58 protein-coding genes and 3 pseudogenes (1 of these 61 running past the window's edge) are annotated in these 57,671 nt (G+C 45.4%); 30 read left to right on the top strand and 31 right to left on the bottom strand.

Annotated features, from left to right (window positions below):
• The 6 genes from ACQ76X_RS27615 to ACQ76X_RS27590 form a co-directional block, all read left to right on the top strand.
• Positions 1-1,038: the end of a DEAD/DEAH box helicase gene (locus tag ACQ76X_RS27615; RefSeq protein ID WP_438496998.1), read on the top strand. The gene continues 1,161 nt to the left of window position 1, outside the view; only the last 1,038 of its 2,199 coding nucleotides appear in the window; its start codon lies off the left edge, out of view; its stop codon occupies positions 1,036-1,038.
• A gap of 235 nt (positions 1,039-1,273) precedes the next feature.
• Positions 1,274-2,644, top strand: coding sequence for an extracellular solute-binding protein (locus ACQ76X_RS27610; protein WP_438496997.1), 1,371 nt, complete (start codon positions 1,274-1,276; stop codon positions 2,642-2,644).
• 116 nt (positions 2,645-2,760) lie between these two features.
• The gene (locus ACQ76X_RS27605; protein ID WP_438496996.1) at positions 2,761-3,651 is read left to right on the top strand and encodes a carbohydrate ABC transporter permease; all 891 of its coding nucleotides are present in this window, start codon (positions 2,761-2,763) and stop codon (positions 3,649-3,651) included.
• A 17-nt stretch (positions 3,652-3,668) separates the two neighbouring features.
• The gene (locus tag ACQ76X_RS27600; RefSeq protein WP_438496995.1) at positions 3,669-4,493 is read left to right on the top strand and encodes a carbohydrate ABC transporter permease; all 825 of its coding nucleotides are present in this window, start codon (positions 3,669-3,671) and stop codon (positions 4,491-4,493) included.
• 77 nt (positions 4,494-4,570) lie between these two features.
• Positions 4,571-6,337, top strand: a complete 1,767-nt coding sequence (locus tag ACQ76X_RS27595; RefSeq protein WP_438496994.1) for a cache domain-containing sensor histidine kinase — start codon at positions 4,571-4,573, stop codon at positions 6,335-6,337.
• Positions 6,334-7,542, top strand: coding sequence for a response regulator (locus tag ACQ76X_RS27590; RefSeq protein ID WP_438496992.1), 1,209 nt, complete (start codon positions 6,334-6,336; stop codon positions 7,540-7,542). The genes ACQ76X_RS27595 and ACQ76X_RS27590 overlap by 4 nt, the downstream gene beginning before the upstream one ends.
• Before the next feature lie 86 nt (positions 7,543-7,628).
• On the opposite strand, the gene ACQ76X_RS27585 is transcribed toward ACQ76X_RS27590, so the two are convergent.
• The 5 genes from ACQ76X_RS27585 to ACQ76X_RS27565 all read right to left on the bottom strand — a co-directional run bounded on the left by ACQ76X_RS27585 (position 7,629) and on the right by ACQ76X_RS27565 (position 11,453).
• Complete coding sequence (locus ACQ76X_RS27585; RefSeq protein WP_438496991.1) at positions 7,629-7,973, bottom strand: DUF4190 domain-containing protein; 345 nt, start codon at positions 7,971-7,973, stop codon at positions 7,629-7,631.
• Between the two features lie 86 nt (positions 7,974-8,059).
• Positions 8,060-8,848, bottom strand: coding sequence for a GNAT family N-acetyltransferase (locus ACQ76X_RS27580; RefSeq protein ID WP_438496990.1), 789 nt, complete (start codon positions 8,846-8,848; stop codon positions 8,060-8,062).
• Positions 8,849-8,866: 18 nt separating this feature from the next.
• On the bottom strand, positions 8,867-10,129 hold the full coding sequence (locus tag ACQ76X_RS27575; protein ID WP_438496989.1) for an MFS transporter: 1,263 nt from the start codon (positions 10,127-10,129) through the stop codon (positions 8,867-8,869).
• A gap of 55 nt (positions 10,130-10,184) precedes the next feature.
• Positions 10,185-11,120 carry a LacI family DNA-binding transcriptional regulator gene (locus tag ACQ76X_RS27570; protein WP_438496987.1) on the bottom strand — a complete coding sequence of 312 codons (936 nt, stop codon included), beginning with the start codon at positions 11,118-11,120 and terminating at the stop codon, positions 10,185-10,187.
• Between the two features lie 162 nt (positions 11,121-11,282).
• The gene (locus tag ACQ76X_RS27565; RefSeq protein WP_179091754.1) at positions 11,283-11,453 is read right to left on the bottom strand and encodes a hypothetical protein; all 171 of its coding nucleotides are present in this window, start codon (positions 11,451-11,453) and stop codon (positions 11,283-11,285) included.
• 168 nt (positions 11,454-11,621) lie between these two features.
• On the opposite strand from ACQ76X_RS27565, the gene ACQ76X_RS27560 reads away from it, so the two are divergent.
• Entirely contained in the window at positions 11,622-12,149 is a 528-nt protein-coding gene (locus ACQ76X_RS27560) for a GrpB family protein (protein ID WP_438496986.1), read from the top strand.
• A gap of 87 nt (positions 12,150-12,236) precedes the next feature.
• Here ACQ76X_RS27560 and ACQ76X_RS27555 read toward each other — a convergent pair whose 3' ends face one another.
• Together ACQ76X_RS27555 and ACQ76X_RS27550 are read right to left on the bottom strand one after the other, a co-directional pair.
• Entirely contained in the window at positions 12,237-13,367 is a 1,131-nt protein-coding gene (locus ACQ76X_RS27555; RefSeq protein WP_438496985.1) for a C45 family autoproteolytic acyltransferase/hydolase, read from the bottom strand.
• 313 nt (positions 13,368-13,680) lie between these two features.
• Positions 13,681-13,872, bottom strand: a complete 192-nt coding sequence (locus ACQ76X_RS27550; protein WP_438496984.1) for a hypothetical protein — start codon at positions 13,870-13,872, stop codon at positions 13,681-13,683.
• Positions 13,873-14,110: 238 nt separating this feature from the next.
• Between ACQ76X_RS27550 and ACQ76X_RS27545 the strand changes: the two genes are divergently transcribed.
• On the top strand, positions 14,111-14,509 hold the full coding sequence (locus tag ACQ76X_RS27545; protein WP_438496983.1) for a hypothetical protein: 399 nt from the start codon (positions 14,111-14,113) through the stop codon (positions 14,507-14,509).
• Positions 14,510-14,697: 188 nt separating this feature from the next.
• Entirely contained in the window at positions 14,698-15,021 is a 324-nt protein-coding gene (locus tag ACQ76X_RS27540) for a YolD-like family protein (RefSeq protein ID WP_438496981.1), read from the top strand.
• Between the two features lie 77 nt (positions 15,022-15,098).
• On the opposite strand, the gene ACQ76X_RS27535 is transcribed toward ACQ76X_RS27540, so the two are convergent.
• On the bottom strand, positions 15,099-15,320 hold the full coding sequence (locus tag ACQ76X_RS27535; RefSeq protein WP_076111114.1) for a hypothetical protein: 222 nt from the start codon (positions 15,318-15,320) through the stop codon (positions 15,099-15,101).
• A gap of 368 nt (positions 15,321-15,688) precedes the next feature.
• Between ACQ76X_RS27535 and ACQ76X_RS27530 the strand changes: the two genes are divergently transcribed.
• Complete coding sequence (locus tag ACQ76X_RS27530; protein WP_438496980.1) at positions 15,689-15,949, top strand: hypothetical protein; 261 nt, start codon at positions 15,689-15,691, stop codon at positions 15,947-15,949.
• A gap of 114 nt (positions 15,950-16,063) precedes the next feature.
• On the opposite strand, the gene ACQ76X_RS27525 is transcribed toward ACQ76X_RS27530, so the two are convergent.
• Positions 16,064-16,924, bottom strand: coding sequence for a helix-turn-helix domain-containing protein (locus tag ACQ76X_RS27525; protein WP_438496979.1), 861 nt, complete (start codon positions 16,922-16,924; stop codon positions 16,064-16,066).
• 273 nt (positions 16,925-17,197) lie between these two features.
• On the opposite strand from ACQ76X_RS27525, the gene ACQ76X_RS27520 reads away from it, so the two are divergent.
• The 5 genes from ACQ76X_RS27520 to ACQ76X_RS27500 all read left to right on the top strand — a co-directional run bounded on the left by ACQ76X_RS27520 (position 17,198) and on the right by ACQ76X_RS27500 (position 21,392).
• Complete coding sequence (locus ACQ76X_RS27520; RefSeq protein ID WP_438496977.1) at positions 17,198-18,496, top strand: alpha-glucosidase/alpha-galactosidase; 1,299 nt, start codon at positions 17,198-17,200, stop codon at positions 18,494-18,496.
• Positions 18,497-18,668: 172 nt separating this feature from the next.
• Entirely contained in the window at positions 18,669-19,349 is a 681-nt protein-coding gene (locus ACQ76X_RS27515; RefSeq protein WP_438496976.1) for a succinylglutamate desuccinylase/aspartoacylase family protein, read from the top strand.
• A gap of 165 nt (positions 19,350-19,514) precedes the next feature.
• Entirely contained in the window at positions 19,515-19,895 is a 381-nt protein-coding gene (locus ACQ76X_RS27510; RefSeq protein WP_438496975.1) for a GntR family transcriptional regulator, read from the top strand.
• On the top strand, positions 19,892-20,761 hold the full coding sequence (locus ACQ76X_RS27505; RefSeq protein WP_438496974.1) for an ABC transporter ATP-binding protein: 870 nt from the start codon (positions 19,892-19,894) through the stop codon (positions 20,759-20,761). Before ACQ76X_RS27510 ends, ACQ76X_RS27505 begins: the two co-directional genes overlap by 4 nt.
• Positions 20,754-21,392, top strand: coding sequence for an ABC-2 transporter permease (locus tag ACQ76X_RS27500; protein WP_438496973.1), 639 nt, complete (start codon positions 20,754-20,756; stop codon positions 21,390-21,392). Before ACQ76X_RS27505 ends, ACQ76X_RS27500 begins: the two co-directional genes overlap by 8 nt.
• Positions 21,393-21,477: 85 nt before the next feature.
• Here the strand turns inward: ACQ76X_RS27500 and ACQ76X_RS27495 are convergent, their stop codons facing one another.
• Positions 21,478-21,819 carry a ribosomal protein L7/L12 gene (locus tag ACQ76X_RS27495; protein WP_438496972.1) on the bottom strand — a complete coding sequence of 114 codons (342 nt, stop codon included), beginning with the start codon at positions 21,817-21,819 and terminating at the stop codon, positions 21,478-21,480.
• A gap of 183 nt (positions 21,820-22,002) precedes the next feature.
• On the opposite strand from ACQ76X_RS27495, the gene ACQ76X_RS27490 reads away from it, so the two are divergent.
• Positions 22,003-22,347 carry a hypothetical protein gene (locus ACQ76X_RS27490; RefSeq protein ID WP_438496971.1) on the top strand — a complete coding sequence of 115 codons (345 nt, stop codon included), beginning with the start codon at positions 22,003-22,005 and terminating at the stop codon, positions 22,345-22,347.
• A 19-nt stretch (positions 22,348-22,366) separates the two neighbouring features.
• Here the strand turns inward: ACQ76X_RS27490 and ACQ76X_RS27485 are convergent.
• Together ACQ76X_RS27485 and ACQ76X_RS27480 are read right to left on the bottom strand one after the other, a co-directional pair.
• A pseudogene (locus ACQ76X_RS27485) lies at positions 22,367-22,483 on the bottom strand (AraC family transcriptional regulator); the annotation flags it as partial.
• Positions 22,484-22,660: 177 nt separating this feature from the next.
• A pseudogene (locus ACQ76X_RS27480) lies at positions 22,661-23,599 on the bottom strand (ABC transporter ATP-binding protein).
• A gap of 342 nt (positions 23,600-23,941) precedes the next feature.
• Here ACQ76X_RS27480 and ACQ76X_RS27475 point away from each other — a divergent pair.
• From ACQ76X_RS27475 to ACQ76X_RS27460, 4 genes are all read left to right on the top strand, one after another.
• Positions 23,942-24,682, top strand: coding sequence for a response regulator transcription factor (locus tag ACQ76X_RS27475; RefSeq protein WP_438496970.1), 741 nt, complete (start codon positions 23,942-23,944; stop codon positions 24,680-24,682).
• Entirely contained in the window at positions 24,672-25,715 is a 1,044-nt protein-coding gene (locus ACQ76X_RS27470) for a sensor histidine kinase (protein WP_438496969.1), read from the top strand. The genes ACQ76X_RS27475 and ACQ76X_RS27470 overlap by 11 nt, the downstream gene beginning before the upstream one ends.
• A gap of 79 nt (positions 25,716-25,794) precedes the next feature.
• Positions 25,795-26,559, top strand: coding sequence for an ABC transporter ATP-binding protein (locus tag ACQ76X_RS27465; RefSeq protein ID WP_438496968.1), 765 nt, complete (start codon positions 25,795-25,797; stop codon positions 26,557-26,559).
• Positions 26,549-28,507 carry an FtsX-like permease family protein gene (locus ACQ76X_RS27460; protein WP_438496967.1) on the top strand — a complete coding sequence of 653 codons (1,959 nt, stop codon included), beginning with the start codon at positions 26,549-26,551 and terminating at the stop codon, positions 28,505-28,507. The genes ACQ76X_RS27465 and ACQ76X_RS27460 overlap by 11 nt, the downstream gene beginning before the upstream one ends.
• A 153-nt stretch (positions 28,508-28,660) precedes the next feature.
• Here the strand turns inward: ACQ76X_RS27460 and ACQ76X_RS27455 are convergent, their stop codons facing one another.
• Positions 28,661-29,413 carry an SDR family NAD(P)-dependent oxidoreductase gene (locus tag ACQ76X_RS27455; protein WP_438496966.1) on the bottom strand — a complete coding sequence of 251 codons (753 nt, stop codon included), beginning with the start codon at positions 29,411-29,413 and terminating at the stop codon, positions 28,661-28,663.
• A 3-nt stretch (positions 29,414-29,416) separates the two neighbouring features.
• Positions 29,417-29,830, bottom strand: a complete 414-nt coding sequence (locus tag ACQ76X_RS27450; protein ID WP_438496965.1) for a MarR family winged helix-turn-helix transcriptional regulator — start codon at positions 29,828-29,830, stop codon at positions 29,417-29,419.
• A gap of 315 nt (positions 29,831-30,145) precedes the next feature.
• On the opposite strand from ACQ76X_RS27450, the pseudogene ACQ76X_RS27445 reads away from it, so the two are divergent.
• From ACQ76X_RS27445 to ACQ76X_RS27430, 4 genes and pseudogenes are all read left to right on the top strand, one after another.
• Positions 30,146-31,457: pseudogene (locus ACQ76X_RS27445) on the top strand (IS91 family transposase).
• Between the two features lie 603 nt (positions 31,458-32,060).
• Positions 32,061-32,708 (top strand): FusB/FusC family EF-G-binding protein, encoded by a 648-nt coding sequence (locus ACQ76X_RS27440; RefSeq protein WP_438496964.1) that lies wholly within the window; start codon positions 32,061-32,063, stop codon positions 32,706-32,708.
• Between the two features lie 274 nt (positions 32,709-32,982).
• Positions 32,983-33,453 carry a DinB family protein gene (locus ACQ76X_RS27435; RefSeq protein ID WP_438496962.1) on the top strand — a complete coding sequence of 157 codons (471 nt, stop codon included), beginning with the start codon at positions 32,983-32,985 and terminating at the stop codon, positions 33,451-33,453.
• Positions 33,454-33,504: 51 nt separating this feature from the next.
• Positions 33,505-33,954: a DUF1905 domain-containing protein gene (locus ACQ76X_RS27430; protein ID WP_438496961.1), complete on the top strand. Its 450-nt coding sequence runs from the start codon at positions 33,505-33,507 to the stop codon at positions 33,952-33,954.
• Positions 33,955-34,499: 545 nt separating this feature from the next.
• Here the strand turns inward: ACQ76X_RS27430 and ACQ76X_RS27425 are convergent.
• The 15 genes from ACQ76X_RS27425 to ACQ76X_RS27355 all read right to left on the bottom strand — a co-directional run bounded on the left by ACQ76X_RS27425 (position 34,500) and on the right by ACQ76X_RS27355 (position 50,213).
• Complete coding sequence (locus tag ACQ76X_RS27425; RefSeq protein WP_438496960.1) at positions 34,500-35,993, bottom strand: TniQ family protein; 1,494 nt, start codon at positions 35,991-35,993, stop codon at positions 34,500-34,502.
• 19 nt (positions 35,994-36,012) lie between these two features.
• Complete coding sequence (locus tag ACQ76X_RS27420) at positions 36,013-36,579, bottom strand: hypothetical protein (protein WP_438496959.1); 567 nt, start codon at positions 36,577-36,579, stop codon at positions 36,013-36,015.
• A 153-nt stretch (positions 36,580-36,732) separates the two neighbouring features.
• Positions 36,733-37,260: a TlpA family protein disulfide reductase gene (locus ACQ76X_RS27415; protein ID WP_438496957.1), complete on the bottom strand. Its 528-nt coding sequence runs from the start codon at positions 37,258-37,260 to the stop codon at positions 36,733-36,735.
• On the bottom strand, positions 37,257-37,976 hold the full coding sequence (locus ACQ76X_RS27410; protein ID WP_438496955.1) for an ABC transporter ATP-binding protein: 720 nt from the start codon (positions 37,974-37,976) through the stop codon (positions 37,257-37,259). Before ACQ76X_RS27410 ends, ACQ76X_RS27415 begins: the two co-directional genes overlap by 4 nt.
• On the bottom strand, positions 37,969-38,790 hold the full coding sequence (locus tag ACQ76X_RS27405; protein ID WP_438497017.1) for an ABC transporter permease: 822 nt from the start codon (positions 38,788-38,790) through the stop codon (positions 37,969-37,971). Before ACQ76X_RS27405 ends, ACQ76X_RS27410 begins: the two co-directional genes overlap by 8 nt.
• A 2-nt stretch (positions 38,791-38,792) precedes the next feature.
• On the bottom strand, positions 38,793-39,353 hold the full coding sequence (locus ACQ76X_RS27400; RefSeq protein WP_438496954.1) for a nitrous oxide reductase accessory protein NosL: 561 nt from the start codon (positions 39,351-39,353) through the stop codon (positions 38,793-38,795).
• The gene (locus tag ACQ76X_RS27395; RefSeq protein WP_438496953.1) at positions 39,350-40,720 is read right to left on the bottom strand and encodes a right-handed parallel beta-helix repeat-containing protein; all 1,371 of its coding nucleotides are present in this window, start codon (positions 40,718-40,720) and stop codon (positions 39,350-39,352) included. Before ACQ76X_RS27395 ends, ACQ76X_RS27400 begins: the two co-directional genes overlap by 4 nt.
• Positions 40,721-40,802: 82 nt before the next feature.
• A complete protein-coding gene (locus tag ACQ76X_RS27390; protein WP_438496951.1) occupies positions 40,803-41,684 on the bottom strand; it encodes an ATP-binding cassette domain-containing protein in 882 nt (293 codons plus the stop codon).
• Positions 41,685-41,833: 149 nt separating this feature from the next.
• Entirely contained in the window at positions 41,834-43,555 is a 1,722-nt protein-coding gene (cydC, locus tag ACQ76X_RS27385; protein WP_438496950.1) for a thiol reductant ABC exporter subunit CydC, read from the bottom strand.
• The gene (cydD, locus tag ACQ76X_RS27380) at positions 43,548-45,305 is read right to left on the bottom strand and encodes a thiol reductant ABC exporter subunit CydD (RefSeq protein WP_438496948.1); all 1,758 of its coding nucleotides are present in this window, start codon (positions 45,303-45,305) and stop codon (positions 43,548-43,550) included. The genes cydC and cydD overlap by 8 nt, the downstream gene beginning before the upstream one ends.
• Positions 45,306-45,320: 15 nt before the next feature.
• On the bottom strand, positions 45,321-46,337 hold the full coding sequence (locus tag ACQ76X_RS27375; RefSeq protein ID WP_438496947.1) for a cytochrome d ubiquinol oxidase subunit II: 1,017 nt from the start codon (positions 46,335-46,337) through the stop codon (positions 45,321-45,323).
• Complete coding sequence (locus ACQ76X_RS27370) at positions 46,334-47,686, bottom strand: cytochrome ubiquinol oxidase subunit I (protein WP_438496946.1); 1,353 nt, start codon at positions 47,684-47,686, stop codon at positions 46,334-46,336. The genes ACQ76X_RS27375 and ACQ76X_RS27370 overlap by 4 nt, the downstream gene beginning before the upstream one ends.
• A gap of 274 nt (positions 47,687-47,960) precedes the next feature.
• Positions 47,961-48,617, bottom strand: a complete 657-nt coding sequence (locus tag ACQ76X_RS27365; RefSeq protein ID WP_438496945.1) for a response regulator — start codon at positions 48,615-48,617, stop codon at positions 47,961-47,963.
• Positions 48,614-49,456 (bottom strand): sensor histidine kinase, encoded by an 843-nt coding sequence (locus ACQ76X_RS27360; protein WP_438496944.1) that lies wholly within the window; start codon positions 49,454-49,456, stop codon positions 48,614-48,616. The genes ACQ76X_RS27365 and ACQ76X_RS27360 overlap by 4 nt, the downstream gene beginning before the upstream one ends.
• Positions 49,457-49,484: 28 nt before the next feature.
• On the bottom strand, positions 49,485-50,213 hold the full coding sequence (locus ACQ76X_RS27355; protein ID WP_438496943.1) for a response regulator transcription factor: 729 nt from the start codon (positions 50,211-50,213) through the stop codon (positions 49,485-49,487).
• Positions 50,214-51,061: 848 nt separating this feature from the next.
• Between ACQ76X_RS27355 and ACQ76X_RS27350 the strand changes: the two genes are divergently transcribed.
• Positions 51,062-51,847, top strand: a complete 786-nt coding sequence (locus ACQ76X_RS27350) for an MBL fold metallo-hydrolase (RefSeq protein WP_438497016.1) — start codon at positions 51,062-51,064, stop codon at positions 51,845-51,847.
• 24 nt (positions 51,848-51,871) lie between these two features.
• On the opposite strand, the gene ACQ76X_RS27345 is transcribed toward ACQ76X_RS27350, so the two are convergent.
• On the bottom strand, positions 51,872-52,099 hold the full coding sequence (locus tag ACQ76X_RS27345; RefSeq protein WP_438497015.1) for an Lrp/AsnC ligand binding domain-containing protein: 228 nt from the start codon (positions 52,097-52,099) through the stop codon (positions 51,872-51,874).
• Positions 52,100-52,289: 190 nt separating this feature from the next.
• Between ACQ76X_RS27345 and ACQ76X_RS27340 the strand changes: the two genes are divergently transcribed.
• A complete protein-coding gene (locus ACQ76X_RS27340; protein ID WP_438496942.1) occupies positions 52,290-52,844 on the top strand; it encodes a cysteine hydrolase family protein in 555 nt (184 codons plus the stop codon).
• 219 nt (positions 52,845-53,063) lie between these two features.
• On the opposite strand, the gene ACQ76X_RS27335 is transcribed toward ACQ76X_RS27340, so the two are convergent.
• Positions 53,064-53,405: a winged helix-turn-helix transcriptional regulator gene (locus tag ACQ76X_RS27335; protein WP_438497014.1), complete on the bottom strand. Its 342-nt coding sequence runs from the start codon at positions 53,403-53,405 to the stop codon at positions 53,064-53,066.
• Positions 53,406-53,759: 354 nt separating this feature from the next.
• On the opposite strand from ACQ76X_RS27335, the gene ACQ76X_RS27330 reads away from it, so the two are divergent.
• The 4 genes from ACQ76X_RS27330 (at position 53,760) to ACQ76X_RS27315 (ending at position 57,650) form a co-directional block, all read left to right on the top strand.
• On the top strand, positions 53,760-54,638 hold the full coding sequence (locus ACQ76X_RS27330; RefSeq protein ID WP_438496941.1) for a hypothetical protein: 879 nt from the start codon (positions 53,760-53,762) through the stop codon (positions 54,636-54,638).
• 45 nt (positions 54,639-54,683) lie between these two features.
• Entirely contained in the window at positions 54,684-55,526 is an 843-nt protein-coding gene (locus ACQ76X_RS27325) for a Sir2 family NAD-dependent protein deacetylase (RefSeq protein WP_438496940.1), read from the top strand.
• 24 nt (positions 55,527-55,550) lie between these two features.
• Positions 55,551-56,129, top strand: coding sequence for a hypothetical protein (locus ACQ76X_RS27320; protein ID WP_438496939.1), 579 nt, complete (start codon positions 55,551-55,553; stop codon positions 56,127-56,129).
• A 66-nt stretch (positions 56,130-56,195) separates the two neighbouring features.
• Positions 56,196-57,650, top strand: a complete 1,455-nt coding sequence (locus ACQ76X_RS27315) for a nicotinate phosphoribosyltransferase (protein WP_438496938.1) — start codon at positions 56,196-56,198, stop codon at positions 57,648-57,650.
• Positions 57,651-57,671: the final 21 nt, after the last annotated feature.

The raw sequence follows: 57,671 nt of genomic DNA, 5'->3' as shown, positions 1-57,671 counted from the left end.
ATGCCCTGGACGCTGCTGCGGGCGATTGCGGTCATTGAGCTGTATGTGCGGGAGAAATGGGTAGAGCCGCTGAATGTGCGCCAGCTGCCGGTTGGGCTCCTGTACCATCAGACGATGAGCATTCTTAAGAGCATGGGGGAAGCCGAGCCGGAGGATTTGAAGGCAGCTGTTCTGAGCCTGCCGTCCTTTCGGGGAATTGACCCGGCGGATTACGATACCTTCATGGAGTACATGGTAGGCATGGGCCATATTGAGACACTGGAGGAAGGTGGACTGCTGATCGGGCTGGCCGGTGAGAAGATCGTCAACAATTTCCGTTTTCTTGCTGTATTCAAAGACGATGAGGAGCATGTCGTCTATAATGGCACCGAGGAAATCGGCTCCATTACCACCGTGCCCCCACCGGGCTACTGCTTCACGCTGGCGGGCAAGCTGTGGAAGGTGGAGGAGGTAGACAACCGCCATAAGGCCGTCTATGTCAAAGGCTCGCGCGGCAAGGTTGATACCCTTTGGCTTGGTGCTGGCGGTGATGTGCATACCCGGATTATGGCCAAAATCCGTGAGGTGCTGGGAACGACGGTGCTGTATCCGTATCTGGCGCCAAGCGCAGCGGCCCGGTTGGAACGGGCCCGCCGCCTGGCCAAGGAGAGCGGTCTGCTCACGCGCTCGGTCCTGCCGGCAGGCGGCGATTCCATGTTCATTCTGCCGTGGGCGGGAAGCCGGCAGTTCCGGACTTTGGAACGGCTGCTGAAGAATAACCTGAAGGGCCGGCTGGGACTTCGTTCCATCACGCCAATGGAGCCTTATTATATGGTAGTCGCCGGCAGTGTGGATGCGGATACGCTGGAGGAAGAGATCATGGCTGAAACAACCGCTGCGGCGGACCCGCTTTCCTTGCTCAGCAAGGATGAAGCGCCATATCTCGGCAAGTATGATGAATTCATCCCCCATGACCTGCTGCGCAAAGCCTTTTCACTGGATGGGCTGGATGTGCCAGGGCTGCTGAATGTGATTAAGCAGTGGCGGGTGGAGAACTAGACGTCTACTACAATCTGTATAGCCTTAATGATGCGGCAGCAGCCACGGATGATCATATCCCGGGCTGCTGCTATTTTTCTGCAAGGGCAAGCCAATATCGGAAAGAGATATCGTAATATGCATGCTTTATTTTATATATAGAAAAAACAAACCTTTATTCTGCAGTTCCCACCTTGTTGGAAGCGCTTAATCGAAAGATAATGAACATATCACGAAGACAGGGGGCAACAAACAAATGGTCAACAGAAAAATGCAAAAGACATTCTCCATCGGTCTTACTGCTGCTATGGCATTAACCTTGGCGGCATGCGGCAACTCCAACAACAACAATAACAATAACAGCGGGGGGAAAAACGCAGCTCCGAAGAGCACCAACAGCGCTGCGGAAGCTACCAAAGACAGCGGCAAAAAAGTAACGATTACTTTTCAGAACATCTATCCTGACCCTGCAACACCCGCCTACAAAATGATCCGCGAATTGGTGGGGGAATATGAAAAAGAAAACCCGAACATTCATATTGAACTGGATACTTTGAACACAGATCAGCAAAAAGTAAAGCTCAAAACACAAGCGGCCTCCAAAGAAGTGCCAGACATCACCATTGTTAACCCTGCTGCACAAATGAAGCCGTTTGTAGATGCCGGACTGTTCGCTCCACTGAACGACATGCTGGAGCAGAACGGACTTAAGGATACGTATCAAACCGGACTGCTCGATTACTACAGCTTCAATAATAATGTGTACGCACTGCCTGACGGCAACAATATCGAGGTTGTGTATTACAACAAGGAGCTGTTTGAGCAAGCCGGAATTGCGAACCCGCCAACCACATTCGAAGAAATGCTTAAGGATGTAAAGATCCTCAAAGAGAAAGGCATCACACCCCTAGCGATCGGTGAAAAGGACTCCTGGACAGGCTCATTCCTGTTCATGAACATTCTGCTCCGTACCAACGGTGGCCCGGGTTTCCTGCAAGAGGTGCTTGACGGCAAGAAAACGTTCGAAGATCCAGCATTCGTAGAAGCAGTAGACGCCTTCCAGCAGCTGGTCCAAGCCGGCGCATTCCCTGATGGTGCAACATCCATTGACGCCAATGCAGGCGGCAATATCTTCAAAACCGGTAAAGCGGCAATGTGGTCAATCGGTTCATGGGAAACCGGAGCTATTGATGCTTCATCTGTAGCCGGCAAAGTAGGAGCTTTCCAATTCCCTACAGTTAACGGTAAAGGCGACCCTAATGAATTTATGCTTGCACCAGGCAGTGCATTTGCCATTTCCGCGAACAGCGAGCATTTGCAAGAAACCAAGGATTTCCTCAACTTCTTCGCATCCAACTATCCTAAGAAGCAATTTGAACTGAAAAATGCCGTAGGTCTGGGCCAAAAAGTAGATGGCGATTTGAAAGCTGCCGGTTACTCCGATCTTGCGATCAACATTGCAGGCCTGTTCAATGAAGTCAAAGGCGGCGACCTAGCGTTTGACAATACGATGAACCCGGCAACGGCGCAAGTTCACTTGAGCAGCATTCAAAACCTATTTGTGCAAAAAGTGGATTCTGCCGCAGTGGGCAAGGAACATCAAACCGCATTCGAAGCTAATAAATAAGAAGCAATAGTAACATTCCCATTATCTATCGATGCGAAGCGAGCTGACCAGGGCTTCTTCGCATCGATCTATGATGGACATAGAAAAAGAATCTGCTTGTTTAGGAGGCGGGAAAGATGAAAGTACTAAAGGTGCCAGGACGAACAATAGCCGTCTTCGTATTGCCAGGTCTGCTCTTGTATGTGTGCCTTGTGTTTGTTCCCATACTGGTTTCATTGTATACAGGCTTATTGAAGTGGGACGGTCTCACTTCTGCAGAGTTTATCGGTTTCGGCAATTTCAAAGATATGTTTTTTAATGATCCTGTCTTTTGGCCATCAGTAAGAAGAACACTGCTGTATGCGGTGGCTTCCATGCTGGAAATTCCACTGTGCCTGTTTATGGCTATTTTACTTAACCGTTATTTGAAAAGAGCTAATACTCTGGTTTCGATCTATTTCACACCGGTTATTCTCTCCGTCGTCATTATCGGCCAATTGTGGAAAACGGTCTACAATCCGGCTTCCGCAGGAGGTATGCTGAACGGGGTTCTGATCTCCCTGGGACTGGACAGCTGGACACATAACTGGCTCACTGAACCCAAGATTGCCATGTTCGCACTCTATTTCGTATCGCTTTGGCAGTTCTTCGGCTACCATCTGCTGATTCAGTATACCGGGGTGTCCAATATTCCGGATGAGCTTTATGAAGCGGCTAAAATTGACGGAGCAGATGGATTTAAGGCGGACCGCTACATCACCCTGCCGCTGATCGTTCCGATCTTTAAAATATCAATTGTACTGGCGTTTATAGGTTCACTGCAGGCCTTCGATCTGGTCATGGTCATGACAGCGGGGGGCCCGGCACATGCTACCGATGTAATCTCTACCCATATGTATAACAGTTCCTTTATGTCCTTCAAGTATGGATACGGCAGTGCGATTGCCACCTTCCTGGTTGTGGTCTGCTTGGTCTTTACCGGATTCATCAATACCGTATTCAATAAAATCGAGCAGAAATTCAATTAGAAAAGGAGTGCGCGATCATGCGAAAATTCAAAAAAGGAATCGTGTATCTTCTTTTCGCCATTCCTGTAGTGACCCAGCTGTATCCATTGTTATGGCTGTTGCTGTATTCCCTGAAGACCAACGAAGAAATTATGGATGGCAGCTTCTTTTCCTTCCCTAAATCGTTTCAATGGCATAACTACAAGGAAGCTTATACTTCAGGGAGTTACCTAAAATACTTATCCAACAGTGTGTTTGTTACGGCGGTTACGATGATTTTCGTCATTGTGCTGGCCTCCATGGTTGCTTATGCGATTTCACGGTTCCGCTGGAAATATGGAAACATTGTAATGATGGTTTTTCTGATGGGCATGATGATCCCTATGCAGGCGACTCTGCTGCCGCTGATGATCATTTTCAAAAATATGCATATCCTGAACACTCATTTATCACTGATTCTGCCTTACATTGCATTCTCCACGCCAATTGCCGTATTTATCCTCTCCGGGTTCATGAGAGACATTCCGCATGAAATTGAGGAATCTGCATTTATTGATGGAGCCAGTGTATACCGCATCTTCCGCAGTATTATTCTTCCGGTTTCGATTCCGCCGGTAATGACGGTGTGCATCCTGACCTTCATCAACATCTGGAACGAATATATTCTGGCGGCAACCTTCATTTCTTCCGAGAAACTGAAGACCTTGCCATTCGGGGTCTACACTTTTGTCAGCCAGTATTCAGTCAACTATGGAAATATCGGCGCATTCCTTGTCATGGGCGCGCTGCCGGTCATCCTGATCTACTTCTTCCTGTCCAACCGGATTACAAAAGGCATGGTGGCAGGAGCCGTTAAGGGTTAATGGGCGTTGCAATTAAATTTGTATTGGATTTATAATAGGGAACGGCAGACACAGGATGTTGAAAGGAGGAGAGTCCTATGCGAAATGGCTTTCATTCCATCCACCATCGGTTGTTTCTGCTGTTTCTTTTTTGCATGTCCAGTATTCTGCTGATTGTCAGCCTGCTGTACTATAACCGGACTACTGTTCAGCTGCATGAAAAGATCAGTGATCTGTCGCAGAAGAACGTCGCTCAAACGGCCGGGCTGTTTACCCTGCTCTACAAGGGGTATGATTCCCTGTCCAAATCACTCAGCAATAACTTTGAGATGGTTCGCCTGCTCAATGAAACAACCGATGAACCGGCAGTGGCTTTTATCAATGAACAGACCATCACGAATATCATTGGCTCGATTTTTTATTCGCGGGACGATCTGGTAGGCATCCATGTCATCATGGACAAAGGCAAAATTTATAATTACGGCAACTACATGAACGTGGTCGACCCGGAATACCACACCGAGGACTGGTACCATGAGCTTAAGGCTTCTACGGGGAAAATGGTCTGGCTCGGCGTGTACGAACATTCACTCATTGATGAGGTCGAGGACAGTCCTGTATTCGCTTTCGGGCGGCAAATTTATGATCTCAATGAACACAAACCGATAGGCATCGTTCTGTACGAAACAAACCCGCAGCCTGTTCTTGATGCGCTGGATAATCTGAAGCTGGGAGCGCACAGCCAGGTTTATCTGATGTCTCAGGATGGGCGTTTTGTATCCTCGGCTACGGACCCGTCACCAGTCGTGGAGAACTTGCCGTCCCTGCAGGGGGATAAGGATGTCATTGTGCAGCAGGAAAGCGACCGCTTAATAGTGGCCTCCAAGCTGTCCTTCTCCGGCTGGTGGGTAATGAGCATCACTCCGGACGAAGATCTCAATGTGGAATTGAACGAAATGAAGCGATACCTGCTGATTGTAATTTCCATTCTGATTTTCGTATCCACCCTGATTGCTTCCATTGTGTCGCAGACCATATCCTCACCGCTCAAGAAAGTGATCCGGGAGATGAAGCAGGTGGAAATCGGAAACTTCCGGGGCGTGGTTAATGTGTCTTCCTATCAGGAAATCAATATTCTCGTCGCTTCTTTCAACCGGATGGTCCGGCGGATTGAGGAATTGATCGAACGGGTCAAGCTCTCTTCCGTCAGTGAGAAGAACGCCGAGCTGCATGCGCTGCAGTCCCAAGTGAACCCGCATTTTCTCTACAACACCCTGGATATGATTTACTGGATGCTTGATGAGGAAGGGAATGAGCAGCTGGGCGAGCTTGTACTCTCGTTATCATCCATGTTCCGTTACAGCAGCCAGTGGGAAGACGGCGCGGAGGTTACCCTTGAGGAAGAGATGGAGCAGATCGGCCATTATCTAAAGATCATTTCCATCCGTCTTGAAGGCAGGCTGCATATTGTCGCCCAAGTCGATGAGCGCTGGCTGAACATCCGCGTTCCGAAGATGACGGTGCAGCCGGTGATCGAGAATGCTGTCAAGCATGGATTGGAATCGCTTAACCGTCAGGGTATCCTGAAGGTATACACCCGTGAAGAAGGGAATGTTCTGAAGTTATTCGTTGAAGATAACGGTAATGGCATGAATGCGGAACAGCTGGAGCGGCTGCAGGATTCGCTAAACGGAGACAGTCCGAAAGAAGGCGGCAAAGGCGGCATCGGCTTGCAGAATCTCCACCGCAGGCTGCAGTATATGTTCGGGGATGGTTACGGTCTGCAGATTCAAAGTTTACCCGGAGAAGGGACACAGGTTGCCATCATGCTTCCGATTAGAGTGGAGGGAGACACATACAAGTGAACATTCTCATAGCCGATGATGAACGGGTTATCCGCGAAGGCATTAAACGCACGATTAATCATCTGTACCCGGAGTATCAGGTTTTTGTGGCTACAAGGGCCGAGGAAGCAGTCAAGGTGCTGGAAGAACAGCGTATCCACATCGTGTTGACTGACATCCTAATGCCGGGTATGAATGGCCTTGAGTTTATGAAAATTTCCAAACGCAGATATCCCTATGTGAAATGGATCGTGATCTCCGCTCATAGTGAGTTCTCCTACGCACAGGAGGCGATCCGTCTTGGAGCGAGGGATTATCTGCTCAAGCCGATCGGCAAAAACAAGCTGGAGGAGATCATCAATAATCTGACGCTGGAGATCCAGAAGGACAACGACATTTCACGGCAGGGGGAAAGGCTGAAGGCAAGCCTCAGATTTCTGCGGGAAGGTGTATTCCAGCGGCTGGCCTCTGGCCTTGATATCGGCAATTTGGATATTGGTCCGTTCATCGAAGATTATCACAACTTTTACTTGGTGATGGTACAGCTGGACCCGGGGGAAAAAAGCGCGCGCCTGGAGCATTTTATCGTGGAGAATGTACTTTCCGAGCTGATCGAGCTGCATGGGAACGGTTTTGTCGTCAATTTCGACCGGCAGAGTTTACTCGGCCTGGTTACCTTGAGGGAGAACGAGCGGATTGAACCGTTTCAGGAGGAGCTCCGTGCCCATCTCAACCATTATCTGAAGATGCCTTTTCAAATCCTGCATTCCGGCTTGAGTTACGATTTCAATACCGTGCCGCAGGTCGTGAAACGGATGAGGGAAGCATCCGCTTCACAAGCGTTTGAGGCGGAGCCGCTGAAGGGAAGCGGAGAGAAGGCCATTGATGTTGCGCTGCACTTTATCAGGGAGCATTACAACGAGGATTTATCGCTGGAGAAGATGGCTTCTGTCGTGTTTCTGAACCCGGCGTACTTTAGCCAGTTGTTCAAGCAAAAGACAGGACAGGGGTACAAAGAATACGTCACCTCACTGCGGCTGGAGCAAGCAAAGCTGCTGCTGCTGAACCCCAAGCTGAAGCTGGCGGAAATCGCAGAACGTGTGGGGTATCAGGACATGCGCCATTTCACTCAAATGTTCCGCAAAAAGTTCCAGCTTACCCCGACTGAATATCGCCAGCAGCAGAACATCAACATTCTTCTGACCAAAGGCAGCCCGCCGCAATAAAAAAGGAAGCTGACGCCGATTATCGAAACCGGTTCAGCTTCCTTTTTTGTCCATTTACTCGAAAATCCTGCATTTCTTATAGCCTATCAGATGTTGCTGGTGCCGTAAAAAGTGTTAACCGTGTCCATTTCATTGAAAGCAAAAATAAACAATATAAAAAGCAGAATAAGTATGGTGTAAATAATCGTCCCGACAATCCCGCAGACGAGACCGGCGATGGCAAGACCTCTGCCCTCTTCATAACGGGTACGAATCTCTTTTAGGGAAATCGCGGAAAGTATAATCGCAATAATCCCGAACACCAGCCCGATATAAGGTGCCACAATGGACAGAATCCCAAGCACCAATGAGGCAATGGATTTGCCGTTTGTCTGTGCCGGCGGGGGTGGCGGTGTATAATACTCCTGATGCCCAAACGGTTGATAGCTCATGAATGAACTCCTTCATAAATAAATTGTTATTGCTGCTCCTTGCATTATATAACAATTTCCAGAATATTACGGTGATGAATTTTTGATCATTTCGGCTGTTCTATATAATTAAGCCAATGCTCCAGCTTCACCGCTAGCGTAAGGCCGACGGATTCGGCCAGACGAATGGAGGCGATATTAGTATCCTCCACCTGGTATCTTGGAGTATAACCTCTCTGCAGCGTATGGAATACCGCAGTGCGGACGACCCGCTGTGCAAGTCCGCTTCTTCTGCCGGCTTCGGCCGTACGCACGGCCCCGATTTCCCAGATTTGTTCCTCGTTGCGGAAGACGAGGCAGGTGCTGAGTGGTGTGTCTCCCCGGAATATGGATACGGAAAAGGCACCGTCTGCAAAGTAATGCTCAATCTCCTCCTTGGAGTAATCGTTCTCCTGCCATAATGGAAGCAGCCGTTCATCCATCTGTTCGTTCAGCAAGGCTTCGGCGTCCGGAGCGAAACGTTGCTCTGCTGTGGAACTAAAGGAATAAAAGCATCGTACTTTGTGCAGCGGAAGATGAGCGGCGGCAATCGCAATCCGTGTCTGCTCCTGAATTTTGAAGACCAGATTCGTTTCTCCGGGCAATCGCTTTAGCACCTCGGGCAGCACCTCAGGGCTGCTGTAATCCATCAGCACTATTTTCTCGGCATTCGGGTATATCCGTTGATCAAAGGAATAAGCGTCTGCAGGCAGAAGCAACAGAATGCCCCAGTGTTCCTGCTGTTGAACCAGATAGCTGTCTATAACTTGATGATAAGCGGTCATCATCTTTAACGGAGTTACATTTTTTAGCGGATTCTCACGCAAATACTTCATAATCAATTCAGTCTGGCCCAATGAACTTCACTCCTGTTCTTATTTATATTCGCGCACTACTTTAAGTCGGGATACAGCTCCGATGCCGAACAGAAAAAGGAAAAGACCGGCAGCAAGCATCGTTCCAGAGGCTCCAAAATGGTCGGCGGACGCAGAAAAGACAGCAAGTCCCAACGGGGGCCCCACACTCATTAATGAGCCCAGTACGCCGAACATCCGCCCTTGCAAGTCCTCAGGCACCTCTAGTCTCAGGATGATATTAATCAGTAAAGTGCTGAACGAGAAGGTGAAGCCGATTAGCAGAATGAGCGGGATGGCCAGCATCATTGAGGTAGTAACCGACAGCAGAGCGTACAGCGGACCCAGCAGCAGGAGACTGACAGCGACCAGCAGACCACGGTGCCTGATCCTGTTCCCGGCAGTCAATATCAAGCCCGATCCAAGCATGTACCCGAGCGGGATACAGCTCTCCATCAGACCGAACTGAAACGGACTTGCCTTCCATACCTGCACGGCCATGACTTGTGTCAGCATGAGGCAGGAGAGGAAAAATAGTGTGAGTACGGGAAGCAGTAAGGTAACAGCTCTAGCAAATGGATTACTCCAAATATAACGGAAACCGCTGAAAATATCTTGCTTGAACGTTTTTTTCGGTCCACGTGCGGCTATAACACCAGTGAATGAGCCTGAGGCTAGCACCAGCACGAAGGCCAACAGAAAGGTCATCCCATCTACAAAGATCGCCCAAGCACCACCGAAGGCAGCGACAAAGATTCCACCAAGAGCGTAACCAACAGTACGGGAGATGTTCTCTGACAAGGTCATCCAGCCCGCTGCCTGCTGGATATGCTCTTTGCCGACGACAGTCAGCAGGGAAGCCTGAAAGGCAGGAGACTGAAATTGTCCGGCAGAGGTTACAATTCCGGTAAGACAAACAATCAGGACGAAGGAGAGATTTGGGCTGGTAAGAGCGTAAGCGATTCCCATTACGGTGATGCTCTGTACCAGATAGGCACATACAATCAGCGTTCTGCGGTTAACGCGATCGGCGAGTGTACCAGCCACGCTTCCTAGCAATGAACAGATGACAAGGTTGCTGACAGTCATGATGCTCATCATTTTTGCACTGCCAGTCTCCTGTAGTACCCATAGACTAAGTGCGAGACTGTGAAAGGCATTTCCCAGTATCGTAAGCGTACTGGCTGTGAACAACAGCAGGAAAACTTTGTTTTTGCGTAAAACCGGATAGTTCACTTGGGGTAAAGTGGGGGCATTCACCATCTCAGCGCTGGGAATATTCATCAATAAAACCTCCTCATCATCAATTAACTTAAACGTTTAAGTTATTATAGAGAATTTATTGGAGAACTTCAACCAGAAATTGATTGCTGCCTGACAGACTGGAATCGTACTGTTCGCGAATAACGGATGTCATTAATTCATAGGCGGTCAGTGCTCTATCGTTCTGAAACTGAATGACAGTCGTACTGTCCAGCAGGATTTCCGGTACCCCGCAGGTGCATATGGCTGTAACAGAAGAGGCCAAGGCAGTTTTTTCAACAGCTTTTGCCAAAAATTCATTGATGACGATGACGTGCTTATCCCGGTTAGGGGTCAAAAAGCTCATGAGTTCACTTTGTGCCTCTTGCGAATTGTTGACGATATGAATATGCTCCTGCGGCAAGGCGGATTCAGCAATGACCCACTCCGATAACGCCTTGTTATGATAGCTCTCCATGACCAGACAGGAGGGAGCAGTGGAGGAGGATACGGCGGCCTGCAGCGCTTGCGGATAGTTATAATTAACTTGATTAAATAAACGGTCATCAATGATGCTGTCGATCAGAATCAGCGGCACGCCTTCCACAAAATTGGCGGATATCCGGTAGAACATCTCATCCATAACATCCAGCACAAAGACAGCATCCAGTTTACGTTCACGGATTACATCCATCGCAGGATTATGAGGATTCAAACGGACAAGCAGTGTATGATATCCGGCGTCTGTAAGCATCGCTTCCAGGCTTTCCACCAGCGACATGTAATTTTGGCGTTTCCAATAGGGCAATGCGGATGTCCGGTTAATCAGAATGCCGACCAGTCCGGTCCGCTGTTTGACCAGGGAACGCGCAGCGAGATTCGGGACATAATTCAGTTCCCTGGCAATTTGCAGTATACTCTGCCGGGTCGGGTCAGGGATCGTCTGGTTCTTGACATTGTTCAGCACATAGCTGACCGTGGCTACTGAAACGTTTGCCTGGCGGGCAATATCCTTCATCGTCGCTTTTTTCATCGGGCATTCTCCTTAACAAGGCTTAGAAGAAAAGCCTATCATTCAGCCACGGGACAAGTCAACTGAATGGAAAACTAAAAATATTTACTTGGAGACAAGAAGAGGCTGCTCCCCCGTCATTCAGCGACGGGGAGCAGCCTGTTTGCTGTACAATTTTACAGCTTAAGTTTCATTTTTGGTGACACCATTCAAACTGGGAACATAATCTTCAGCCTTATTGGCGTTCAACATCTGGGGTTCTTCAGTAAGATGTGCATGGTTTTGCTGGTTGTTTTTCTTATCTGCTTTATTATTTGCACGGTCGTGTTTGGGATCGGCACTATTTTTGGGCATGACTTTCACCTCCATCTGCTAACAGATAGTATGAGAAACTGGTTTGCATTTTATCCCAGCCATCTGAAATCGGGAGGGCGCAGCCACTTTGGAGTGTGTACCGGATCCTTTACAAAGAGTGAAGGCTTAGAGTAAGCTGACAGTAAAATAACTAACCCAGCAAAGAAGGTGACGGACATCGCTGTAAGCCCTGTTCCTATTGAAGTGGTTCCTTATAATCCCGTTTGGAAGGTCGAATTTAGCAGAATCAAAGAGCGGATGCTTGAGATCCTCGGAGATCTTGTCATTACAGTCGAGCATGTGGGCAGCACCTCTATTGAAGGTTTGGCGGCCAAACCGATTATAGACCTGGATGTTGTGATGGAGAGCTATGAGGCACTGCCTGATATTATCGAGAGGTTCCGGGAATTCGATTATGTGCATCTTGGAAATCTCGGGATCGAGGGCAGAGAGGTTTTCGAGTGCGAGAAGGATGACGGTTTGATGCATTATCATCTTTATGTATGTCCCAAGGACGGTAAAGGTTATCTGGAGCATATCGCTTTCCGGGACTATCTGCGGAGTCATCCCGCTGCGGTTCAGGCGTATGAGAAAGTAAAGCTGGCCCTGGCAGAACAATACCGCAATGACAGAGAAGCCTATACGGAGGGCAAGACAGCTTTTGTGCATTCCATCCTAAACAAAGCCATGCAGTGAGCGGCGAAAAAGCATGAATAGAGCGGCAACCGGACCCTGAATGAACAGGTCAGCCGGTTGCCGCTCTTTTTTTAACATGAAAGGTTCTTAAAGTATATTGCTCCAAAACTGTGCGTCGGACTGTTCGTTAGGCAAAGTGGCGGTATATTCGTTCATGCCGGGCGGATCACTGAACCCAAAGCTTCTCCAAGGGTTAATCATGGGTGAACCGAAGCATATATGAGTCTCCCGTAAGGCATTGTCACAAACGATCGACCATAACGTCCCGAAGCCTTCACCGTAGTGATGGCAGCAGACGCCTTCCGGCAGGTGCTGACCTGCCAGTTGTTTCATTGCATCCAGCGGATTGTAGTCCGTTCCTGTGTTCCAGAGAGTCGAGTACATCGCATCCTGCCTGGCTTGGGAGTTATGCATCAGCTGCAGGTTATGTTGCTGCATGGCTGGCATCGTATAGTGATTGGTGGAAACGATAAGCTGGGGAAGACTCGCCGCGCTGGCATCATAAACCTCAATTTCCTTATGTGCCCCAGCTGCTTCGATCAATGCCATTGAACCGTGCCTGTCGGACACCAGAAAGTTCCGGTAATCGGAGATCGGCATGCTGCGCAGCAGTGTAACAGCTTCTTTGGTTGTGGTGCAGCCATCTAGCAGGGCCCGAACCACTCCCGGGAACACAAAGCCCTCACCTGTCATTTCTGGCCGGATTCTGCCGGAGGTCGTGGTCACGCTGAGACCTTCGTCATTCATGCCGTCATACCGGCCGAAGAGCTGCAGCGAAAATCCGATGTGGGCAGGCTTGCCCGTCACACGGGTGGTGCTCAGCAAAAGCTGATTATAGGGAGCATCCTCCCAGCCAAAATCATACGTCCGCATGTGATATGCACGGGGTTTGTCTATAGGACCGGCTCGCAAGGCAGCCTGACTGCAATGGCCGGCTGACTGGAAATAAGAGAAGTAAAAGACGACCGCTTCTTCCCGGATACCGGTTTCATCGGCGAACCCTTTGATTTCCTGATTGATTCCGGGACAATATTTCTCGAACATATTCATTGCCTTATCAGCGGCAGCCGGATGGAGCGGCGGACTGCCCATAAACGGTGAGGACATAAAGGACATAAAAGCAGTGTCGTGTTTATAATATGCCCCTAGTGCGCGCCCGACTTCATAATGTGTTCCTTTCGTAACAATATGCTGGTAAATGGATGTTTTGAGGTCCATGTGAAGCTCCTTCTACGTTTACTCTCTGCGCAGAGTAGCTCCATTATAAAACTGTTACCGCTACGGCGGCAAAGCCGTAACAATGCTGAATCGAACGCTGTGATTCCAAGGTGAAGTTATTTCCCGGCCTTTATGTGCAATATGCTTGGCTACAGTTGAATTTTCTTGTATTCATGGCATTTCGATGGTAAATTATAGATATAAGTTTGGGATTAAAATTCAGCCGAAAATCGCTTTAAATGCGTACATTAATCAACCCGCCAGTCCGTATGTTGGCGGGTTGGTTTTTTTGAAAAAATCCAGGCTGGTTTGTCTATGTTCTGCTGTGAACAAAACGTTTTATGGTCCAAAAAGGTACCGTTAGCATACCTTTATTTGTTGAAATGCTTAAGGAATCCGAAGGATGATCAATTTCACAAAGGCCGGTAAAAGTTTCACCGCTCACAAGATGAACACGCTGATTCATACTTTGTTCCAAGGCCGACTGTATTTCTTTTTTTCTCATCTCTTTTCACTTCCTTTTGGAACTGTGGCATTGTTATCTCTACTTATTATTAAACAGGATTAGAACAATTTAACAGACTTTTTGGTTACAATATTGTATTATTATTATTATATACATTGGTTTGAAACAGGGTTATTCATAAAGTAACTATTTACAGTGAATATAGACCCAAGCACCCTCCAGGTTAGGACGGCAGGTTGATTTTCTCAGAAAAATGGAGTTGGAGAGGTGAATGGTTGTGAATACAAGGAAAGTTATCAAAGGAATTTATCAGGAGATCCTTGAACGGATCGAATTGCTGCTATTGAACTCAATTCTTGAGTATGTGGAGCACTCTTCTGAAGTAATAGAGGGGGGCGTGTATGCTTGGGGACAAATTGACGTATTGAAAGATGCGTACCGGATGGCTTTGATTGAAGAATATTTAATTCTTGTTACCCGAATGCGGTTGGAGTTGGAAGAGAAAGACAGCAAAGCTCTGGCCAGTTTTGACCATAGCTGCAATATTGTATTAACGTATTTAAAGCAGGAAACGTTTGTGCACGAGAGTACGACAGACGATGTATTGAAGACGATTGAAAAAGAATTGGCTATTCAGTACTTCCTAATGAACATGCCGGTGGAGAATATGAAGTAATTGTCCCCATAACCTGGTCGTCGCGGTGAATCGGGCATATCTTTATTGGTGAAATATTCAATCTAATAGCGTTTAGCTCTCAGTCCGCCAGTGTTCAACTGGCGGATTTTTCCGTTGCTTTAATTTCTCTAAGATGGTTATAATACAAACAAGTGTTCTTATTTATGAGGCTGAGGAGGTCAGACAACATGAAGAAATTTGACAGCATATTCGACTGCAGCCGGATGATGACTCCGGAGCACAAACGCCGAATCATCCAGGATGAAGAAAAACAGTGCCTGCGAAGCAAACCCGTGCTCGATGCTCAGGAGTGGGAGCTGATAGATCATGTACTTGCTTATTCCAAGCGTTATAACGAACAGATCACAATTACGCTGTTCGATCCAGAACAAGACCATAAGATCAGGGGCGTTGTCATGTCGGTGGACCTGCAGCTGAGACAGGTTAAATTACAGATTGAGTATGAATATGATTGGATTAAGATTGACGATGTTATTCAAGCGACTACATAAATAAGGTCCCAATCCTGGGACCCTTTCTTTAAAATTTATATGTTCATGTCATAAAAGATTTTGCATTCTGCTTGTTACTACAATGTTGATGCGTATGGTTTGAATTCGTCCGGTATAGCCGTTACCCCTATTATAGCCTCGACAGCTTTCCAGGCCGCTTCAAAACTTGTTCCGCTGTAGCTTGTTCTATCCCGCGCGGGGCCAGACAATGACATGTCGAACACTATAAATTCTCCGGACTCTTCAATGAGTCTGAAGCTTACGGCGCGGTCTTTTGATTGCATTCGAATCTCCTTCAATTGGACAACCTCCTTAATCATTTCTGCACTAGTATAAAGTCTACACAGCAGTATACCGCATCACCCCAATTGCATCAATTAACTAATACGCTGCAAGGAGCAACATTGACGGGAAGGTATTGAAACACTACAATTAGCACGAGTAGCCGTTGGAATAATTTAGGATTTCATTTCTTCCATCGGATAAATAAGAAACCCATTAGGCGGGCTAACAGGAGGTGAAGCAAACAATGAAAAGGTCGGTTAACCTGTTTAAAGTTTTGCTTGTGATGATCATTGTCTACTTGCTGATTAGTCTTGTCGCAGGTGTAATCGGAATGAATTTCAACAAATTATAATGAGTCTGTTCTGCAGATAGGAGGAAGTCAATGAAAGGCGAACATTTAAAATATTTAGGCGGCGGTATAATTGTTCTTGGATTGATTGCTTCGATTCCTGTAGCCATGAACATGGGTACATTATCTGCCGGTATCTATCTGTTCATCTGGTCCTGCCTGATTGGTGTGTTTTTTATCGGTTTCGGGGAGCTGCTGTATTCGGTGCAACGGATTGAGCTTAAGATCGCCGGAGAACGTCCTCACTATGATCCATTGACAGGTCAATATGTTGACAAGACGGATAGAAAGTAAAACTGCGCTTAGACGGGCCTTTTAGATTAAAGGTACGCAAGAACATATATAGTGAGTAATAGGTTTTAAAACAACCCTGCCGGTGAACTCCGTCAGGGTTGTTCATCATTCCCCTTAACTCTCACGGAGAACGGCGCGATACTCGCTCGGCGGCATGCCGGTGTATTTGCGGAACTGCTTGGAGAAGTAGAGGGCATCGTTGAATCCGACGGATGAGGCCACCTGATCGATGGTCAGTGTCCCCCCTAGCAGCTCCCTGGCTTTGTCCATCCGCATCTTCAGCAGATATTGCTTGGGAGACAAGCCGGTCTTCTGTTTGAATGCCTTGGACAGATGCACCCGGTGATAGCCCAACGTCGCAGCCATGTGGTCGATGCTGATCTGCTGATGAAACTGCAGCGAGATCCAACGGATCGCCTGGTCGATCTGGCGGTCTATGACCTCGGGCATTTCTTTGGGGCGGGCAGGCAGGACACTGAGGTTGGCCAGCCCGAACTGGTGGAGCAGCAGCCGGGTCCAGCCGGAGGCCTCCAGACTTTCCAGCCGGGGATAAGGGGATTGCTGGAAGGCCAAGCGAATATGTTCGTACAGGCTGTGCAGCTCGCGGGTGTTCCCGGAATGCAGCAACGGACGTTCCTTGGTAATCCCGGCATCGGAGAGCAGTGCCGTTACAGCTTCCCCCTGTAAGGCTACCCATACGTAGTGCCAGGGGCTGTCTTTGTCAGCCTGGTAACTGAATAGGGACCCCGGATAAATAACAAATGTGTCTCCGGTCCGGCAGTGCCGCGAGACATTCCCGCTTTGAAAGAAGCCCTCACCATCCAGCACGGTATGGATCAAAAAGTAATCATGCACGGAGGGGCCGATCTTGTGTCCGGGTACGGGTCTGCCTTCACCACTGAATAATACGGCCATGTCCTGCTCTTCTGGTACGAGATTAAAGCTGGCAGTGAAGTACAAATGTTCGAGATTCATTGAAGGGCCTCCCATACATGAATGACTGAGTTATATTGATATTGCATTTAATCTCAGGCTACTACATCACGAATCCAAATGCAACAAAGATCCATATCTCACTTGTATTTCTCCATACTCATTTCCGGCGTTCTATTTTATAGTGAATATAGCAAAAAAACAGCGGATAATGACTGCCATTACTGCAATCATCTGCCCTATTCATCCTTGCATAAACTCCTTATTTGCTTAAGGCAGGCATTCTTACCGCAACCAACGGGAGGCGTATTATTCATGTCTAAAATTACATTTATCGGTGCAGGAAGCACTGTTTTTGCCAAAAACGTTCTGGGTGACTGCATAGCGACAGCGGCGCTGCAGGGTTTCGAGCTTGCCTTGTTCGACATTGATCATCAGCGGCTAAAGGACTCAGAGAACATGCTTAACTCCATTAAGAATAGCAGCGGCAGCACATGCAGGATTAACGCTTACTCCGACCGCAAAGAAGCGCTGCGCGGCGCCAAGTATGTCATTAACGCGATTCAAGTCGGAGGTTACGATCCCTGCACCATAACCGATTTTGAAATTCCGAAGAAATACGGTTTGCGGCAGACGATTGCGGATACGGTGGGCATCGGCGGCATTTTCCGCAATCTGCGCACCATCCCGGTGATGCTGGATTTTGCTGCGGATGTACGCGAGGTCTGCCCGGATGCGCTGTTCCTGAACTATACCAATCCAATGGCTGTTCTGACGAATGTAATGAACACGTATGGCGGTGTGCAGACAGTTGGATTGTGCCATAGTGTGCAGCAATGCATTCCCGGATTATTTGACCACCTCGGAATGGATCAGACGGGAGTGCAGGCGAAGATCGCCGGAATCAACCATATGGCTTGGCTGCTGGAGGTCACGAAGGACGGGAAGGATCTTTATCCGGAGATTAAGCGCCGTGCGGCAGAGAAACAGCTGGAGCGTCACACAGATATGGTACGTTATGAAATGATGCTGAAGTTCGGCTACTACATTACAGAATCGTCTGAGCATAACGCGGAGTACCATCCTTATTTTATAAAAAGGAACTACCCTGAGCTGATCGAACGCTTCCAGATTCCGCTTGACGAATATCCGCGCCGCTGTGTGGAGCAGATTGGCCGCTGGCAGCAGCTGCGTGAGGAACTCGTCGGCAACCACGAGCTTCAGCATGAACGCTCACATGAATATGCTTCTTATATTCTGGAAGCGATCGAGACGAATGTCCCGTTCAAGATCGGCGGCAACGTGATGAATACAGGGCTGATTACCAACTTGCCACGGGAAGCCTGTGTCGAAGTTCCGTGTCTCGTGGACAGTAGCGGGGTTACACCTACCTTTGTGGGGGATCTGCCTCCGCAATGCGCCGCACTGAACCGCACGAACATAGGAACACAGCTGCTGACCATCGAAGCGGCAATCACCGGCAAAAGAGAGCATATCTATCATGCAGCCCTGTTAGACCCGCATACGGCGGCAGAGCTGTCGATGGATGATATTGTGAACATGTGTGATGAATTGATAGCTGCCCACGGCGACTGGCTGCCACAGTATCAATAGCATATAAGTATGACTAACAGAGCCCGGGAAACCGGGCTTTTTGTCTGTCTAAATAGGGAGCCTGCTGAGGCTAATGGACGATGATTTTCCCGGAGTGTCCAAACCGGAAGCAGCAGTACGAATACTTATATATAGATATTCATTTACGGAACCGCTCCGGAGGTGAGATTCGGTGTTCGTAGAGAAAAGTATGCTTGCGCCAGGTACGTCTTATGCAACTCCCTATTATGTCGTTATCGGTCCACGTCCCGGCCCTGTCTTTATGGTGGTATCCGGAATACACGGGAATGAACCGGCCAGCATCCGTGCAGCGCAAAATCTGGCTGGAATGTTCACCCGCAGAGAGCTGATCCTCCTAAAAGGCAGACTTATTATAGTCCCTCTGGTGAATAAAAAGGCTTACCGTAAGAAGATCAGAGGCAAGCCGGATTTAAACCGGACCTTTCCTTACCGTGGTAAATCGAAGGCCAGCCATTCGCTGGCAGGAGCCTTATTTCAGCTGGCGCAGCACCATAGCCCTTCGTGGTATCTGGATCTGCATGAAGCAAACGGACTTTCACAAAAAAATCCCAAACGGGTTGGCCAGACTTTGATTATTAGTCCAGGAAGCCGTACAGCTAGAGTGGCCAAGCAAATCGTAAAACGAATGAACCGGTCCATAACTCAGTCCTCCTATCATTTCAATATCCGGCGGCGTGAGCGAAACGGAACCTCGCGGAAGGCGGTTCAGGAAATTCTCGGTACGAAAGCGGTCACCGTTGAGACCTGCTGGAGTCTGGACTTCTCTTTACGGGTGCAGTATCAGCTGGACATCGTGTGCCATTTCTTAAGAACAACCGGATTTATTGGTTGAAGATGATGAGAAGAGACTGTTCACTTCAGGCTGAACCCGCAAGCAAATGAGGGTTCAGCCTGTTTTGCATCCTATAAAAGGATATTATTGACATGCCTATATATATTGTATATATTACATATATACACTAACTACATTGTTACAAAAGGATGATGGTGCAGCAACATGAACATTTTGATTTCGAGTACCTCGGGTGAGCCGATATACGCCCAGATTGTGGGGCAGATCCGCCAACTGATTCTACAGGGTGAATTGGTATCCGGGACACCGCTGCCGTCTATCCGCCTGCTGGCCAAAGAGCTGCAGATCAGTGTCATCACGACGAAGCGGGCATACGAGGAACTGGAGAGAGAAGGGCTGATCAATTCCATTGTCGGTAAGGGTTCCTTTGTGTCCGGGGCTGATCAGGAATTTATCAAGGAGCAGCGGCTGCGGATTATGGAGCTTAAGCTGAAGGATGTCATTGATGAGAGCAGGGCGCTTGGACTCCAATACGCCGAGATTGTGGACATGCTGAAACTGCTATATGAGGAGGAGAAGGGATGAGTAACTGTATAGAGCTGAGTCACCTGCACAAGCGTTATGACCGTTTTGCGCTGCAGGACATTTCACTGGCGATGAAGGAAGGGTATATTACCGGTCTGATCGGCCCGAACGGAGCAGGCAAAACAACGCTGATTAAAATGATCATGGGCATGGTTCATCCGGATCAGGGAGAGATCACTCTATTCGGACTTGATAACCAGGAGCATCAACCGGCCATCAAGAGCAGAATCGGATATGTGTCGGATGAGAATATTTACTACGAGCAGCTCACCGTCAAGCAGATGAAGAAGATTATTGCTCCTTTCTACAGCCGCTGGGATGAGAATACATACTTGAAATACCAGGAGCTGTTCAAGCTTCCGCCAGGCAAGAAGATTAAGGATTTGTCTAAGGGGATGAAGATTAAATTCTCGCTGGCGATTGCCTTGTCACATGGAGCCGATTTACTCATTATGGATGAACCTACATCGGGTCTAGATCCTGTGTTCCGCAGAGAAATGCTGGATCTGCTCACTGAACATATTCAGGATGAGAAGAAGTCGATTCTGTTCTCCACGCATAACACAACAGATCTCGACCGGATTGCGGATTATATCATCTTTATCAATGACGGGAAGATGGTCTTTAATGAAATGAAGGAAGCGCTGACGGAAAAATATCTGCTGGTCAAAGGCGGCAAGGAGCTGCTTGACCGCGATGTCCGCCGCTTGTTCCTTGGGATTCGGGAAAGTGCGCTTGGCTTCGAGGGACTGATCGGGAACCGGGCAGAGGGGGAGCGCTACTTCAAGGACAATGCAATTTGCGAGACGCCAACGCTGGAGGAAATCATGTATTTTACTGTAAAAGGAAGTGATGTGCATGTATAACTCGCTGCATCTGATCCGTAAAGACTTCATGTTGTTGCAAAAATTCCTGCTGCTGCTTGTTCCATACTACATCATTATGGGCTACACCAACTTTGACAACTACACCATGTTCGCCTTGTTTCCGGCCATGCTGATTCTAATCAATTCATGTACAGTGGATGTGCAGCAGAACAATCAGAAATTCCTGATTAGTCTTCCTATGCCGAGGCAGCAGATTGTAATGGCCAAATATTTGGTGCTGCTTCCTTCTTGCCTGCTCAGTTTAGCTTGTACCTTGCTGCTGTATGGTGTTGCTTTCTTTGCCGGTCGGGCAACAGAGCCCATTGCCTGGAGAGAGCTTGCCCTGTGCATTGCTAGCTTCCCATTGCTAGCCGCAGTGTACCTGCCGCTGCACTACTGGCTGGGCCAAAAAGGGACTCAGGTGGTCAATTTTATTTTTATCATGTTAATTATGCTTAATTTCGCCGCTTTGACCAAGCTCCTGGCATGGTTACCTGATCTGGCGAACTGGGTTAGCACGGGCAAGACCGAGAGCATTCTGATCCCGGTTATCAGCGGTCTGGCCTATATTATCATCCTATTTGGCTCTTATCTGATTTCGTTGCGTATCTTCACGAGTAAGGATATATAGGATTATCTATACTATCAAAGAAACGGCTGCGCCATTCCTTTTAGGAGGGCGCAGCCGTTTCTGATTCAAGGGGGTACAGCATTCCTTATTTCCCCCGCTCCATATCATCAATATAATTTTTGGCATCCTTCAGGGATAAGTTCCGCGCTTCACGCAGTACTTTTATGGCTTGGATTTTCTTGCCTTCGGCCAGCAGCAGGCGCAGCCTGTTCTCCAAATCCGGCATTAAATCCATATTCTGCACAAATTGCGGCGTCGGGGCAGCAATCCCCGTCTTGATAAAACCTCCATCCATCGCTGACCGGCTGTCGATCCGTTCCAGCTGTGCCTGCAATTCGTTGACTCGCTTATTGAGACTGATTACCCTGAGCATGAGCAGCATCGTTAGTATCAGTGCCGCGAGTGAGATCCAATCCGTATTTTCCAAAGATATAGCCTCCCTATTATAAATGGTGTGGTGTATTCTCTACATTTCAATACCCGTCATGCTCAGTCGTGAACAATCAGCCAGTGATTGTTGTTGCCCGAGAATGAAGAATATCATATCCCTCCGCTGAGGAACATGATATTTTTGGAAAAAGTTTTTAGTGAAGCATAAGGGGGCTTTGATATGATTACTCCACAAACGCTTGATGAATATTATGTAAGGATCGGCAGGCTGAAGCAACGTTATTTGTCGGAGCGGTTTGAACAGGATCTCCCTGTATTCAGCTCACATACGGAAGCGGTTGAGTGGTTCAAGGCACTTTTTCCAGGCAGCTTCATCTTCGTTGAAGAGATGGAAGCTGCTAATTCCGAGAGCAACTATTTATATGATATTATCCATGACAGAGAAATCTGGGAACGCAGAGAGAAGGACTTAAGAGAAAAAGGTCAAGCTAATGGACTGGGCATGCTGCTCTGCGCGCAAAGAGTAGATATTTACAAAGACGGTGCAGTACATTTGGCGGTTTAGCGGTGTTTATTCCATGATTTTTAATTAAGTAGTCATACGGGGTCATATGAATTGTTTTCTTGAAAGTACGTTTGCACTCCGAAACACTTAAATGTGCTACATCAGAAATTTCTTGCAGCGTTCTATTAGTGGAGTAGATATCAAGATTTTTCCATTCAACATCTCCCTTGATTACTAGAGACACATTGGATGATCAATCGTTAGTTTATTTTCTTTGAACAGCAGTGCAAAAGTGGCCTCCCGGGAGGCCACTTTGCTATGTGACTAATCAATTAGATACTGGGCAACGTATTGTTCTGCTCAATGTAATCCCTTAATCCGTACAGATTTCTCCGCCGTTTTGGGGAGGGACATCCGACGGGGTGAGCACGATGCTCCCATCGGCCAGTTCCAGCTTCACCTTATTGGCGTCCTTGGCGCCGAACGACTCCAGGTAAGCCGCCGGAACCTGCAGCCGTCCCGCTTTATCAAGGATGGCATACTCCACATGGGAGTTCTGCCCGGCTGCAGCGGTTGCTTCCATACCGCGTTCCAGTTCTTCAAGCTCTTCTGTGTAAGAAACGCGGCGGAGCATTTCCGAGGAGGTTTTGCCGTCACGGATGGAGACTACACGGCCGACCTTGCGGGCCAGCATCAGGTCATGGGTCACAATGACGATCGTGATGCCCTACTTCCGGTTCAACTCCCGGAAAAGATCTAGAATCTGCTCCGACATCCGGGAATCGAGCTCGTCGGCCAGCTCGTCGGCCAGCAACAGCTTGGGGTTATTGGCCAGCGCAATCGCGATGGCCACCCGCTGCTGCTCGCCGCCGGAGAGCTGATTCAGCTTATTGCCTTTTCGGGACGTGAGGCCGACAGCCTCCAGCAGCTCAGAAGCCCGTTCACGGCTGCGGCGGCCGCTAAGCAGAAGCGGCAACTCCACATTTTCCTGAGCTGTCAGATAAGGGATCAGATTGCGTGCGTTGTTCTGCCACACAAAGCCGATGCTTTCCCGCTTATAACGGACCAGCTCGCGGTCGCTCATCTTCAGCATGTTTTTGCCGTCCACACTAAGGCTGCCTGCGGAGGGACGGTCCAGCCCGCCCAGCATATTGAGCAGGGTGGATTTGCCACTGCCGCTGTTGCCGATGATCGCCATCAGCTCTCCGGCCTCCACCTGCAGAACGAGGCCCTGCAGCGCAAATACTTCCAGATCGGCTGCCTTGTAGATTTTGACCAAAATGCCGATCAACTGCCGTAGTGAAAGGCCCATCGCCCGCATAATGCCATTCTGCAGTGTTCTGCCTTTCAACGAAAGAATCCAGTACAGCAAAAATCCGGCAAACGTAACAAGGATCGAGATCAGGAAGCCAAGTGTCAGAATGCCGTTTAGCGCCATGAGGAAGGGATCGTTTTTGGAGCGGACCAGCTCCTCTCTGGTGCTGACTATATGGGTAAGATTAAGCTTCGCAGATTCAATCCCTTGATATAACTCCGCAGTCGGAGTATCCGGATTCAGCTTCAGCCAGACCTCGTAAGGCTCTAGAGCAAGATTGCTGTTTCAACGGTGATGCTTATTATCATATCTATTTCGAAGGAAATATGAGATTTTTTGATGACAGAGGTAGATGAAAGAGGTGGCGCTTTGTTCAAGATCATGATTGTTGAAGATGATACCCGGATCCGGACGTTACTTACGGATATCCTGCGTAAATATGGTTATGAAGTAGTGGCAGTTGAAGATTTTCTGCACGTAGAGGCTCTGTTTGAGCAGGAGGCACCGCAGCTGGTGCTGCTCGACCTAAATCTCCCGTACTACGACGGGTTTTATTATTGCCGTGTCTTCAGAAGGAAAACAACTGTACCGATCCTGATCATATCCGCCAGAGATGAAGAAGCCAGCCAGGTGCTCTGTATGGAGCTCGGTGCGGATGATTATATCGTAAAGCCGCTGAATGTTCAGGTGCTGCTGGCCAAGATCATGGCAATTCTGCGCAGAGGGTATGGAGAGTATGCGAATAAGCCGGAAGCGGTGCAAGCTGCACTGCCCTTTCTTTTGGATGACCGCAATTTCAGTATTTCCCGGAGTGGTAAAGTGGAGGAGCTGAGCAAGAACGAATACAAGCTGCTGAAGAAGCTGCTGGAGAAACGGGATACGATTGTTACCCGCGAAGAACTGCTGGAGGAGCTGTGGGATGATGTTCACTTTGTGGTGGACAACACTTTGACCGTCAACGTAACAAGGGTCAAGAACAAGCTGCTCAGCCTCGGGTTTCAGGATGTGATCAAGGTGAAGCGAGGGGTGGGCTACATCTTTGATTCCTCTTCGATGGGAGGCTCGTCTGATGAACGTTAGATTGTTCAAGGATTTTATGCGGGATCATCTAGGGATTACTTTGTTCTACTTTATCAGCCACCTCCTGGTGAGCCTTTACTGCAAGCATTACATTAGCGGAAGCATCCAGCTTATGTATATGTTCAGCATTTATCTGTATCTCTATCTCGTATTTATGATCTTCCGGTTTATTAAATACAGCTCAACCCGCAAAGAAATCATGATGCTGACCGAGAATGTTGATATTGAAGATAAAAGCTACTCCTGCGAGCAGTTGGCCATTATCACATTAATCCAGCGCATTCATCATACCTATCAGGAACAACTCCACGAGGTGCAGACGCAGGCAGCGAACACGCATGCCTTTCTATCCCAATGGATACATAATATGAAGACGCCCTTGTCAGTCATAGATTTGATCCTGCAGAATCATAAGCTGAACGGAACCGGTGAAGAGGTAGCCCTAAAGCACATTGAAGAAGAAAAAGAACGTATGTTCTCTATGCTCAATCAGATGCTGAAGTTCTTCCGGCTGGAGCAGTTTACCCGTGATTATAACCCGGAGAATATCAATCTGCTAGAGTCGCTGAGAAGTATCATTAACAGCAAGCGCAATCAATACATCTACAACAACGTATATCCTGTGGTGGAATGCCCGTACGAGAATATAAGAGTCACGACAGACAGCAAATGGAACAGTGCCATGCTGGAGCAGATTATTTCTAACAGCATTAAATATTCGGATGCCAAGGAAAGGTCCAAGCCAATTGTTTTCCATATTGAACAGGCTGGTGCGCTTACGGTGCTTTCCATCCGTGATGAAGGCATCGGTATAGACAAGATGGATCTGCAGCGGGTCTTTCAGCCGTTCTTCACCGGTAAAAATGGGCGGTCACAGCATCAGGCGACTGGCATCGGCCTATACGTCTGCTCTGAAATTGCCAGGAAGCTGGGACATCCGCTGGAGATTGAGTCAAAGGTAGGGCGGGGTACTGAGGTGAGGATTACCTACCTTTCAAAAATGAAAGATAACGTAACGCAAATGAATGGATAACCCTTATGCGCTTCAATACAATGGAGGTAACAACTGAGATGAATGGCAGAGTCTATTCCGGTCAAGGGGGGAACGCAGCATGAGTGTATTGGAGGTAAGAAGCGTTAGGAAAGTGTATGGTGTTCAAAATGGGGAGAATGCTACAGTCGCGCTGGATTCCGTCAGTTTTAATATGGAAGCGGGGGAATTTATCGGCATTATGGGGCCTTCCGGCAGCGGCAAGACGACACTGCTGAATATACTCAGTGGAATTGGCAAACCAAGCCACGGAGAGGTATATATCGGCGGAAAGAACATCACTGCTTTCGATAAAAATGAAATGGCGCTGTTTCGCCGCAATCATCTCGGCTTTGTGTTTCAGGAATTCAATTTAATGGACAGTCTGACCTTGAAGGAAAATGTCATGCTGCCGATGATCCTCGACAAACAGGATAAGGCGCATATGGAGGCAAAAAGCGAAGAAATTATGCGGCTGTTCGACATTGACGGCATTGCCGGGAAGTATCCGTACAACATCTCCGGAGGCCAGCAGCAGCGGGTTGCGGTCAGCCGGGCGCTCGTCAATGATCCGGACATTATTTTCGCCGATGAGCCTACAGGCAATCTCGATTCCAAGTCTTCGAACGCTGTCATGAAATGTATGGAGACCATGAACCGGGAACGCAGCAGCACCATTCTGATGGTTACCCATGATGCCTTCGCCGCGAGCTTCTGCCAAAAGATTATCTTCATCAAGGATGGAGCTATCTGCATGGAGATTGTCAGCAATGGTGTCCGCAAAGAGTTCTTTGATCAGATTCTTGATTGCCTGGCAATTATCGGAGGGGAACGAAATGACGTTTAAAGATATCGCGATCAAAAATTTTAAACGGAACTTCAGGAATTTCTTCTCTTATTTCATCTGCAGCGCTTTTGCGATTACGATTTTTTTCCTGTATGCAGCGCTATTCTTTAACGAAAGCATCCGTAAGGAGTCCGCAGATGATTTGATCTGGATTGTGTTTCTAATGAGCCTGGCCGCGCTGACGTTGTTCTCGGTATTTTTCATCCATTACGCTCATTCCTCATTCATCAAGGCCAGGAGCAAGGAGTTTGCCATCCTCATGTCACTAGGTATGCATAAGAACGATCTGAAGAAAATCACCGCACTGGAAAATCTGATGATCAACCTGTTCTCACTGTTACTAGGCATTATTACCGGCACGATCTTCTCCAGACTGTTTCAGAATTCGGCGATTGACCTGCTTGAACTGAAAGGGGTTGCGTATTCCCTGAGCCCGGCAAGCTTTATTACAACTGTAGGGGTCTTTACCTGCATATTCGCCGTGTCGCAGACACTGTCGAGTGTGAAGCTCAGCCGGCTGGAGCTTTCTGACCTGATGAAGAATTCTCGCATGCTTGATAATTCCATGAACCGTAATGCCGTTAAGCTCGGAATCGCAGGAGTCCTGCTGGTTCTTTTGTCCACAATATTTCTCGTCATTGTTGCCAATCAGGAGAATCTCAATTCGAACCCTTTCCTAATTCTTGCTTATATCCTTATGTGTTTTACAGGGATATACATGGTGATCGCGCATTTGGGAAATACACTGATCGGCCTCTTAAAGAACAAAAGCTTTTATTACCATCATATTCTGCCTATCACGGAGATTCATCATAAATTCAACCAGAACAAACGGATCATGTTCATTCTCAGCATTCTCAGCGGCATGAGCATCTTTCTGGTAGCGTCGCCCTTTTCACTGCTTCAGCTGTCGGGAAGTATCGCCGAGAGGAATCCCTACGATATTGAGTTTGTGTCGGTAGGCGGTATTCACGCTATAGGGAACGAACAGCTGCAAGAGCTGCTGAAGGGGTCTTCGGAACCGTTCAAGACGATGGAGACGACCACCTTTTTAAGTCTCGCTATGAACCGGGAGGGCAGCAAATACGATGTTCTGCATAGCAAGCCGGTGATCTCGCAACAAATGTATAATCTGTTGACTGGGGAAAGCGTAGAAGTTCCAGTTGGGGAAGCTGTAAACATTATTACGGCCTGGGAGCCCGGGATGCATGGTGTAGAGCCAGGAACAGCGTTAGTGCTGAGTGACGGCAGTCAAGCGTTCAGCTATACAGTGAAGGCTTCCTATCATGGCGGCTGGTTCGCTACAGCAAGTACGTATCCGTCCAGCTCGGGGATTATCGTCAATGACCAAGATTACAAAGAAATGCTGTCTAAGGTCGGTTCTGGAGCAATCGGCACACATTACGGAGTGGATTTTGCTTCGTGGAGAGGAACAGAGAAGGTTCTGCAGCAGCTTAAGCATACACTGGATGCAGGAGACCCGGATGGAAGCGGGACACTGTTCCCTGTCGCTTCGAAGCTGGATGCTTACAAAGAATTGAAAAAGAACTATTCGCTATTTGTGTTCGTAACCTCGCTGATCGGCATTCTGTTCTTTACGGCCGGCGGGATGGTGCTGTATTTCAAGCAATACACGGAGATGGGCAATGCTATAGTCTTTTTTAGAAAGTTGTATAAAATCGGAATCAGCGAAAAGGAGGTTAGAAGTGTTGTATCTGCCGAACTGCTGATTACTTTCTTTGTACCGCTGGTGCTTGGCAGTATCTTCGGATACTCATTTATCTATCTGATTACGCATGTGATGAGCGGATCGGATATTTTACCGGAGTTTATGAAGAATACAACACTTGTAGTGGCAGTTTACTTTGTCTTTCAGCTCAGCTTCTATACCATGACCAAGAGAAAGTACAGCCAGGAGGTTGTGCGCAAGCTGAGCAGTGCAGCATGAGGGTGAGGCGGATGAACGAACAAAGGTAATAAAGGATAGGGGTAAACAGATTTCAAACGAAAAAAGACCCGGGAGCGGAGGATAGTCCGTCAACCTGGGTCTTTGGTGTGCAATGCAGCTTGCTGTAAATGCAGAATCGCGCCCTATAATTATTTATTTGGCGTAGTATCCGCCGTCGATTGGCAGCTCAACGCCTGTGATATAGGAGGAATCATCCGAAGCCAGGAACAGGACGCCTTTGGCGATGTCCTCAGCTGTGCCCAGGCGCATAAGCGGAGTCTGTGCGAAGAACCACTGCTTCATTTTTTCATCCTTGAGCAGATCCTCGGTCATTGGAGTTTCGATATAGCCTGGATGTATGGAGTTGGCGCGGATGTTATGCTTGGCATAATCTACAGCAGTGGCCTTGGTCAGCATACGTACGGCACCTTTACTGGCAGTGTATGGACCTGCGCCGCTTCCGCCGGTCAACCCGGCGATCGAAGAGATGTTGACAATCGAGCCGCCGCCGGCTGCGATCATGTGCGGAATGACTGCTTTTTGTCCGAGGAAAATACTGGTTACATTGATGCTCATCGTTCTCTCCCAGCGTTCCACGGTTTGTTCCATAAATGGAGTCGGATCAGAAACACCGGCGTTGTTGACGAGAATGTCGATGTGGCCGTATGCCTTCAAGGTCTCATCAACGACCCGTGCCCAATCCTCTTCGGAGACAACGTTTTGCTTTATTCCAATGGCTTCGCCGCCGTTTTCCCGGATCTCTTGGACAACCTCCTGCAGCTTCTCTTCCTGTAAGTCAGTAATTACAACTTTAGCGCCTTCTTTGGCGAACAGCAGGGCGTCTGCTTTACCCATCCCGCCGGCTGCTCCAGTAATTACCGCTACTTTATGATCTAATCTTCCCATGTGTTATTCCTCCTGTGACTGTGTATTGGTTATGTTCATATTCAGCTCTAAATGATCGATCATTTTCTGATAAGAATGGATGAGAAGGTCCAGCTCTGTGCCGGAAAATTCACTCCATAATCCGTCTGTCAGCTGTTTGTACCGTTCCAGCATCCGTTGTTCGACTTTACGCCCTTGGTCTGTAATCTTCAAGTGCACCTGGCGCCTGTCAGTTTCAGATACCACACGTTCAATATATCCCTTCTGAACGAGCTTACTGCTTAAATTGGTGATGGCGGAGAGCGTTACACCCAGCACATTGGCAAAATAGGAGCTGGTCTGCATGTCATACTTCGCCAGGGTCTGCAAAATAAAATATTGGGGCGCCGTTAAATTGTTGTCCAGTAATTTGGTGTAGCTCGCTACCAGTGTCAACATATGGCGGCTGATTAAATAAGATAGCTGATCCTGCTTGTCCAGTAGTCATCACCTCAAAAATATACTTTAAAGATTTTAATAGTTAATATGGTTTAACTATTTAAATGTAAACCTTTTTAGAACGTCAGTCAACTGAACTGGAGCATGGGAGGGGATGGTAAAATTTAGCTTGAGTGATGCACTCATTGACTACTACAGATAACATGCCAAAAAGACCGCATAATTTATGCGGTCCCTTTATTGAAAGATAAGAATTTATATGTTTTGGGGGAAGCGAAGCTTACCCCTTATTTAAATTTTTGCTAAAATAGAGAAATGGACTCGAATATTCTGAAGCAGATTTTTTTCGATAAACATCAGCACTGGGACGCTTTTGTAGAAAAGCATAAAGAACACATTCGGCCCAATGTGATCAAAGAAGTGCAGAAGTTCCAGAGTTGTGGAGATCCACGCCATGGATTCAAGATTCTGGTGTGCGAAGGCTGCCACGACATCCGGAGAGTTCCGTACCGCTGTAAGGGACGTTTCTGCACGACATGCTCTTGTGGAGAAACAGAAGAATGGAGCCGGTTGCTTCTGGAGGATGTGTTTCAAGTCAATCATCGGCATGTCGTCTTTACGATCGATGAGGGACTGTGGAGCGTATTTTTGCTGCATCGAAAAATGCTGAAAGAATTTATGGACGAGGCCGTACGAATCATTCAAGAACATTTCAAAAAAAAACATAAGGTGACCCCGGGAATCATTGCAGGGCTGCACACCTTTGGTTCGCGTCTGAATTTTAATCCTCATGTGCATATGCTGGTGACCATGGGGGGGGATGAAGGAAAGTGGAGAATGGAAGACGTATGATTACGTCCCCTTTGAAATGCTGAGGAAACAATGGCAAACGGTGGTGCTGAAGCTGATCCGAAAAAGCTTGAACGCCGAAGAAAAGAAACAGGTGCAGTCGAGACTACAGCAAGCCTATTCCGCGAATGGAGAAGGCTTTTATGTGCATGCTCCGAAGCAAAAAGGAAACGTCAAAAATCAGTTGGGCTACATTGGACGGTATATCAAGCGACCTGCGATTGCGCTCAAGCGAATTCAGTCTTACGACGGAGAGCACGTCGTCTTTAGCTATTACGATAAAAAAAGCGGGGAAGAAAAGACAGAGCAAGTGACGGTAGAGGAATTCATCGCGAGAGTGATCCGACATATACCAGATGAACATTTTAAAACGATCCGGTACTATGGGGTGTATTCCCGGAAGCTGAAGAAAATCAGCAAAAAGCTCGTGACCCGCTGGCAAAAAGAGGCCCGGAAGTGGATTGTGCGTGCGCAAAGACAGCTCAAGCGAAGAAAATGGAGAGAACGAATCCAAAAAGGAAGCGGAACAGATCCGATGGTCTGTCCCAAGTGTGAATGCTATTATGAGTTTAAGGGAGAAGTCTGTCTAAACGAAGGAAAACTGACGATAAGATATGCAGCTTGTGAGCGAACACGAGGTTGTTTAGAAAGGATGATTGAAGATCTCACCCGTATCGAAGAAACGAAAGCCCGTGAAAAAGAAGAAAAGAGAGCCCGGAGGCATGGGAGGCGGTCTACCGAACAAAGAGGTAGTCAACTATGTCTGTTTGGAGTGTGAGCAAACGGAGGAAATCCCGCAAAAGGTCGTGCGCGATTTTGATCGAATGGACGGAGGAGATCCGATGACTCCGCCCCAATTTAGCTGTGAGCACTGTGGCGGAGAAATGTATCCGGAGTATTACAAGGGAGTCCATGGATACGAGTACCAAATGATAGAAGGTACACCGAATGTGAAAAGGACCTGAAGCAGAGCTTCAGGTTTTTCTTTATAAAGAGCTTATCTCCATTTGAGCTGAGGTATGAGTATGCAGAGCGGAGAGGAATTGAAGCTTACAGGTACATTTTCAAGAGAGCGGGGAGTTTTTTTATCTTGATACCACTTACATGTATTGGTATTAAAATAGGTGTGAGGGAAACAGAAAAATTGCACCTCCTGGGGTTTCTTGATATACTTTTCACATGTGAATTTGATTGGGGGTTTTACTGATGGCAAAGCAGAATTGCTCATTAGCTAGGAAGTCCTCATGCAAAGCCTAATCTGGGGCGATACTTTGCGTGGGGGCGGTAGGATGGATACGATCGCCCAACCTTGACTTTATCGTTTCTAATAATAGGCTTTGCCCCTTATGTTTTTATATAAAAAATAAGGGGCTGAAGAGCTATGAATACACCATTTATTAGAAACCATCAATATAACGTCATTAAGAAACAAACGGATTTTCTGCAGAAAACGCTGCGAACCGTCGCGGATCGAAACGTCTTGAAGACTGTAAGATATCGTGCAGCTGCGAATATTATTGAAGCCATTCCTAATCTTACAAATTATCAGCAGCAAATGCTGGAACAAATAACGACCTTCGAAAGTGCATATGATTTCCAGAGATTTCTGAGCGCATTAGAACCCTATCTGGAGCCATTTCCACCAATTACGTTGAAGCAGATTCAGAAACTATTCCCTAAGAATAAGAAGCTGAAGGTGCCTGACTTAGGATCTATCGACTTCCGATATGTAACGTATCTGAGTTGGGTAGACATAGCTACGAACAAATTATTCATTGTCTATCCGTTTGAAGGACAGTTCATTGGTATCGAGGGAAGAATCACGCCCACTAACAAGAAAGGGTACTGCTTGTTCTGTAATCGTCATCAAGAGCTTGCATTCCTCACGGTTAAGACCAAGCCAGCGAACGCTTCGCCGGATAATATTTCTTCTATTGGCCAGTACGTATGTCTGGAGAGCGATGCTTGTAATCAGAGCATTACCGATATAGGATCATTGGAGAAGTTCATTTTTTCGGTTCGGAAATAACATTAACTACGACAGGCTGCCATAGAGGCAGCCTGTTTTACTTTATTCCGTGTATAAGAGTGCTTATTAGATCGCGTAAATTGAATGTTGAAAGGCGATTCAGACTGAGCGAGGAACGCCGAAGTGATCAGGAAACTATTTGAAATACATATTCGGTAGAGCTAGTTTAGGGGTTCACAAATTTGCCAATAGCACTGCTGAGAATGAGAAGGTTTTGTTGTTGAAATCAAGAATATAGTCTCAATACTAAATTATGAGAATTGAGTTGATGAGCATGAGTGACAAGATGGTAGCTGTCTTAAGAAGACAGTTTGAACCGACGTTAGAAATGTTGAAGCAACTTATCGAAGTATGTCCTGATGATTTTTGGATGGATGCCAAGCAAAAATACTGGAAGCAGATATTTCATGCTACAACCAGTATGAAATTTTGGTTTAGGCAGCAGAAGGAGGAAGAATTCAAAATACCTGACTTCGGCAAGGATATAACAGAAGCCCTAGATAAGGAGTGCTCTGACTACCCTACTAAAGAGGAAATGACGGAGTATGTTGAGGAGATATTGAGTCTGGCCCGTAGGTTTTTGGATGAACTTACTGATGACAGATTATTGGAACCATGTGTACTATTCGAAGAAATAACTAAAACTGATGTAATCCTAATGCAGATCCGACATGTTCAACATCATATAGGTTATTGCAACAATATACTGAATTCGAACCACCTAGAAGCAGTAAAGTGGCTATGATAACGTGAGTGATAGAAATCAGCTTCTTTACAATGAGGAGTGTTATTCAATATGGTTTATGAATTTGATAGTGAGATAAAGATGCTGGAAGGTAAAATGAAATGGAAAGTAGTTTATTTCCCATATTCAGTAAGGGAAGTATTCGATACTAATGGTAAAGTATCTGTTCAAATCTCCGTTGACGGGCACGAGTTTGACCATACGTTGTTGCCGTCAAAAAATGGGCATTATTTTGTTTATAATGAATTTATTCGAAGAGCAGTACATAAAGAGCTCGGTGACAAACTCCATGTAGTTCTTAAAAAATGTGAGGAGAACCGTAATATTGTTTTGCCTGATTACATTTCAAAAAGCCTTGAAGATCACCACATACTGAATACATTCCTAACTCAGCCTGATTACATTAAGCGAGAGCAGATAAATTATATTGAAATAGCTAAAAAGGAAGAAACAAAGAATAACCGGGTAATAGCTTTAATTAATAAACTTCAAGATAAATAAATCCTGTAGTATGAAAATTACATAAAAGTCCCGCAATCTATGAAAGAAAGTTGATTGCGGGACTTTTGATCCGGAGAAATTCATTAGATAATTCAGACGATTCGAGTTACATAACCAAGTACAGTCTAATTACAGAATATCGTATTGAATGAACACATTAAATAAATGAAAAGTATCATGCAGGTAAAAGAAATTAAATATTCTAAAAAAATGATAAAGAGTAGTAAAATATCATTTATAATACCAAAAGCATAATAAGCCGGATCAGATGCAAAAATGGCTGAATTAGGCTGGTCCGATTTATTTACTTGATACTTATTCACAAAACCCGTATTTTGTACATATGTATGTGGGTTGATATATACTCTCCCTTTTAGGACAACACAAACAACTGTCGGTGGACAAGAACATAGTCCCTTGTAGGACAAGAACTTGGTCCCATTGCCGATCTCCCCTTTCTAATGTAATGCAAAAAAAATAACAACCGTAAATAATCGGTTGTTTACAGTCGTTTAAAGTGTTTTTTACTGCATTTTGATTGGCGTTTAGTCATGTTTTTTTACAAATGAATCTACGTAATCCTTTAAGGCATTGTTTTCTGGCCAATTCAATGCGATTCGCATTGGTGTATACGATCTCATTTTTGAAATTGCTCTTTTTTTCTTTAAGGTCGTATATGGACACTTATACCTATTATGTTGATTAAAATCAGCAATATTCTGGTTCTTATATAAAACATCTATTTTTATTTTTTCTTTTGATTCTATTATCTTGAAAGCAATTTTAAATTCTGATTTTGTTAATTCAAGTATTTCTAGCCATCTAATCTTAGTTTGTTGTTCTAATATTAACTCTGAGTATTTTAAGCAGTTGCAAAAAAATAGTATAGCAAACCTAGAAACCCATTGATCGTGAATCCACAACAAAATATTACTATTTATCCCCTTCTCTTTGCTCTGTTTAACAATGGTTTGAAGTAGCTTCTTAACTTCACTTTGAATTGCACTAGTCATCATTTCAAAGCCTGAGTTTCCTCCATGTAAAGTTGTACCATTACTTCTTGTGTTTATACTATAAAAATGATCTTTCTTTAAAAGATACTTTCTCCAGTTCACATACCCATATGCTAAAGGGCATATAGTAGGAAACTCTTTATTATCTTCTCTGAGAAGATGCGCAAATTGCTCGATACATTTTCGATGTTCCGTTAAATATTTTTTGATCAAATAACGATTTGCAGTATAATATATCTTTACATTCCGGCTATATAAATCTCTTGTAAAGTTGTTTGAATAACAGTATTCATTGAATTCATTTAAAGTAATTAGATCACTTGAAGTTTTTTCAAAATATCGTGTAGCAGAAGGTAGCGAGGCTTGAGTTAATAAGTCTATATGACACATCTCTGGTATGAAATGAAAGCTATATTGTCTTGGCTCTGTTTCTTCCGATAGCCATTCTATTGTAGATTTGTTAGTGACTTTGAGTCTGATGTTCCAGGAACTCCACATCGTATTATTAAAATCCGCTAATTTATTGCCACATTTACATGTAAAGGGCGTATCCAATGATTTATTGGAGTAAGTGAATGGAAGTTCATTTTCACAACCTGGGCATTTATCAAAAAGATCACAATTGTGATAAGGACAGTGACTTAACAGTATAAATTGATGCAACCAGCTGTGGTATCCATATGAAAGACACTCTTTGCACCATCTTAAGTGTTTAAAAAACCAATACTGTTTAGGAAAGTTAGTATTGATTAGAGGCTTAGTTATCGCATCAATCGTTTTTTTTGTGAAATCAACGAGATTATAGTCAAACATTACATTTAGCATTTCTTCGGAAAATCCACTCAATTCAAAAAGTTCTCTCCGCTTCTCACCAATTAAATTATTTTTAATTGATTTTACTTCATTATTTCCAAGATATTTCATAAGGTGATTTCGTTCTATTCGATTTGTCAGTGAAAATTTTCCAAATATTGACCAGGGAGTTTCATATTCATGAATCCATTCATTTCTCCAAATTGCTTGCATTGTAGTACCTCCATCCAAATTAAACAAGGGCCATGTAGATTTCTGATTCTACATAACCTGACATTTCAATAGCTTCTCTCCATTGCGCTTTATTTATCCAGAAATGTTGATCACCATGAGCTCCGTTTTTTTTCAAAGCATTCTCTACAGTGAATGAAAAATACTCCATTGGAATTTCCAAAGCTGCAGATACTCCATGTTCTTTGCGCATTTCTCCGAAAAGACTGAATAACATTCTTGCCTCCTTCTCGAGTCGTTCCTTCTTTAGATATCCTTCTGGAAAGAAATATTGACTGAAACTCAATCCGCTTCCCTCTGGATAAGAAGATATTTCAGGAGAATCATAACCACTTAGAATCAGCTGCATATCTTCCACAGTTCTTATGCCAAAAAAATGATGTTCGTGGGTCATGAAACGTCCAATTATCTGCGACTTCTTTTGCTCGAGAAATAAAGTACGTCTTGTCAAAAGTTCTTCTTGCCCAACAGAGATAACGGTCATGGAGATTTTTTTCTGAATAAGTGCATTATAGATGTCCATTAGCCAACTATAATGGAATTCGGTTAAACGGTGTGCTTCGTCCATTATTAGAACCAAACGACGTAGATTACTTGAGGGCTTGTATTTCTATCCATGCATGTACGAGCTATTCAATTAAAATATGATAAAATCCACATTTTTGTGCACGCAAAAAAGATGGCTTCGACAGCCATCTTTGAGCTCTTTGAAGCAACTCCATTATTGTGTAACCTTCGCATCCGCCAGCCATTGCTGCAGCAAGGTGAAATCGTCGATTTCGCCCAGCCTAATCTTTGCTATCTCTCCCTCTTCATTAATAATGAAGGTAGAGGGAAGCGCAGTAACTCCAAAGACCGTCGAGATTTTACCGGTAACGTCAATAGCGACAGGGAACGAAAACTGGCGTTCTTTCATATATTCAGATACCGTACCCTTAGATTCTCCAACATTTATAAACAAGGTTTCTATTTGGGAATTGGAGGACTGATGGATTTCATTCAGCAGCGGCATTTCCTGCATGCAGGGCTTGCACCAGGAAGCCCAGAAGTTGAGCAGCACTACTTTCCCACGGTGTTCTGTCAAGCTGACCTTCTCGCCAGACAACGTCATAACCTTAAAATCTGGAGCGGAAGCTCCTTCTTCGATCCCCTCAACCCGAGCCTGATTGGAATGATTAATGAATACCCAGACGATTGCCGCGCCAATGACGGTAACAAGCAGCAAAGCAACAATTCTGCGCAGCCTCATGACAGCCCCAGACTATGGTTAAAGGCAGCATACAAAGAACCATACTCTGCGCGGAATGCTTCGGCTTTGCCCGAACCAGCATTTCTTCCTGCGTTCAGAAAAACAATCTGATCGGCAGCCTTATCTGCAATTTCCAGCTGATGTGTTGAGAAAATCACGGTGTGCCCTTCTTCCCGGATTTTTTGGAGTAGGTTTACAAATCCATTCATCCAGAAAGGGTCAAGACCATTCGTCGGCTCATCCATAATCAGGAGCGGCGGCTTAGCCAGCAGCGCTTGGGCAAACAAGACTCGCTGCCGCATGCCTTTAGAGAACGTGCTTACCAGACGGTTGCGTTTGTCCTCAAGGCCCACCAAGGCAAGGACTTCTTCGACTCTGGCTCTCCGTTTAGGAACCTTGCGAAGCGCTGCCCAGAACGTCAGTGTTTCTTCTGCGGACAAACCTTGTGTGAATTGGTAGTCGTCCGGCATATATCCAATTTGTGTGGAGAATTTCTTACGAGACTCCCTCCAGTGAAGACCATTGACGGAAATCTCACCTGTTGTCGGTTGTAGAATACCAGCAATCATGCGCAGAACTGTGCTTTTGCCTGCCCCGTTGCCGCCACATAGGGCAAGGATGCTGCCAGAAGGGATTTGAAAGCTGATCTCCTCCACTAAGGTCTGCTTCTTGATGACCTTGGATATTCCGCTGACGTTTACTAAAGCGTTATCCACGGGAACGCCCCCTTTCCCATATCCAATAAACTAACAGAATAGAGATAAGTATCCAAATGAGACATACACCCATAAACAGCAGAGATCCGCCCGATTTTCCAATCCATTCTACCCACTGATAATACTCAGGCCCCAGCACTGAACCTCCGCCCAGCTTAATGACAACGAATAGACGGACAAGCTCTGCCGGGTTAAGAATGGTGAAGGCCACAAGCAAAGGCTTCACCCAGAGATAGGGCACCAAGCCCAGACCGGCGATCAGAAAGCTCGGCCAGCCGATAACTGCAAAAAACCATATGGCGACGGAGATCGTCAGGGCTTGCCAACGGTTGCGGGACAATGATCCGATAAACAAGGCAATCGTCAGAAACAATAATACAAGTCCCACGGAAAATGCCAAAAACAGAAAATAGGTAGCGGAATCAAAAGCCATACCGAGAAGCCCGCTGATCAATCCCATGAGCCCATACCCAAAAGCAACTATGATGAGCAGCACCGCGGCAAGTCCCATATATTTGCCCAGAACAAATGACATCGTCCCGATAGGATAGGTAGACAACAGCTGCCAGCTACCCTCTTCCTTTTCCGAGGTTAACGAGAATGAACCTAGGAACAAGGTCATGAGCGGTAGCAGGTACAGAATAAGGCTAAGCATGGAACCCGTGACGGCCGTATAGCCTTCAACCACATTCTGTGAATTAATCAGCAGTAAGCTTAAGCTGAATGTGCAGAACAAACCCAAAAAAGAATAAGACCAGGGATTACGAAATCCCATTTTTAGTTCTCGGCGGGCTACTTGCAGCATGTCTGCTATCATTAACTATCCGTCTCTTTGTCTGTATTCATGCCTTCCTGATCTTCAGACATATGCTCTTCCATATGACCCTCCCCGCCGTTCATATCCATATTCATCATATCCGTATTTTGCTTCCATTCATGGGAAGCTAAATCTGAGGCAGTCAAAACCGTTCCCACACCTTGTTCTTTTACAAAAGCTTCGGCAGCCGTCTCGTCCTTAAAGCTGATAACCCCATAAGCTATAGGTGTGCGCAGAGACTCATCATACACATAACTTGCTTTGCTGAATTCAACCCATTCCTTGTCGTTATAGTCCCGGACGTAATCCATTCCGATATCTTCGCTTCCGTTCTTTTCCTTCCATTCGTTCATGCAGCCGATATCGTCAAACTTATAATTTTTGCCGTCTTTTGTAGTTAATTGTGTGGCAAACGCATCGTCCTTAACCTGCATGTTGCAAATGACGCAAATATCAACGGCTTCATCTATTGCCAAAGGTGCATATTTCTTCCCACCACCACAAGCTGAAAGGACCAGTAAACCCAACATCACTATTAAAATCGCACTCCACTTTTTCATATCCTCAATACCCCCATGTAGATGATTGAAATTACTGATAAAAACAGCAGCAGCCAACCCACTACCATAACCGTACCTTGGCCGCCGCCTGTTTGCCCCTCCGCAGCCGCACCTGCCGCCAATTGCATTAACGGCGCCGGATCAGTCGACCACTGGCTTTTGCCGTTTGTGTACATATCGCTTAAAAATGTCATACCCGGTGACTGAAAAAAAAGCTGATAGGCTGCATTGTTGGAAATCAATTGCTGGTAGAACGGATTGATGGCAAATGGGAGATCACTTACGCCATCGCCTGTAAGATCGAGCCCTTCAAAAGCGTCCCAATAATTCCCGGTCATTTCGTTGTCTCTGCTCCCGGTTGCCTGTGCCTCAATGACATTGGCTACAAACCCGTTCCGCTGAAAACGGTTGCCTTCCGCATCCTCAAACTGAATTCCGATATAATTCCTGAGCACAAGGTTGTTCTGAAGAATGTTGTCTGAGGATTGCTGCATATAGATCCCCACTCGGTTCCCCTCTACAGCATTGTTGACAATACTTGAGGTACGCACATCATAGAGTAAGATTCCTTGCGAATGGACATTCTGGCTCTGCTTGCGAAAAGAGTTGCCAGAAACCACAACATCGGTCACGCCCATCACCATTGCGCCGGTGATGTTGTATTCCCCCACATTGTTGATGATCTTAGATCCATTGATATACATGCAGTGTACACCATACCGCAAATAGGAGAGCTTATTCTGATCTACTACCGTATTACGGCTGTTCTCCAGATAGATTCCATCCCGCAGATAAGCGATTTCGTTCTCTTTAATCTCAGTGCCATGAGAGTTGTAGAGATCAATACCATTGCCTCTTGTCCCCGGTACAGCCCCTTTCGGAATAAACCAGCGGATCTTATTCTTCGTAATCACTCCACTGTTCGCTTCACGGAGTACAATTCCAAAGCCAGCAGTATGAACCGCCAGACCCGATAAAGTAACCCTGTCGGCTTTAACTTGCACCGCAGCCGCTTCTCCGTCATTATTCTGCTGAATATTCAGATTCGTCATCTGTACGCCATCTGCACGGATCAGCACTGCAATCTGTCCCTCCGCAGAAGTGTTCAGCAGAGTGGCCCTGTTGTTGTTTCCGTTAATTGTAAGCATCTTGTCAATGTGAACCGGTCCTGAGTAAGTTCCCGGAGCCAGCATGATGACCTCTCCGCTGCGAGCCGCATCGATAATAGGCTGCAGCGGAATCGCATCTGCATTTGTCTCTGCACTGATAGTACTGCAATGGTACAAGCTTATGAATAACAAGCCCGCCATCATTAAAAGTAGAACTTTAATTACACTTAAAAGATGATTCCTTTTGTTTATAAACATTATTCACCCCCTTGTGTGAATTGCTTTTCACTCTATCATTCCCAATATAAAAAGGATATAAAACGTACTACAGATGAGTACATTAGTTAGATAGTCCAAGCTGCTCCGCATTATGTCTCAGAATATCCTCGACGCTTCTTTGCTCGGCAGAGGGATAGCTTCTTAGCTCTATTCGTTTCGTTTCTTTGGAGATTTCGCTAAAACCCTGAGGCATATGGACATTGTCAATAATAAGGTCTGGTTTAAGTTCCGCGAGCTTAGCCAATTGTGTAGGTGTCATCTCATCTGGACCGAATTCTCCGACAACCTCATAACCAAGCCATTTCAACAATGGAGTCATATAAACTTGTGAGATTACTTTTTTCTTAGAAGTTTCATGCTGCCGGGCTGCCTGTTCGATCTCTGCTGTTAATTGACCCAAATCCTGCTCCCAATTGCTTTCTTCAGCCTCAGTTCCCCAGATAGCGGCAAGCTTGCGGGCTGCCTTGATATAACCGTAGGGAGTATTATCGACCTCAATCGTCGCCGCCTTATCCTTGGATACCTCCGACGCTTCCATATAATACTTAGATAGCTCACGATCATTCCTGCTGGGTCGTATTCCCCAACTGAAAGATTTCCCCCACCTGCCCAGCAAAACGGAATCCTCTGCCGAGATCGGAAATTTGCCTGCTCCTTGCGTCTGAGGAACATAGCCTATCTGTGAGCGTACCCACTGTTTGTCCCGGGACGATAACACCTGCCGGCCTAGAATACGTAATTCACCTGTTTGTTTGGGGAGTAATTGCAGAAGCGCGCGAAAAAAAGTAGTTTTCCCAGTGCCGTTCTCCCCTAGAATAGCTACGGATTCACCCATAGGTACATGAAAGCTTAGTTCATTCAAAATATCTGTTTGATTATACCCTCCACTGTACCGCGAAATTTCTATAGCATAAGATACATTAGGTCCAGCAGGTTCTACCATCGCGAGCTCCCCTTTATGAATACGCTTTTAGTGTAAATAAAAGGAAGATCATTGCCTATAGCTCAATGTAGCTATCCCCGCAAGCATTTGTGTCTGATTTGTGATTTATGTCACATCTAATATCGATGTTTTGTTTGTTATCAGCCAATTCAGGCTTCCCCTATCAGTTGCAGCTCAATTTGTTTCATCTCATAAAAATAGCCCTGTTGCTTCATTAGCTCTGAATAGGTACCCGCTTCAATGATACTTCCCTGGTCCATGACCAATATCTGGTCCATCGCTTCCAGACCGGTCAGCCGGTGGCTGATCAGAATAAGCGTATCGCCTGCCGCCTGGGCCAACAAGTGCCTGAGCACATGCTGCTCGGTAATGTAATCCAGTGAAGAGGTTGGTTCGTCCAGAAGCCATAACCTTCCTTTCCTTAGCATCACACGGGCCAGGGCCAGGCGTTGCTTTTCCCCCTCCGACAGGTTCTCTCCTTTCTCATAAACCATGTCTTCCAGGAGCTTATCCGGCAACTGCACTTTATTCAGTATTGCCGATAACGCTTCATCGGAATGAGCTTCCTCATTCAGCAGCAGATTATCCCGTATGGTTCCCCGAAAGAAATGGCTGTGCTGGAGTACAACATTGGCAGCTTGCCATATGCCTGCTTCATCCAGGTCTTGAATCGAAGTTGTATTTAACCGAATCTGGCCTTCCGCCGGTGTACGCAGCTTAAGCAGCAATTCGATAATGGTTGTTTTTCCTGATCCGCTCGGTCCGACAATGGCGGTCTTAGATCCAGATGGAATATGGAGGGACACGTCCTTGAGTGCCGGACGCCATTCATCTTCATATTGAAAAGATACACCGCTCAGCTCAATGGAAACGGCCTGATCGGCAGAAAGTCTTCCGCTTGGCTGCTCCGCCAGTAAATCAGCTGCCCTAACTGTTTCCTCAAGCCGCTTGGCAGCATGCTCACTATCCTGCTTATATGCAGGCAGTGTGGCCATTGCCGCAGCTTCTTCAAACACAGTTTGAGATGTCATGACCAGCATGGCGAGAAACACACTGGCAAGCGAACCCTCCACAATCAGATAGGCACCAAGGGTCAGCACGCTCCAGGAAATCAGAAAAGTCACAAATACATGCAGCGATTGCCCGCGCAGCAAATGCCGTGCTGCTGCCTGCTGCTCAGCCGTCAATGCCGCAGAGGCGGACTCAAGCTGCTCCCCGCGTTTTTCCAATTGCCCGTACACTTTTAAATCGCGGAAACCGTAAAGTAATTCCGTCACTTCCGTGGAAAGCGCCGAGCGTTGCTCTCGAACACGTCCCTGGTTCTTCCTCTGTCCAAGCATAACAACGGCCGGAACCACAAATGCCGCTGCCAGCATCCCCAGTACAAACAAACAAGCGATCCAGATGGAGAAGGCAGAAGTAAACAGAACCGTGGCCAAAAACACCATAACGACAATGACCGGAGGATAGGCGACTCGTAGAAAATAGTGCTGCAAGCTTTCTATATCGCCTACGATACGTGAGAGGAGATCTCCGCTTCGCTTTTTGTTTAGTACTCCCGGTGTCAAAGGAACCAGCTTGGCAAAAAAAGCTGTCCGCAAACGGCTGAGCAGAGAAAACGTCGCCCGATGGGTATACAAGCGTTCAGCATATCGCGCTGCCGCCCGCACCAGACCAAGTATTTTCACGAGAGACGTCAGCACAATCAAGGTATATAGCGGAGGGGCAAATACCGTCTGGGAGATCAGATATCCGCTTGTTGCAAAGAGGCACACCCCCGCTATGCCGGCAATGAATCCCCCAATGATGGCCATAGCGATATCTTTCCGTTCCTGTAGCATTGCCTTGGTCAAAATAGCCAGCTCATTCATGCTGCTCCCCCTTCCCCACCTTCACCATTTCAGCATACTGGGGCAGTCGCTCAAGAAGCTCATCATGGCTTCCACAGTCCAGTATTTCTCCCTTGTCCATAAACAATATGCGGTCGGCTTGGCGGATCGTATACAGGCGGTGAGCCACGGTAATCATCGTTGCTTTACCGGCAAGTTCAACAATAGACCGCTGCAATACGCGTTCGGTATGCAGGTCCAATCCCACCGTGGGCTCATCAAATAGAATAACCGCTGGACGCTTCAGGAAGGCACGTGCCAGAGCAAGCCTTTGCTTCTCGCCGCCTGACAATCCCCGGCCTCCTTCACCTACAAAGGTATCGTAGCCCTGTTCCAGTTCAGCCACAACAGAAGCAAGTCCCGCGGCTTCCGCCGCCTGAACGACTTCGGCCCTGGAGACGTTCCTGCCAGCGCCTAGCGCAATATTATCGGCAAACGTACCGGCAAAAATATACGGGTGCTGAGTAATGTAACTGACGTGATCAAACCAAGAAGTCTCATCGATTTGCGTAAGCAGGCGTCCGTTCACCAGCACTTCTCCCGCTGTCGGCTTAAGCAGTCCTGCAATGAGATGCAGCAGCGTTGTTTTGCCGGCCCCACTTTTTCCGACAATGGCGATTTGCTCACCCGGCTGTAATGATATTGAACCCACTGACAGCCCGAACATATCGGGGGCATATTGAAACCGGATATCCCTCAGCTCAATGGTAGGTGGCATCCGGTGCAAGCCTCCTTCGCTTGCCGCCGGCTGATCCGCTGCCGCGCTCTCTTCTTTTGTTTCTACAAGCATCTCTTCCACTTTACGAAGTGCTCCCATGCTGGTGCGGCCACTGTGAAAAGCAGTTCCCGTGTTTTTTAACAGATTGTAGAACTCAGGCACCAGCAGGAGGATCAAAAACACGGTATGAAAAGAAAGAGATTTAAAGACAAGAAGCTGAAGCGCCAGCTCAAGCGCAATAATGCCAATGCCCAGCATAACGATCGATTCAAGCATGAAGGTATTGGTAAAGGCAATCCGCAGAATGCCCATTGTCGCATCCCGGTACCCCAGACTGCTGCGTTCTATCTCCTGTTGCTGGCGACGGGCAAGGCCGAACAGCTTCAACGAAACCAGCCCTTGAAGAGAGTCGAGGAAGGTCCCGGAGAATCCGGCGAGCTGTGCAAATTTCTCCTCTGCCTTGTTCTTGGTCTGCAGCCCTACAAGAATCATGAATATCGGAATAAAGGGTGCGGTAAACAGCAGGATCAATCCGGAATTCCTGTGCTGGGTAAAGACTACGATTAATATCAGAATTGGTATTATCGCAGCTTCCATCATTCTTGGCATGTACTGGCTGAAATAACTGTCTGCCTCATCCACCGCATCCAGCGCCACACTTACCTTGCCGCCCGTTTGCCCGCGAAGTGACGAGGGTACAGAAGCTTGGGTCATCTTCCGCAGCACTCTGGCCCTCATCGTTGTCTTGGCATCAGCAGCCATGTGCAAGCCGATTAACCCGTTTCCATAAGATAGCAGCGTACGCACAGCCATGACAGCCAGTAACAGGCCAAGGATAACAGCCGCCGATGAAACGGATACGCGCTCTACAAAAATCTTGTCGACGGCTTCCGCGAGCAGAGCGGCCTGGCATGTTATGGCTACACCGAGTGCAAGCGAGAAGCCTACTAATAGAGCACGACGTTTCCTTTGTGTAGACATATACTCTGAGATCAGACCGGTTCTCCTCTTCATGATAACTCCCCTCCTTTATTTTTTGCCTTTTACATAATCCGCATCAAACAGGAATAACCTGAAGACCAGAATGAGAGACGGGACCAGCAGACACAGACCGCCGATAAAGGCTACCACAAGCGCTATCCCCATTGATTCGTTCGTGGCACCGCTTTGAATGGTGATATATGGGTCCAAGATATAAGGATACTGCCCTATCCCGTACGCAAAAAAGGCACAGAGAAACTGCAGCATGACACAGATAAAGGCCAATCCGTAGCGGCGACCGTTGTACAGCAGCCATGTAGCAATCATGAAAAAGGCAACGGACGAACCCAGCAGCCACCACAAATCCATCATGTTATGAAAATGACGCTCATTATGCTGGGAAAGAAAAACAAATGCCGTAAATGCAGCAATGATCGTTGGCATGCTCCAAAACAGGGCATAGGTACGCATCAGCTTGAGCGCGGACTGATCCTCCGCCCTTGAAGCGTAGTAGGCCAAGAACGAGCTGCTGATAAACAGCACCGACACGATGGCCAATGCTACAATGCTCCATGACAACGGACTTCTCAAAAGCGTCCAATAGGCTAATGTGACAGTTCCGCTATTCTCTATAATAAAACCGCCCTCAGAAAGCGTCAGTGCCACCGATAAAGAAGCCGGAATCAGCAAACCTGTGGCCCCGTATAAAAACAGATATACAATGTTCTGCTTGGAGCCATAGTTCTGAAAAGCATAGAAGGAGCCGCGAATAGCCAGCAGAATCACAGCGATGCTTCCGGGAACAAGCAGCGCAGAGCCATAATAGTAAGCCGTGTCGGGAAAAAATCCGATGATGCCCACAAAGAAGAAGACAAAGAATACATTGGTAATCTCCCAGACTGGCGACAGGTAGCGGGATATCAGCCGGTTAATCAGGTGATCCTGTTTCGTCAAGCGGGCATAGAAGGCAAAGAATCCGGCCCCGAAATCAATAGACGCTACAATTAAGTAGCCGTACAAAAAAATCCAAAGCACTGAAATACCTGCCAACTCATAGCTGATCATAGTTGCTCACCTTTTTCCATAGATGCTTGTGCCAGCTTGTCCAGCTCGGCCTCTGGCGGATTATTGTGGAACAGGCGTCTAAGTACGATGACACACATCGTCCCCATTACAACATAAAGAAGGAGGAAGAGGAAAAAGAGAATCCTCACATTCGGCGATGTTGTGGCTGCTTCCTCTACACGCATATATCCACGGACAATCCAAGGCTGCCTTCCAAGCTCCGCATAGAACCAGCCGAATTCAATGCCCAAGAAGGCCAGGAATGTGCTAAAGACAATGGATCTGAGCAACCACTTGTTAAGCTCATTGCGTTTCTTCCAGAACAAGAAGAGGAAGTACAGCAGTCCAATGCCCAATATAACCATTCCGCTCAGAACCATAAAATCAAACAAATAGTGGACAATAAGCGGCGGGTGTTCGTCAAGCGGGAACTCTTCAAGACCCGTGACCTCAGCGTTAAAGTCTCCAAACGCCAGGAAGCTTAGCGCTTTCGGAAGGTGAATCGCCCCCAGAATCTCGTTCTCTGCATTAAGCCAGCCCAGCAGAATCAAATCTGCGCCGCGTTCGGTTTCGAAGTGCCATTCTGCTGCCGCCAGCTTCTCCGGCTGATGCTCCGCCAGAAACTTGGCTGACATATCTCCGGCAAGGCTTGTCAGCAGGCTGAACGCCACAACAACTGTCATCATCAGCTTCAAGGCTTTCTTGGAGTAGGCTGAGACTCCCCTTCTCAGAATAGTGTAAGCCGCAATTCCCGCAAGCAAGGCAGCGCCCGTCAAGTAGGCAGAGGTTAAGACATGGAATACCTTCGAAGGCGTTGCCGTATTGAGCATCACCTGCAGCGGATTAACTGCCGTGAATTGCCCGGCTTCCATTACAAAGCCTCCGGGCTGATTCATAAATCCGTTCACCGTCGTGATGAATACTGCGGACATGCCTGCCCCGGCGACAATCGGAATCGTCAGCAGCAAGTGAATATACGGGTTGCGGAACCGCCCCCAGGTGTACAAATAAATCCCTAAGAAAATGGCTTCAAAAAAGAAGGCGAAAACCTCCATAAATAAGGGGAGTGCGATTACGTTCCCGCCTAACTGCATGAACTTCGGCCAGACAAGCGCAAGCTGCAAGGCAATCGCCGTTCCGGTCACTACGCCAACAGCTACTGAAATAATAAATCCGCGTGACCATCTTTTGGCCATCAGAATGTAATGATGGTCTTTCTTTCTTATCCCGACGAATTCGGCAATGGCTATCATCAATGGGACACCGACACCAGTCGTGGAAAAAATGGTGTGAAATGCTAACGTCATTCCTGTTAACCATTTACTCCACATCACTGTATCAATAATCACGAATACATTCCCCCCTCAATCTTCCGAATTAAGCCCAGCAAAATCTAGAACCTCTTTGCTATTTTCTCCACTCTGCTGTGCTTTATTTCACAAGTATAAAGATTTTAGGGAAACACTGTATGGCTCGAACGAGGGGGGCAATGTGTCTAACTTTCTTCTATAGTGAGTCTTTTTTGTGAAAACACGCTATTTTATGAATGAAGTGTGACATATGTCATTTCATAATTATTTTATACTTATCGAAGTTTCTGTTTAAACCAATAAAAAGGACTTACTACAGACGATTATACTCGTCTGAAATAAGTCCTTTTTCCAGTGCATAGCGTGTAAGCTGCACACGATTCTGTACCTGCAGCTTTTGCAGAATATTCTTAAGGTGATTCTTCACCGTGTATTCCGAAATTCCATAATTCTCAGCAATTTCTTTGTTCGTCCAGCCCGTGGCTACCCCATTCAAAATATCCTGCTCTCTCGCAGTTAAGTTTACCTGCGGCTCCTTGACTGCAGTTAAGGAGACATCCTTCAAAATTTGATAGGCGACTTCCCGGCTTAAGGGCGCTTCTTCATGGACTATAGAGTGCAAATATTCAATCCAGGTTGAAGGTGCAAGATTCTTCAAGAGATACCCTTGGGCACCCCGCTTTAAAGCTTCCAGCAAATGAATCAGGTCATCTGACACTGTTATCATTACAATTTTCACATAGGGGAACATCAGTTTGATTTTCTGTGTAGCCTCAAGCCCGTTCATTCCGGGCATCTGGATATCCATCAGGATCAAATCCGGCAGCCACTCTGCGGTGAATTCTATGGCTTCCTGTCCATTAGTCACTACTCCAACTACTTCAAAGCTCGGGTCAAGGGACAAAATATCACAAATAGCCTCCCTTGCATGTATGTGATCATCGACAACCAGTACACGCGTGTGCCTCATTTGCCCTCACCCTCTTTCATTAATTCTACTGCAGTGTACAAATGATCCCGACGAAATTCCATTTTCCAATTCATCTCCTCCGCCCTTTCCTTCATGATATTTAATCCGAAACGGTCCTTAAACATAAATGGGTTGTCTACAAATCCCCGTCCATCATCTTTAATCATAACCTTGAACCGGTGCGGGTCTCCTTCTCCCACAATCCAGCCGTGTGTAGCCCCTGAATGCTTCTCTATATTGACGACAGCCTCCCGAACACAGGCAAGCAGTTCAACTTTTTCTTTCGGGGACAACATACTGTCCGGTATCGACCAATTCACACTAAATTGCACAGGAGTGTCCACTACCATCTTTTTCAACTTAGACTCCATAGATTCATGAGATAAAATTGATTTTTCTTCCATAGGCTCATACTTTAAATCAGCTATGGCCTGGCGCACATAACGGTTTACCTCGTGGACTGTTTTACGGATCTGTTGCACGTCATGGAGGTGCCGATCTTTATCCACTACATGTTCTTCCAGACGGTCTACTTTGACGGAGAGCAGAAATAACGATTGCGCAATTCCGTCATGTAGTTCCTTGGCCAGCTGTTCTCTGGCTTCAAGCACGGTTGTTGCGTTACGTTCCACCTCAAGCTCCTTCTGAATGTGCTCCAGCATACGAAACATCTTATTAAGCAGGGTCATACTTACCAGATAAACTATCAACGGTGTGAGCCAGTTTCCTAATTCCATAGAAATATAAGGTAATAAAAATTGATGCCTGATATATTCCCATACCCCGACCGTAAACGTAGGAATTAAAAGAATCATCCATTTAATCTGTTTATAGGTCATTTGCATATTCCCCTCCTCAATGATATGTTCACATCGATTTAAAGCTCAGCATGTATCCGTAACCCCATACGGTTTGAATGAGTCCGTTTCGTTCAGAGAATGCGCCCGATAGCTTATGTCTTACCCGTTTAATGTGAGTATCTACTGTACGATGATCCGCGAATCTCTTATGATCTCCGCCCCATACCTTTAACAGTAAATTCTCTCTGGAAAAGACCTCTCCCTCATGCTTTACCAGAAAATAGAAAAGCTCATATTCCTTTAGAGTGAAGTGAATTTCTTTCCCTTTCACGGTGACTCTTCTTGCTCTGGGATCAATAGTAATGGAGGATATCGTTATCTCTTCATGCGACTGAGCTCCCTGGGGCACCACAACTCCTGTAAACCGGCCAATCATTGCCTTGGCTCGTCCGACAACCTCCCTAGGACTGAAAGGCCTGTCAATAAAATCATCTGCACCGGCCATAAATCCCTGTATCCGTTCGTTCTCATCCGCTTTGCCAATAAACATGATTAGCGGGGCGGTTCCTATCAGTTTGAAATGCCTGCATAGCTCTTCCCCGCTGGTATCGGATAACTGCCAGTTTAATATAACCATAATATAGCGGGTTCTCAGCGCTTTATATAACGCCTCTGCTCCCTGCTCGGCTTCCTCTATATTATATTTCTCAAGTTCAAAATAAACACGCAGCAACTTACGGACTTGCCTGTCACCATCCACGATGAGTATATTATTGTTTGAATTTACATTCTCCATTTGCGGTACTCCTCCTTCCAAGCCTTCTTTATATCTAAAATTAAGCATACGTGTTTTTTAAATACTCAACATGGCTCAATGGAGCTATGAATATAATGATCCCAAATCAAAATATATCTAATCTATGAACAAACTCGAGTTCGTTAACGCAATTAAGCTGTTTGTTTGGCACTCTTTCTTGGTACGGATGCCCGGCTTATGTCTTGTCATATAGTCCGACTACGAAGCCTGCTAATGCTTCTTTGCCTGAAGGCAATCGAATAAGCACTTCTTTGAACTAAAGCAGCGGCTCTCATTAAGAGAATTGCTCTTTTTTTAATAATTTCTTCTTTACCGCTATGTAGTCACCAGATGATGTATATATCTTAATCCAAAGAAAAATCAACATACACTCAGATAAATCTCTTCATATGAGGACGTCTTACGCTGTCATAATAGATAGTATATATCATAAAAGTGCGTACTTGCTCGTCTAACTATACCGACTATATAATACATTCAGTCCCCTGTGAAAAAGACATAAAGAAAGGAGCAATGTAAAAGAAGAATTAGCATAAGCCGGCTATCAGGTGGAATTAGCGAGAGTTTCACCTCTCATCTACTGCATTCAGAACAAGTCCCCCCATTGTGTCATTATGTTCTGAGTTTAGATGAAAAAATGATTATAAAAATTTACTTACAATTTGAAATGAGGTTCTATTAAGATGAAAAAGTTTAAAAAGCCAGCTATGCTTACAATGACAGCGGTATTGATGAGTGCATTATTAGCTGCTTGCGGAACCCCGCAGGAGGCACAACCCATAGAGGACCAAAATGCTTCTCAACAACAGCAACAACAAGAGCATGAACTGAATTTTCAACAAATCCGAAATGCTACAGTTACCTTAGAATACGGTGGTCAAACGTTCTTGGTTGATCCGATGTTATCAAAAAAAGGTGAATTTGATCCTTTCCTTCCTGCCGCAAGAGATGATCGAAATCCAATCGTTGAATTACCAATGTCCGTTGATGAGATTCTTGATGGGGTAGATGCTGTCATCATAACTCATACACATGAGGATCACTTTGACCAAGCAGCAAAAGATCAGCTGCCTAAAGACATTAAGATGTTTATGCAAGATGAAGAGGATGCTAAATTAGCCAAAGAAGCAGGGTTCACGAATATTGAAGTCATGGAAGAAGAAGTAGCGATCAACTTTAATGGAGTTGAACTTACTGAAGTTGATGGTCGTCACGGACATGGAGAAATGGCAACGCTCGCTGGTAATGTTATGGGAGTTGTATTCCAACATCCAGAAGAAAAAACCGTGTATTTAGCTGGTGATACCGTTTGGTATGAAGAAGTACAAGATATCATTGATACCTATACACCAGAAATTATTTTGCTAAATGGTGGCGAAAACCAATTTGATGAAGGTGGCCCTCTTATTATGGGGAAAGAAGACATATATGAAGTATACAAGGCTGCCCCTGAAGCAACCATCGTTGTTAGCCATCTAGAAGCAGTTAACCATTGGGGTCTGTCCAGAGAAGAGTTAAAGAACTTTATCAACGAAAAAGGAATCCAGTCTAGTGTATTGGTACCAGATGATGGAGAATCATACTCATTTGGAGAAGATGCAGCTAATAACTAAGTACTGCTAGTATTCCTATTGTTCTTAAAATAAAGTAGTCAGTGGATTGCGTTTTTTAATGTTTTGTATAGATAGGTACATTGTGTAATTGCCATAATCAAGAATTTTATTAAGAAGAACATTCAATTGTTCTTGAGAATCTACTTTTATTTTCAAATGGTAACAACCCTCACCCGATACTCGGTGAGCTTCTACTACCTCTTTTTGTTCATAAATAAAGCGTATAAATGATTCATGATTCGCTGTTTTCATATAAATAATGACAAACGTTGTATAAGAGAATCCTATTTTCATTTCATCTACGATTAGAGAGTAGGCTTTCCATATAAACTTCCTTTCATCATGAAATGATTAGGTGCAAAAGTCTTTCATCAAAGTATCGATAAAAATCATGAACTTATTTATCATTTATTATACTAAAACTATTAACGAGGTGGAAAAAATGAGCACTGCTTTAATTATTGTTGATATCCAAAATGACTATTTTCCAAATGGAAACATGGAATTAAGTAACCCTGAAAAAGCTGCTGCTAATGCAGCTAAAATCCTTGAGTGGTTCAGACAGAATAACAAAGATCATATTTTCCATGTTCAACATGTCGCAAGTGACCCAGCATTAGGCTTCTTTGTGCCAGGTACAGAGGGAGTTAAGATAAATGAATCTGTTCAACCATTGGAACACGAAAGTATCATCATCAAACAATTCCCTAACAGCTTTTTAAATACAGAATTAGAGCAAAAATTAAAAGAAAAAGAAATTACCAAGTTAGTCGTTGTAGGTATGATGACACATATGTGTATTGATGCAACAGTTAGAGCTGCAGTAGATCTAGGCTATGAAACTACACTTATTGAAGATGCTTGTGCAACAAAAGAATTATCTTATCAAGATAAAATCGTACCCGCTGAGCAAGTTCATTATGCGTTTATCAGCGCTCTTAACGGTATGTACTGCAATGTAGTTTCGACGGCGGACTTCCTGCAACTGAACAACTAATTAAATTAAAAAGAGTGGTTAAAAGAACGAACCCTCTCTGCTAGATAAACATAAGCCCTAACTGGACGATCGCTGTGAACAGCCAGTCCAGTTAGGGCTTTTTTTATCCTTTGATTGCCATAAAAAATGCACCCAATAGAATATCGGGATAACCAACGGGGTTTCCAATGTCTATTCTAACGGGCACATTTCAATATCTAGCTAGAGCTACTATTTTCTTTAATCTTCTTTATAATGTTCTCCCCATTGGCACATTTCCTGAATGAGTGGCCAAAGCGTTTGTCCCTTTTCAGTTAGACTATATTCCACTTTTGGAGGGATTTGCGGATACTCCTCCCGATGAATTAAACCATCATTTTGCATTTCTTTTAATGTAGTACTAAGGGTTTTATAAGTAATTTTTCCTAACATACGTTGAAGTTCGTTATAACGAACTTCAACGTTTTGTGATAGATGGTAAATAATAAGCAGTTTCCACTTACCGCTAATAATAGATAAAGTGTATCCAAAAAACGGCTCCTTGGACTCATCGTTATTCGTAACTGAGTTATTAATATTCATATTCATGCTATCCTCCCAGATAGTATACGTTAATAAGTTGCATACGCATTCTTTATTATGTGTTAACTATATTATATGTTTATAGTCTAGTAAAGCGGTGTTTCTAAATGAAGATACATTTCATCCCCCGATTTTAGTATGTACATAGATAGCTTATCAATGCGTGAATGCGCCAGTTATAGTGAGGATCATTTTTATAGTGGTTAATTTTAAGACACATACTATCTTTTTAGATAGTATGTGTCTTAAAAGTGCATACTTGTTCGTAAGAGTATACATATTATATAATATATTTAAATCCTAGAACATCAGGATACGAAATTGACGAACCATATTAGGAGGACAAATTAAATAATGTTATTACAACAGAACAATAACAATATCGACATATTACTTGAGAAAATGGAAGAAGCGGACGCGATCGTGGTTGGCGGAGCTGCTGGTATGTCGGAAGCTGCTGGATACAGCTATTATCAGACCGGAGAGTTGTTCAATAAGCATTTTGGGGAATACGCAAAAAAATACGGAATCGAAAATTTATTTTATGGATTTTATCACCCTTTCCCAACGAAAGAGGAACGCTGGGCTTACCTAGCTACATTATATCAGAAGGGCGTACATGAGCTCGAAGCTGGTCAACCCTACCTTGATTTAGAAAAATTGCTTGAAGGCAAAAATCATTTCATTGTGACAACGAATCAAGATGCACAGTTTTCTAAGGTTTTCCCTCAAGATAAGGTTGCACCGATTCAAGGGGATTCACGTTATTTTCAATGTAACGATCGTTGTCATGACCATGTTTATTTTAATAAAGATATGGTTGAAAAAATGTTTGCAAACATTGAAGGAACAAGTATACCTACCGAGTTGATTCCAACCTGTCCAAAATGCGGAGGCGATATGGAGCCATGGGTTCGCTCATATGTATTTTTAGAAGGTACTGCTTATCGAACCGAACTTAAAAAATATAATGAGTTTCTGATAAAAAACAAAGATAAAAAGGTGCTGTTTTTAGAATTAGGTGTTGGAAAAATGACTCCGATGTTCATTAAAGAGCCTTTCTGGAATATGACATATAACTGGCCAGATGCCTATTATATTACGATTAATCCAAACGATGCAATATTGCCAGTTGAGCTTATGGATAAAGGAATCGCGATTCATGAGGACATTGCTCAAGTATTGAAAACTGCTGTGAACGAGCAAGAAAAACGGACAGGAAATATCGAATAAGTACGGTTTCGTACCTAGAATCAAGTATTTTAATTGGAGGAACTTATGAAAGAAACATATGCAACAGTCTTAAAAAAAATTGAAGAAGCTGACAGCATTGTCATTGGTGCTAGTAACGGTCTTGCCATTTCAGGAGGCTATAATATTTTCGCAGAGAATGCGGCATTTCTAGAGAATTTCAGTGATTTTCGTGAAAAGTACGGCATTCGCAGTATCCTGCAAGGAGCTTTTTATCCCTTCCCTTCTCAAGAAGAAAAGTGGGCATTTTTTAGCCGGATGTACATGTGCTTTTTAGAGAACGAGGAAGTTAGTCCTGCAATGAAAAATCTATATGAACTAGTAAAAGATAAAAACTATTTTGTTATTACATCGAATACGGATGCTCACTTTGAATTGGCAGGTTTTTCACAAGAACGTCTTTTCGAATTTGAAGGTAATTGTCGTAAGTTACAGTGTTCTAACAGCTGTCATGATGATATTTATTCAGGTGATAACGTATTACGTGAAATGGCACAAAAACAGCAAAATGGAAAAGTACCTTCAGACCTGATTCCACAGTGTCCAAAATGTGGCGGTCCGATGCAAATGCATGTAGAAGTTGACCGCAATTTCTTAAGAGATACATCTTGGCAAGCAAGTTATGAAGCGTATCAGAATTTTATCGAGACCGCTCACGGCACAAAATTAGTATTGCTCGAATTAGGTGTAGGTTTTAGAAACCAGTTGATTAAAGCACCATTTATGAATATCACGAACAACGAGGAACACGCGACGTATATTACGCTGAATAAAGGAGAAATTTATATTCCGCAAGAAATCGCCTCCAAATCAATTGGAATCGATGGGGATATCTCCGCGGTTTTAGAGCAATTAGTTCAGCTGAAATAAACCAATGCAGATGGGAGAATAAATATGCTTTTAGCAAATGTTCTAAATGAGCCAAATTTCCATCCAATTAAAGAGTATTACGAACGATGGTATACATTAATGGAGGAAAACGTCGAGTTTTGGCTGCCAGATAGTGAATGGCATACGAAAACGCATAGTGCACGCGTGCTGTTACTGGCTCTTATCATCGGGCACCAAAAAGGAATTCGAGATAAAGGACTAGATGCACTCGGTATGGCGGCTGTTTTCCATGATACTCGTCGGTTGGATGATGGTATTGATCAAGGGCATGGTAGCCGGGGAGCAGCGTATTACAAAGAATATTGCGATGCAAACGAATTACCCTATGATGAACAAACGTATTTTATGATCTATTACCACGATCAACATGATTCACTTGGTTTGTCAGAGATTGAAATTTCGTGTAGTGATCATGAAAAGGCTAAACTGCTCTATCAAATTTTTAAGGATGCCGACGCACTGGATCGTTTTCGTTTAGGTCCAAACGGTTTGGATGTGAATTTTCTTCGGACTGAAGAAGCACGCCGACTCGTTGAGTTTGCTAAACATCTCTTACGTCAAAGTAAAGAAACTAAAAACTAATGTCATAAATAACGATGTATAGTGAACAAACCTGACCGTATTTTGTTAGGTTAGGAGGTAATTATTATGAAGAATTATGTGGACGATAGCTTCGCCCTACACACGGACCTGTACCAAATCAATATGGCTGAATCCTATTGGGCAGACAATATTCATACCAAAAAAGCGGTATTTGATTTATATTTTCGGAAATTGCCTTTTGGAAACGGATATGCGGTTTTTGCTGGATTAGAAAGAATTATAGAATATATACAAGCATTTCGTTTTACTGAAATTGACTTGAATTATTTAAAAGAACTTGGCTATCAAGAAGACTTTGTTGACTTTTTGAGAACTATACGTTTTACAGGAAACATTCGTGCCATGAGAGAAGGAGAGGTTGTATTTGGAAATTCACCTATCCTTCGTATCGAAGCACCTTTAATAGAAGCACAACTTATTGAGTCGGCCTTATTAAATATTGTGAACTATCAAACACTCATCGCAACCAAAGCTTCCCGAATCAAACAAGTTGCGGGTGACCAGCCCATCTCCGAGTTGGGTACTAGACGTGCACATGAATTCGATGCTGCCCTATGGGGTACGAGAGCTGCCTATATTGGTGGGTTCTCTAGTACAAGCAATGTTCGAGCAGGTAAATTATTTGGTTTGCCTGTTTCAGGAACACATGCTCATTCCTTTGTACAAGCATATGGAGATGAATATATCGCTTTCCATAAATACACAAAACGTCACAAGGATTGCGTCTTCCTAGTGGATACGTACGACACGCTAAACTCAGGTGTTCCGACGGCAATAAAAGTGGCAAAAGAATTAGGTGACAACATCAATTTTGCCGGTATTCGTATAGATAGCGGGGACTTGGGTTACCTCTCCAAAGAGGCAAGGAAATTATTAGACCAAGCTGGATTTGTTAACACTAAAATCTATGCTTCAAATGATCTCGATGAATACACGATCATGAATTTAAAAGCTCAAGAAGCAAAAATTGATGTATGGGGAGTTGGAACCAAAGGTATAACTGCCTTTGACCAACCTGCCTTAGGAGCTGTGTATAAATTGGTATCCATTGAAGACGAAAATGGACAGATGAGAGATACAATCAAAATTTCTGCAAGCCATGAAAAAGTCACAACACCAGGAATAAAAAAGGTGTATCGCATTATTAACAACCATACGAAAAAATCAGAAGGCGATTATATTGCCCTTGCCTATGAACAACCGAAAAAAGAATCGGAACTTCATATGTTTCATCCAGTGCATACGTATATTAGGAAAGAAGTCGAAAATTTTACGGCGATAGATTTGCACGAAGTGATTTTCGACAATGGCAAACTTGTGTATGAATGTCCAAAGGTTCAAGAAATCCAACTTTTTGCAAAGCAACAACTTGATCTTTTATGGGAAGAATACAAACGTTCACTATATCCAGCCGAATATCCTGTGAATTTAAGTCAAGCTTGTTGGAACAACAAAATGAAAAACATAGAGGAAGCAAAAAAATCAACAGGGAATCTGTAATTATATAAGGGATAACCCATT

Origin of the sequence: Paenibacillus sp. IHBB 3054, assembly GCF_051594305.1 — a bacterium.
In the GTDB taxonomy this organism is placed as follows: Bacteria; Bacillota; Bacilli; order Paenibacillales; family Paenibacillaceae; genus Paenibacillus_AQ.
The sequence above is the reverse complement of the archived record's forward strand: the minus strand, read 5'-3'. Positions and strand labels throughout refer to the sequence as shown.

Bases quoted from the DNA above. Each gene is read 5' to 3' on its own strand.
- ACQ76X_RS27585 (WP_438496991.1), bottom strand. From the start codon at position 7,973: ATGAGCTATCAACCGTTTGGGCATCAGGAGTATTATACACCGCCACCC.
- ACQ76X_RS27450 (WP_438496965.1), bottom strand. From the start codon at position 29,830: ATGTTGACACTGGTAGCGAGCTACACCAAATTACTGGACAACAATTTA.
- ACQ76X_RS27525 (WP_438496979.1), bottom strand. From the start codon at position 16,924: ATGAATCTCGAACATTTGTACTTCACTGCCAGCTTTAATCTCGTACCA.
- ACQ76X_RS27575 (WP_438496989.1), bottom strand. From the start codon at position 10,129: ATGAATATTCCCAGCGCTGAGATGGTGAATGCCCCCACTTTACCCCAA.
- ACQ76X_RS27360 (WP_438496944.1), bottom strand. From the start codon at position 49,456: ATGACCTATAAACAGATTAAATGGATGATTCTTTTAATTCCTACGTTT.
- ACQ76X_RS27375 (WP_438496947.1), bottom strand. From the start codon at position 46,337: ATGATCAGCTATGAGTTGGCAGGTATTTCAGTGCTTTGGATTTTTTTG.
- ACQ76X_RS27435 (WP_438496962.1), top strand. From the start codon at position 32,983: ATGAGTGACAAGATGGTAGCTGTCTTAAGAAGACAGTTTGAACCGACG.
- ACQ76X_RS27465 (WP_438496968.1), top strand. From the start codon at position 25,795: ATGAGTGTATTGGAGGTAAGAAGCGTTAGGAAAGTGTATGGTGTTCAA.
- ACQ76X_RS27390 (WP_438496951.1), bottom strand. From the start codon at position 41,684: ATGGTAGAACCTGCTGGACCTAATGTATCTTATGCTATAGAAATTTCG.
- ACQ76X_RS27595 (WP_438496994.1), top strand. From the start codon at position 4,571: ATGCGAAATGGCTTTCATTCCATCCACCATCGGTTGTTTCTGCTGTTT.
- ACQ76X_RS27340 (WP_438496942.1), top strand. From the start codon at position 52,290: ATGAGCACTGCTTTAATTATTGTTGATATCCAAAATGACTATTTTCCA.
- cydC (WP_438496950.1), bottom strand. From the start codon at position 43,555: ATGAATGAGCTGGCTATTTTGACCAAGGCAATGCTACAGGAACGGAAA.
- ACQ76X_RS27395 (WP_438496953.1), bottom strand. From the start codon at position 40,720: ATGTTTATAAACAAAAGGAATCATCTTTTAAGTGTAATTAAAGTTCTA.
- ACQ76X_RS27320 (WP_438496939.1), top strand. From the start codon at position 55,551: ATGCTTTTAGCAAATGTTCTAAATGAGCCAAATTTCCATCCAATTAAA.
- ACQ76X_RS27470 (WP_438496969.1), top strand. From the start codon at position 24,672: ATGAACGTTAGATTGTTCAAGGATTTTATGCGGGATCATCTAGGGATT.
- ACQ76X_RS27565 (WP_179091754.1), bottom strand. From the start codon at position 11,453: ATGCCCAAAAATAGTGCCGATCCCAAACACGACCGTGCAAATAATAAA.
- ACQ76X_RS27400 (WP_438496954.1), bottom strand. From the start codon at position 39,353: ATGAAAAAGTGGAGTGCGATTTTAATAGTGATGTTGGGTTTACTGGTC.
- ACQ76X_RS27430 (WP_438496961.1), top strand. From the start codon at position 33,505: ATGGTTTATGAATTTGATAGTGAGATAAAGATGCTGGAAGGTAAAATG.
- ACQ76X_RS27335 (WP_438497014.1), bottom strand. From the start codon at position 53,405: ATGAATATTAATAACTCAGTTACGAATAACGATGAGTCCAAGGAGCCG.
- ACQ76X_RS27365 (WP_438496945.1), bottom strand. From the start codon at position 48,617: ATGAGGCACACGCGTGTACTGGTTGTCGATGATCACATACATGCAAGG.
- ACQ76X_RS27530 (WP_438496980.1), top strand. From the start codon at position 15,689: ATGAAAGGCGAACATTTAAAATATTTAGGCGGCGGTATAATTGTTCTT.
- ACQ76X_RS27460 (WP_438496967.1), top strand. From the start codon at position 26,549: ATGACGTTTAAAGATATCGCGATCAAAAATTTTAAACGGAACTTCAGG.
- ACQ76X_RS27520 (WP_438496977.1), top strand. From the start codon at position 17,198: ATGTCTAAAATTACATTTATCGGTGCAGGAAGCACTGTTTTTGCCAAA.
- ACQ76X_RS27555 (WP_438496985.1), bottom strand. From the start codon at position 13,367: ATGGACCTCAAAACATCCATTTACCAGCATATTGTTACGAAAGGAACA.
- ACQ76X_RS27570 (WP_438496987.1), bottom strand. From the start codon at position 11,120: ATGAAAAAAGCGACGATGAAGGATATTGCCCGCCAGGCAAACGTTTCA.
- ACQ76X_RS27475 (WP_438496970.1), top strand. From the start codon at position 23,942: ATGACAGAGGTAGATGAAAGAGGTGGCGCTTTGTTCAAGATCATGATT.
- ACQ76X_RS27500 (WP_438496973.1), top strand. From the start codon at position 20,754: ATGTATAACTCGCTGCATCTGATCCGTAAAGACTTCATGTTGTTGCAA.
- ACQ76X_RS27540 (WP_438496981.1), top strand. From the start codon at position 14,698: ATGAAGAAATTTGACAGCATATTCGACTGCAGCCGGATGATGACTCCG.
- ACQ76X_RS27610 (WP_438496997.1), top strand. From the start codon at position 1,274: ATGGTCAACAGAAAAATGCAAAAGACATTCTCCATCGGTCTTACTGCT.
- ACQ76X_RS27420 (WP_438496959.1), bottom strand. From the start codon at position 36,579: ATGGACGAAGCACACCGTTTAACCGAATTCCATTATAGTTGGCTAATG.
- ACQ76X_RS27315 (WP_438496938.1), top strand. From the start codon at position 56,196: ATGAAGAATTATGTGGACGATAGCTTCGCCCTACACACGGACCTGTAC.
- ACQ76X_RS27425 (WP_438496960.1), bottom strand. From the start codon at position 35,993: ATGCAAGCAATTTGGAGAAATGAATGGATTCATGAATATGAAACTCCC.
- ACQ76X_RS27600 (WP_438496995.1), top strand. From the start codon at position 3,669: ATGCGAAAATTCAAAAAAGGAATCGTGTATCTTCTTTTCGCCATTCCT.
- ACQ76X_RS27440 (WP_438496964.1), top strand. From the start codon at position 32,061: ATGAATACACCATTTATTAGAAACCATCAATATAACGTCATTAAGAAA.
- ACQ76X_RS27415 (WP_438496957.1), bottom strand. From the start codon at position 37,260: ATGAGGCTGCGCAGAATTGTTGCTTTGCTGCTTGTTACCGTCATTGGC.
- ACQ76X_RS27605 (WP_438496996.1), top strand. From the start codon at position 2,761: ATGAAAGTACTAAAGGTGCCAGGACGAACAATAGCCGTCTTCGTATTG.
- ACQ76X_RS27550 (WP_438496984.1), bottom strand. From the start codon at position 13,872: ATGAGAAAAAAAGAAATACAGTCGGCCTTGGAACAAAGTATGAATCAG.
- ACQ76X_RS27345 (WP_438497015.1), bottom strand. From the start codon at position 52,099: ATGAAAACAGCGAATCATGAATCATTTATACGCTTTATTTATGAACAA.
- cydD (WP_438496948.1), bottom strand. From the start codon at position 45,305: ATGAAGAGGAGAACCGGTCTGATCTCAGAGTATATGTCTACACAAAGG.
- ACQ76X_RS27505 (WP_438496974.1), top strand. From the start codon at position 19,892: ATGAGTAACTGTATAGAGCTGAGTCACCTGCACAAGCGTTATGACCGT.
- ACQ76X_RS27510 (WP_438496975.1), top strand. From the start codon at position 19,515: ATGAACATTTTGATTTCGAGTACCTCGGGTGAGCCGATATACGCCCAG.
- ACQ76X_RS27325 (WP_438496940.1), top strand. From the start codon at position 54,684: ATGAAAGAAACATATGCAACAGTCTTAAAAAAAATTGAAGAAGCTGAC.
- ACQ76X_RS27455 (WP_438496966.1), bottom strand. From the start codon at position 29,413: ATGGGAAGATTAGATCATAAAGTAGCGGTAATTACTGGAGCAGCCGGC.
- ACQ76X_RS27490 (WP_438496971.1), top strand. From the start codon at position 22,003: ATGATTACTCCACAAACGCTTGATGAATATTATGTAAGGATCGGCAGG.
- ACQ76X_RS27330 (WP_438496941.1), top strand. From the start codon at position 53,760: ATGTTATTACAACAGAACAATAACAATATCGACATATTACTTGAGAAA.
- ACQ76X_RS27355 (WP_438496943.1), bottom strand. From the start codon at position 50,213: ATGGAGAATGTAAATTCAAACAATAATATACTCATCGTGGATGGTGAC.